At 42.6% G+C, this 42811-nt stretch carries 36 protein-coding genes and 2 tRNA genes (1 of these 38 running past the window's edge); 7 read left to right on the top strand and 31 right to left on the bottom strand.

Annotated elements, in window-relative coordinates:
• Nucleotides 1–422, top strand: a 422-nt coding sequence (locus tag ACWJAO_RS02670) for an SDR family oxidoreductase (RefSeq protein WP_449139170.1), incomplete at its 5' end; no start/stop codon positions are given.
• Nucleotides 423–495: 73 nt separating this feature from the next.
• On the opposite strand, the gene ACWJAO_RS02665 is transcribed toward ACWJAO_RS02670, so the two are convergent.
• Nucleotides 496–1503 carry an endonuclease/exonuclease/phosphatase family protein gene (locus ACWJAO_RS02665; RefSeq protein ID WP_449139169.1) on the bottom strand — a complete coding sequence of 336 codons (1008 nt, stop codon included), beginning with the start codon at nt 1501–1503 and terminating at the stop codon, nt 496–498.
• A gap of 56 nt (nt 1504–1559) precedes the next feature.
• Between ACWJAO_RS02665 and ACWJAO_RS02660 the strand changes: the two genes are divergently transcribed.
• Nucleotides 1560–1631: transfer RNA gene (locus ACWJAO_RS02660), tRNA-Arg, on the top strand.
• A gap of 146 nt (nt 1632–1777) precedes the next feature.
• Here ACWJAO_RS02660 and secDF read toward each other — a convergent pair.
• The 3 genes from secDF to ACWJAO_RS02645 all read right to left on the bottom strand — a co-directional run bounded on the left by secDF (nt 1778) and on the right by ACWJAO_RS02645 (nt 6956).
• A complete protein-coding gene (gene secDF / locus ACWJAO_RS02655; RefSeq protein ID WP_449139168.1) occupies nt 1778–4795 on the bottom strand; it encodes a protein translocase subunit SecDF in 3018 nt (1005 codons plus the stop codon).
• Nucleotides 4796–4914: 119 nt separating this feature from the next.
• Complete coding sequence (locus tag ACWJAO_RS02650) at nt 4915–6012, bottom strand: endonuclease/exonuclease/phosphatase family protein (protein WP_264901802.1); 1098 nt, start codon at nt 6010–6012, stop codon at nt 4915–4917.
• A gap of 5 nt (nt 6013–6017) precedes the next feature.
• Nucleotides 6018–6956, bottom strand: coding sequence for a rhomboid family intramembrane serine protease (locus tag ACWJAO_RS02645; protein WP_144155651.1), 939 nt, complete (start codon nt 6954–6956; stop codon nt 6018–6020).
• Nucleotides 6957–7184: 228 nt separating this feature from the next.
• Between ACWJAO_RS02645 and ACWJAO_RS02640 the strand changes: the two genes are divergently transcribed.
• Complete coding sequence (locus ACWJAO_RS02640; RefSeq protein WP_006848085.1) at nt 7185–7460, top strand: HU family DNA-binding protein; 276 nt, start codon at nt 7185–7187, stop codon at nt 7458–7460.
• 107 nt (nt 7461–7567) lie between these two features.
• Here ACWJAO_RS02640 and ACWJAO_RS02635 read toward each other — a convergent pair whose 3' ends face one another.
• From ACWJAO_RS02635 to xerA, 9 genes are all read right to left on the bottom strand, one after another.
• Nucleotides 7568–8371, bottom strand: coding sequence for a gluconate 5-dehydrogenase (locus tag ACWJAO_RS02635; protein ID WP_449139167.1), 804 nt, complete (start codon nt 8369–8371; stop codon nt 7568–7570).
• A gap of 238 nt (nt 8372–8609) precedes the next feature.
• Nucleotides 8610–8680: transfer RNA gene (locus tag ACWJAO_RS02630), tRNA-Gln, on the bottom strand.
• Between the two features lie 66 nt (nt 8681–8746).
• The gene (gene tyrS, locus ACWJAO_RS02625; protein WP_006848087.1) at nt 8747–10048 is read right to left on the bottom strand and encodes a tyrosine--tRNA ligase; all 1302 of its coding nucleotides are present in this window, start codon (nt 10046–10048) and stop codon (nt 8747–8749) included.
• A 63-nt stretch (nt 10049–10111) separates the two neighbouring features.
• Nucleotides 10112–10363, bottom strand: a complete 252-nt coding sequence (yidD, locus tag ACWJAO_RS02620; RefSeq protein WP_040553354.1) for a membrane protein insertion efficiency factor YidD — start codon at nt 10361–10363, stop codon at nt 10112–10114.
• Complete coding sequence (gene rnpA / locus ACWJAO_RS02615) at nt 10363–10806, bottom strand: ribonuclease P protein component (protein ID WP_287588179.1); 444 nt, start codon at nt 10804–10806, stop codon at nt 10363–10365. Before rnpA ends, yidD begins: the two co-directional genes overlap by 1 nt.
• 21 nt (nt 10807–10827) lie before the next feature.
• On the bottom strand, nt 10828–11577 hold the full coding sequence (locus ACWJAO_RS02610; protein WP_264901810.1) for a uroporphyrinogen-III synthase: 750 nt from the start codon (nt 11575–11577) through the stop codon (nt 10828–10830).
• Nucleotides 11578–11583: 6 nt separating this feature from the next.
• The gene (locus tag ACWJAO_RS02605) at nt 11584–12609 is read right to left on the bottom strand and encodes a DUF4271 domain-containing protein (RefSeq protein WP_118191863.1); all 1026 of its coding nucleotides are present in this window, start codon (nt 12607–12609) and stop codon (nt 11584–11586) included.
• A gap of 3 nt (nt 12610–12612) precedes the next feature.
• Nucleotides 12613–13887: a methionine adenosyltransferase gene (metK, locus tag ACWJAO_RS02600; RefSeq protein WP_144155640.1), complete on the bottom strand. Its 1275-nt coding sequence runs from the start codon at nt 13885–13887 to the stop codon at nt 12613–12615.
• Between the two features lie 118 nt (nt 13888–14005).
• The gene (xerA, locus tag ACWJAO_RS02595) at nt 14006–14962 is read right to left on the bottom strand and encodes a site-specific tyrosine recombinase/integron integrase (RefSeq protein WP_449139166.1); all 957 of its coding nucleotides are present in this window, start codon (nt 14960–14962) and stop codon (nt 14006–14008) included.
• 124 nt (nt 14963–15086) lie between these two features.
• Between xerA and aroQ the strand changes: the two genes are divergently transcribed.
• Entirely contained in the window at nt 15087–15521 is a 435-nt protein-coding gene (gene aroQ, locus ACWJAO_RS02590) for a type II 3-dehydroquinate dehydratase (RefSeq protein WP_006848094.1), read from the top strand.
• A 29-nt stretch (nt 15522–15550) separates the two neighbouring features.
• Entirely contained in the window at nt 15551–16189 is a 639-nt protein-coding gene (locus ACWJAO_RS02585; RefSeq protein ID WP_449139165.1) for an O-methyltransferase, read from the top strand.
• 97 nt (nt 16190–16286) lie between these two features.
• Here the strand turns inward: ACWJAO_RS02585 and ACWJAO_RS02580 are convergent, their stop codons facing one another.
• The 17 genes from ACWJAO_RS02580 to ACWJAO_RS02500 form a co-directional block, all read right to left on the bottom strand.
• Nucleotides 16287–17516: an FtsX-like permease family protein gene (locus tag ACWJAO_RS02580; protein WP_006848096.1), complete on the bottom strand. Its 1230-nt coding sequence runs from the start codon at nt 17514–17516 to the stop codon at nt 16287–16289.
• Nucleotides 17517–17602: 86 nt separating this feature from the next.
• Nucleotides 17603–17938, bottom strand: a complete 336-nt coding sequence (gene rbfA, locus ACWJAO_RS02575; RefSeq protein WP_006848097.1) for a 30S ribosome-binding factor RbfA — start codon at nt 17936–17938, stop codon at nt 17603–17605.
• Between the two features lie 30 nt (nt 17939–17968).
• The gene (gene murI / locus ACWJAO_RS02570; RefSeq protein WP_449139164.1) at nt 17969–18805 is read right to left on the bottom strand and encodes a glutamate racemase; all 837 of its coding nucleotides are present in this window, start codon (nt 18803–18805) and stop codon (nt 17969–17971) included.
• Nucleotides 18802–19356, bottom strand: a complete 555-nt coding sequence (locus ACWJAO_RS02565; RefSeq protein ID WP_287588169.1) for an OmpH family outer membrane protein — start codon at nt 19354–19356, stop codon at nt 18802–18804. Before ACWJAO_RS02565 ends, murI begins: the two co-directional genes overlap by 4 nt.
• A 114-nt stretch (nt 19357–19470) precedes the next feature.
• The gene (locus ACWJAO_RS02560; protein WP_144155631.1) at nt 19471–19956 is read right to left on the bottom strand and encodes an OmpH family outer membrane protein; all 486 of its coding nucleotides are present in this window, start codon (nt 19954–19956) and stop codon (nt 19471–19473) included.
• Between the two features lie 92 nt (nt 19957–20048).
• Complete coding sequence (locus ACWJAO_RS02555; protein WP_022121518.1) at nt 20049–20561, bottom strand: OmpH family outer membrane protein; 513 nt, start codon at nt 20559–20561, stop codon at nt 20049–20051.
• An 11-nt stretch (nt 20562–20572) separates the two neighbouring features.
• Nucleotides 20573–23209 carry a BamA/OMP85 family outer membrane protein gene (locus ACWJAO_RS02550; RefSeq protein ID WP_449139163.1) on the bottom strand — a complete coding sequence of 879 codons (2637 nt, stop codon included), beginning with the start codon at nt 23207–23209 and terminating at the stop codon, nt 20573–20575.
• A gap of 51 nt (nt 23210–23260) precedes the next feature.
• On the bottom strand, nt 23261–24013 hold the full coding sequence (locus tag ACWJAO_RS02545) for an isoprenyl transferase (protein WP_181975351.1): 753 nt from the start codon (nt 24011–24013) through the stop codon (nt 23261–23263).
• On the bottom strand, nt 24010–24726 hold the full coding sequence (porG, locus tag ACWJAO_RS02540) for a type IX secretion system protein PorG (RefSeq protein WP_449139162.1): 717 nt from the start codon (nt 24724–24726) through the stop codon (nt 24010–24012). Before porG ends, ACWJAO_RS02545 begins: the two co-directional genes overlap by 4 nt.
• Nucleotides 24681–26051, bottom strand: coding sequence for a DUF6242 domain-containing protein (locus ACWJAO_RS02535; RefSeq protein ID WP_449139161.1), 1371 nt, complete (start codon nt 26049–26051; stop codon nt 24681–24683). Before ACWJAO_RS02535 ends, porG begins: the two co-directional genes overlap by 46 nt.
• Before the next feature lie 200 nt (nt 26052–26251).
• Nucleotides 26252–27865, bottom strand: coding sequence for a phosphoenolpyruvate carboxykinase (ATP) (gene pckA, locus ACWJAO_RS02530; protein WP_144155621.1), 1614 nt, complete (start codon nt 27863–27865; stop codon nt 26252–26254).
• 293 nt (nt 27866–28158) lie between these two features.
• Complete coding sequence (locus ACWJAO_RS02525) at nt 28159–28992, bottom strand: DUF4886 domain-containing protein (protein ID WP_144155619.1); 834 nt, start codon at nt 28990–28992, stop codon at nt 28159–28161.
• A gap of 8 nt (nt 28993–29000) precedes the next feature.
• A complete protein-coding gene (gene bglX, locus ACWJAO_RS02520; RefSeq protein ID WP_449139171.1) occupies nt 29001–31304 on the bottom strand; it encodes a beta-glucosidase BglX in 2304 nt (767 codons plus the stop codon).
• Complete coding sequence (locus ACWJAO_RS02515) at nt 31301–32674, bottom strand: glucoamylase family protein (RefSeq protein ID WP_449139160.1); 1374 nt, start codon at nt 32672–32674, stop codon at nt 31301–31303. Before ACWJAO_RS02515 ends, bglX begins: the two co-directional genes overlap by 4 nt.
• 148 nt (nt 32675–32822) lie before the next feature.
• Nucleotides 32823–33587 (bottom strand): endonuclease/exonuclease/phosphatase family protein, encoded by a 765-nt coding sequence (locus tag ACWJAO_RS02510; RefSeq protein ID WP_260849797.1) that lies wholly within the window; start codon nt 33585–33587, stop codon nt 32823–32825.
• A 169-nt stretch (nt 33588–33756) separates the two neighbouring features.
• Nucleotides 33757–35226, bottom strand: a complete 1470-nt coding sequence (locus ACWJAO_RS02505; protein ID WP_233400042.1) for a RagB/SusD family nutrient uptake outer membrane protein — start codon at nt 35224–35226, stop codon at nt 33757–33759.
• A 20-nt stretch (nt 35227–35246) separates the two neighbouring features.
• Nucleotides 35247–38267 (bottom strand): SusC/RagA family TonB-linked outer membrane protein, encoded by a 3021-nt coding sequence (locus tag ACWJAO_RS02500; RefSeq protein WP_449139159.1) that lies wholly within the window; start codon nt 38265–38267, stop codon nt 35247–35249.
• Nucleotides 38268–38696: 429 nt separating this feature from the next.
• On the opposite strand from ACWJAO_RS02500, the gene ACWJAO_RS02495 reads away from it, so the two are divergent.
• Nucleotides 38697–41354 (top strand): helix-turn-helix and ligand-binding sensor domain-containing protein, encoded by a 2658-nt coding sequence (locus tag ACWJAO_RS02495; RefSeq protein ID WP_449139158.1) that lies wholly within the window; start codon nt 38697–38699, stop codon nt 41352–41354.
• A 139-nt stretch (nt 41355–41493) separates the two neighbouring features.
• Entirely contained in the window at nt 41494–42153 is a 660-nt protein-coding gene (gene upp, locus ACWJAO_RS02490) for a uracil phosphoribosyltransferase (RefSeq protein WP_022121512.1), read from the top strand.
• A 586-nt stretch (nt 42154–42739) separates the two neighbouring features.
• Here upp and ACWJAO_RS02485 read toward each other — a convergent pair.
• Nucleotides 42740–42811: the 3' end of a nucleoside kinase gene (locus ACWJAO_RS02485; protein ID WP_287859498.1), read on the bottom strand. The gene runs 1590 nt beyond the window's last position; the window shows 72 of its 1662 coding nt (coding positions 1591–1662); the start codon falls outside the window, past its right edge — the gene reads right to left on this strand; it ends in the stop codon at nt 42740–42742.

Genomic DNA, 42811 nt, shown 5'->3' with positions numbered 1-42811 from the left:
TAGCTCTCACATACGTAGCTTCTCAGCGTACATTCTTCGGTTACAACGATATGGCTGATGCCAAGAGCATGCTCGAAAGTATCGCCCGCAGCTTCGGTTACATCTATGGTCGTGAGAAGCACGTGCGCATCAACACCATCTCTCAGAGCCCTACAGCTACAACAGCAGGTAAGGGTATCAAGGATATCGAGAATATGATGGACTTCGCCGACAAGATGTCTCCACTCGGAAACGCCGTAGCTGAGGATTGCGCTAACTACTGCGTGATGATGTTCTCTGACTTCACCCGCAAGGTAACCATGCAGAACCTCTTCCACGATGGTGGTTTCTCATCAATGGGTATGAGCCTCCGTGCTATGAACCAGTATGCTAAGGATATGACTCCTTATGAGGATGAGAAAGGTAATGTTATCTACGGATAATCAGGAAGAAGAGAAAAAATCTCACTAATATACAAACAGGTATGTTCAGTAAAAATCTGAGCATACCTGTTTTTTATTCATATCCACCCTCTATCTTAAACTTGGCAACAAGCGGAAGATGATCGCTGTATCCACCCAAATATCGGGGACCGAGATAGGTGCGGAAAGGTTTCTTTCCGCCATATTTCTCATCATCTTCTAAGAGAAATGGCAAATCTCCTATCTGGCAACTCATCTTAAGCCGGGAAAGTGAAGGACTGAAGAGAATCTGGTCAAGACTTCGCCAATCTCCATGCCAGCGATAAGTAGCCTTGGCACCATGAGAGCCTTTGACGCCAACAGATATATTAATAAGGTGATGCTGATAAAGATAACGAAGGGCCGGAGAATCGGAATAATCGTTGAAATCGCCGGCTACGATAATCTTTGCACTATCATTGAGCGCATAGATAGAATCTACGGCAGAAACCAGCTGGCTGGCTACCTGCAGGCGGTAGGGACGCGAAACCTGTTCGCCGCCACGCCGGCTAGGCGCATGCAATACAAAGACATGGAGCGTATCATCATTCATAATCCGCCCCGAAGCATAGAGAATATCTCTCGTAGGGCGAGTATCAGGCAGCGGCTTGATGCGGATGGACCGGAACTGTATAAGCGCAAAAGAAGATGGCTGATAAAGCAAAGCCACATCTATGCCTCGTTCATCAGGCGAATCGGTCATCACATAATCATAATTCACACCGCGAAGAGCTGAACGCCGGGTTAAATCAAACAGCACACTATCGTTCTCCACTTCGCAAAGCGCCACAAAATCGGGAACATGCCAGGACTTCTCCGAGGGTCTTGAAGGATTATCTGGGGAGGCGGTACCAACAAGCGACAAATCTTCATAACCCAAAGCTACTATAGTCTTGGAAAGATTTGCCAGCTTGCGCCAATAGCGATAAGGCGTCCACTTGTAACTGCTCTGTGGCAGGAATTCATAGTCATTCTTCAGCGAATCATGCCTCGTATCGAAGAGGTTTTCGCAGTTCAACTCCACAAAAGTGAGGAAACTTGATAAGATGAGAGTGAAAAACATAACATTTTATTTTGTATTGTCAACGATTTGATGTATCTTTGCAGTCGGTTTACAATGGTCCTATAGTTTAACGGATAGAACGGAGGTTTCCTAAACCTTTGATCCGAGTTCGATTCTCGGTGGGACCACGTACTTTCCTTATCATTCCAGAGATGATAAAACAATAAAGGTCGCTCCTGACAATCAGGAAGCGACCTTTATTATTTTTATATTCTTTCCAGTATCTTTCTCTATCCGACATACATCGGACAGAGAAAGAATGAAGAGTTTCTGATTACTTAACTTCTGCAACCTCCCCAGCTGGCTCTTCCTTAATCTTACGACCAAGAACGATGTAAGCCATTGGAGACGCAATGAAGATAGATGACAATGTACCGAATACTACACCCAGGATCATTGCGAATGAGAAGCTGCGGATGCTGTCACCACCGAGGATGAAGATACAGAGCAACACGAGCAATGTAGATGTAGATGTATTGATGGTACGAGCCAATGTCTCATTGATAGATGCATTGAAGAGCTGCTGACGGTCGCCCTTAGGATGCAACTTCAAGTTCTCACGGATACGGTCGAACACAACCACCTTATCGTTGATAGAGTAACCTACCACGGTCAGGATAGCACCGATGAAGGTCTGGTCAATCTCCAATGAGAATGGAACGAGACCCCACAGGAGTGAGTAGAAACCGACTACTGTCAAGGCATCGAATGCCAAAGCTACAGTAGAACCTACAGAGAAGGCCACGTTGCGGAAACGTACCAGGATGTAGAGGAAGATAGCAATCAATGCAAAGAGCACACTATAGATAGCACCCATCGTGATATCCTTAGCCACTGAAGGACCTACCTTTGTACTACTGATGATAGAACCACCCTGACGAACATCTGGGTTCTTGAATGCCTCAACACTCTTCTGAGATACCAGGTTGGCCTTCTTCAAGGCGTTATAGAGGATGGTCTCAGCCTCATCGTCAACAGTTGGACTGTTGCTCTCAATCATATAGTTGGTAGATACACGGATGGTCTTGCCATCTGTACCGATAGCGATAGCGCCAGTAGTTGCCTTGGTGCCGTCTGCATTGACGAATGCATCGCCAAGAACGGTACGGATCTGCTCAGGCTCTACAGGATTCTCGAACTGTACCACATAGTTACGACCACCAGTGAAGTCGATACTCTTACTCAAGCCACGAACAAAGAAGCTACCAATGAACACAACTGCAGCAACGATTGCTACGGTGAAGGTAGTCTTGTACATAGACATGATCTTATACTTCTTGCCCTGCATCAGGTTGTGAGAAACTGGAGTATCAAACTTACAGTGCATCCACTTATCGTGGTTCAGCTTATAATCGTAAACCAGACGTGTCAGGAACACAGCTGTGAAGAATGAAACAACGATACCGATAATCCAGGTAGTAGCGAAACCACGAATAGGACCTGTACCGGTAGTCAACAGGATAACACCTGTAATCAAAGAAGTCAAGTTAGAGTCGAAGATAGCAGAGAAAGCATTACCATAACCAGCAGCTACAGCCTGCTTCATACCCTTGCCAGAGCGGAGCTCCTCCTTGATACGTTCATATATAAGCACGTTGGCATCCACGGCAGTACCCAGAGACAAGACCATACCGGCAAGACCTGGTAACGTCAGAGCCGCCTGGAAGGACGTCAGGATACCCAGCGTGAAGAATACATTGACGAGCAATGCCAGGTTAGCCATCATACCAGGAATGACATTGTACATCATCACCATGTAAACCATCAGGAGTACGAAAGCAACAACGAATGATACAATACCCATCTGGATAGACTGTGCACCGAGTGTAGGACCTACAACCTCCTCCTGAACGATACGAGCAGGAGCTGGCATACGACCAGACTTCAATGTGTTAGCCAAGTCCTTGGTATCCTCGATAGTGAAGTTACCGGAAATCTGAGAGCTACCACCATCAATCTCGCCGTTTACACGAGGAGCAGAGTAAACTACGCCATCCAGAACGATAGCAATAGCCTTACCTACGTTAGCCTTGGTCATCTGAGCCCACTTACGTGCGCCCTCAGTATTCATCTTCATGCTAACAACAGGTGAACCCATCTGGTCGAACTCGTCCTTAGCATCGGTAATTACATCACCCTCCAAAGGAGCACGACCTGTAGTGGTAGTCACCTTCAAGGCGTGAAGCTCGAAGATATTCTTAACCTTCAGGTTATCAGCTGGCTTAGCACTCCAAAGCAGACGCAAGTCTGATGGCAAAACGCGCTTAGCCACAGCAGAGTAGATAATCTTGTTGATGGCAGCAGTATCGCGAACGCTAGCGTAACCAACAGTGCTCAAACCACCACCGAGCTGCAAACGAGCCAACAATGGGTGAGCCTTGATAGCAGCAGCATTCTGAGCATCCTCGCCTACCTTGCTTACAGCATCGTCCTTCTTCTTGATAGAGAACTTAGCCTCAGCCTTCTTAGGCTCAGCCTTAGCAACTTCTTTCTTTGCAACAGTTGTATCAGCAGCAACAGAGTTTTTCTCCTCCTCACCATTATCACCATTTGCGATACGAGTATCAAGCTGCTGGAGATAAGGAGCGATTTCCTCTGAGTTGTATGTCTCCCAGAACTCAAGGTTTGCACTACCCTGGAGCATCTTACGCATACGCTCTGGCTGGCTGATACCAGGCATTTCTACCATGATACGGCCCTGCTGACCTTCCAACTTCTGGATGTTAGGCTGTACAACACCGAACTTATCGATACGGGTGCGGACAACATTGAAAGAGTTGTCAATAGCATCCTGTACAGAAGCGCGGATAGCCTTCTCTACATCTGCGTCGCTGCTCTGAGGAGAAACCTTGCCCTGCAACTGCTGGGTAGCGAACACTTCTGCGAGTTTATGACCTGGTGCGCTCTTATGATAAGCGTTAATGAAAAGTGACACGAAGTCACCACCGTTAGCTTCTTCCTGAGCTCTAGCTTCCTTCATGGCATTGGTAAAACCTGCGTCGGTCTTATGATCGGCAAGGTTTTCAAGTACATCAGGTACAGAAATCTCAAGAATTACATTCATACCGCCCTTAAGGTCAAGTCCAAGACCAATCTGAGTCTCCAAGCAGTTCTGGTAAGAATAAACACCTAAGTACTTAACAGAATCCTTATAATCCTGCTGAGCAATAGGATCTTTAATCTTTGCAGCCTCGCTGTCATAGTAACGTGTGGCAAACGAGAATGACAAATAGAAGATACTTGCGAGTGTCAGTAAGACGGCTACACAAATTACAATTCCTTTGTTTTGCATTTCTATTTATTGTTATTAATTATTTGTTTCTTTTCAATTGCTTTTAGGGATTCTTTCAAAAACCTCCATAAAGTTGTGCAAAAATAAGCATTTTTTTTCTTATATAAGAATAATTTGCTCTATTTTTGCTTTTTAGGGCGCATTTTTAGCTTACAAATGATAGGATAGTGGTCTGAAACGGCGATTTTATCATCAACTTTACATTCATAAGGCTCCCAATCGTCTGAGCACATGATATTGTCAATGCGAACAAAAAAGCCTCCATGATGATAGCTGATACCCGGTCCGTTACCACTTGCAATGTAGCAATCCGTCAAATCTTTAGCTATCGTACGATGAGCATAAGAGATAGGACCATCATTAAAGTCACCGCACAAAATTATACTATGTTCTTTATGCTGCTGAATGTATTTTGCTACAGCCTCAGCCTCCGGAGCCCGTTTCTTTGTTGCCTCGGCAAGTTTTACAACGAGCAGTTTGGACGTTTCTTCTGCAGTATCAACCTGCAATTTTCCGATAACCAGATTCTTGAACTGGCGTCTGTCCTCTAAACTTAAGCCGGTAGTTTCCAAATGATTATTGATGAGAAGGACCTCTCTATCTTTCACTTTCAGACGATACGCTACACTCATATTTCCTTTCGATTCATAAGGAATTCTCTCTTTTGAAAGAATAGGGTATTTACTGAGCAACATAAGACAATTCCCACCATTCACGTGCATCGTTGTATCCTGATAAGCATACATAGGCTTGAGCATGCTATCTATCTGTTCAATATTCCGGGAAGTAGGACATGCTTCCTGCAGACAAACAATATCAGCATCCTGCTCCTGCAGATAAGCAATACAGATATTAGTTCCTTCGGCATCCTCTGTCTGTGCACCAAAATTCCAGGTATTATATGATAGAACTTTGATACAACCTTTTGGAGTTTCGCCAGAAAAGTTGATTGGCATATACTTGCGGACAGGAACAAAACAGATCAAGAAGCCTAAGAATGGAATAATGGCATACTTAGACCGGAAGAGCAACCAGAAAAGCAAAAAGCCTAAGTTAACTATAAGAAAAACCGGGAAAAGTAAGCCAAGATTAGCCAATGCGGCGAACTTTTCTGGCTGAAAGAAGTCAGAAAAGCCCACCAGCAACATGATGATGATAGTTGCCACATTAGCACCAGCTATCATCTTATATGTAAATTCCTTAAACCCTTTAAACATGCTTTTTACTTATTACTCTGATCAAAGAGCATCTGCTTTTCACTAGGAGTCAAGCTATCATAACCGCTCTTTCTTATTTTATCTAAGATTCGATCTATCTCTTCCTGTGACACAACCTTTTCGTTGGTCTTACATTCAGCATCCTGTTCATAAGTCTGATTATAAGATTCATTCTTGGTATAAGTAAAATGCGTTCTACCTGCCCGACGCTTTCCACCGAACATACCTTTCAACTTATCAAAAGCGTCTGCAGAATTTGAATGATAGTAACCGTTATCAATCTGCTTACGCCAATAACGGATCAGGAAGAATCCAAAGACCATACCTCCCAAATGGGCAATATGAGCCACACCGTCATCAGAGAGAGAGAATGTTGAAACCAATTCTATGACAGCATAGCCTATCACGAAGAATTTAGCTTTAATAGGAACTGGCAACGGGAAAATGAAGAGACGCTCGTTTGGATAAATCATACCAAAGGCAAGCAATATGGCATAAATAGCTCCTGAAGCTCCCACGGTAGTCCATAGGTTCAGATATTGCTCCATTGTTATTCTGGCTCCATTAACACTAACATAATCATAAGCTGCCATATCCTTTGCCACATAGGTAATATACTGTGCAGCTTCCTGGAACAAACCTGCTCCCACTCCACACACTATGTAATAAAAAAGGAATTTCTTTGGTCCCCAAACTCTTTCAACCACACAGCCAAACATCCATAAGGCAAACATATTGAAGAGAATATGCTGGAAACCACCATGCATAAACATGTAGGTAACTAACTGATAAATATGGAAATCGGATGCCAGGAAGAAATGAAGCCCAAACAGATCTGTCAGGCCAGAACCACCACCCATACTCTTGTCCATCAGCATGCATGCCAGGAATGCTACTACATTCACTATCAGCAAATTCTTTGTTACAATTGGAATATTGCGCATAACTTTATTTCTCTAAACTGTTTAATAATCTAACTAATATTTGTATTTTGGCGACAAAATTACGAAAAATATCCGTGAAAACACCAAAAAATAGACTTATTACACTTAATTTTCAATAATTTCATCACTTTTCTGCTTTTTTTATTTGAACTTTCACAAGAAAAAGCTATATTTGTAAACGAATTCAACTAAGAAACAACAATATTATTCATTTAATAACGAAAAATTATGAACAAGACAGAATTGATTGACAAGATTGCAGCAGGTGCTGAGATTACAAAGGCACAGGCTAAGGCCGCTCTTGAAGCTACAACAAACGCATTGAAGGAAGCCCTCATTGCAGGTGACAAGATCCAGTTGGTAGGTTTCGGTACATTCAGCATTAACGAGCGTCCTGCTCGTGAGGGTATCAATCCAGCTACTAAGGAGAAGATCCAGATTGCAGCTAAAAAGGTTGCTAAGTTCAAGGCTGGTGCTGAGCTGGCAGATGCAATCAACAAATAATTGTAAAGATTATTTTAATTACAAATATAGGGCAGTCCTTTATGGCTGCCCTATATTTTTTTATTCTATTCAAGTTTATTCAAACTTAAATCTTCATGTTTGATTCTTTATTTTGGCTGCTTTCCGATATATGCCAAGATACCACCATCTACATAGAGAATGTGACCATTCACTGCATTAGAAGCATCTGAAGCCAAGAAAACTGCAGGACCAGCCAACTCTTCTGGTTCCAACCAGCGACCTGCAGGAGTCTTTGCACAGATAAAGCTGTCGAATGGATGACGGCTACCATCAGCCTGACGCTCACGGAGCGGTGCAGTCTGAGGAGTTGCGATGTAACCAGGGCCCAAGCCATTGCACTGGATGTTGTACTCACCATACTCAGAGCAGATGTTACGTGTCAACATCTTCAAGCCACCCTTGGCAGCTGCGTATGCAGAAACAGTCTCACGGCCCAACTCGCTCATCATAGAGCAGATGTTGATAATCTTACCATGACCCTTCTTGATCATACCAGGGATAACTGCCTTAGATACGATGAAAGGTGCAGTGAGGTCAATGTCAATAACCTGCTTGAAGTCATCTACAGACATCTCAGTCATAGGAATACGCTTGATAATACCTGCGTTGTTTACCAAAATATCAATAACACCAAGTTCATGCTCAATGTCAGCTACCATGTTTTTCACCTGTTCCTCGTCTGTTACATCACAGATATAACCCTTTGCCTCAATACCCTTTGCTTTGTAATCTGCAAGAGCCTGATCCATGTGGTGTTGGCTACGGCAATTGAAAGCAATCTTAGCACCAGCTTTGGCATAAGCCTCAGCCATAGCAAACCCGATACCATAAGCGGCACCTGTAACGAGGGCTACTTTACCCTCTAATGAGAATAGTTTATTAAAGTCCATAATTTTATTTTTTATAAATTGTTTGATTTGTTACGAGGGCAAAGATACAAAATAATTTTGAATATCACCCTAAATCAATACGAAAGATGCACCCTTTTTACTTATTTTCTCATTTTATTGACTGCTTTTCATCAAAATTGACCTATCATAGATGCAAAGAGCTTGTTGTATCCGAACTTTATTATAAACAAAATAACCCTCCAAATCCGCAAAGACTTGAAGGGTTATTTATGACCTGTTGTCCCAGGCGGATTCGAACCACCACTGACAGAACCAAAAACTGTAGTGCTACCATTACACCATAGGACAAGCAAATCGAATGCAAAGGTAGTGGATTTTTTCTCCACTACCAAATATTTTCAATACTTTTAACGATTACTTAACGGTAATCAAGAAGTAGTTCTTCTTACCTTTCTGAACCAAAAGATACTTGCCGTCAATCAGGTCATCAGCAGTTACAACCTGATCGAAAGCAGCGAGTTTCTCCTTGTTGAGTGAAACGCCACCACCCTTAACGAGCTTGCGCATCTCGCTCTTGCTTGGGAAGATCTGCATACCTTCCTGGTTGAAGAGGTCAACAGCTGTACCACCGAGCAAGTTCTTGTCAAGGTCGTAGTGAGGTACATTGGCAAATACATCATTCAATGTAGCCTCATCGAGCTGTGCCAAGTTCTCCTTGGTAGCCTTACCGAAGAGGATGTTGCTGGCTGCGATAGCCATATCCAAATCCTCCTGAGAATGAACCATTATGGTAACCTCCTCAGCCAGACGCTTCTGAAGTACACGGCGGCCTGGGTCCTGCTTGTGCTCCTCTACGAGAGCATCGATAGTCTCCTTATCGAGGTCGGTAAAGATCTTGATATACTTCTCTGCATCGTCATCGCTTACGTTCAACCAGAACTGGTAGAAAGCATAAGGAGTAGTGCGGTTGCGGTCCAACCAGATGTTACCGCTCTCTGTCTTACCGAACTTCTTACCGTCTGCCTTGGTAATCAATGGACAAGTGAGGCAGAAGCACTCTGCGTCGTTACCCAATGTACGGTGAATCAGCTCAGTACCGGTAGTCATGTTACCCCACTGGTCGTTACCACCCAACTGGAGACGCACACCATACTTCTCATACTGATAGAGGAAGTCGTAGCCCTGGAGCAACTGATAGGTGAACTCTGTGAAAGACAAGCCGTCGCGAGCCTCACCGTTCAAGCGCTTCTGCACGCTATCCTTCGCCATCATGTAGTTTACCGTGATATGCTTACCAACCACACGAGCGAAATCGAGGAAGGTGAAGTCCTTCATCCAGTCGTAGTTGTTCACCAACTCCGCCTTGTTAGGCTCATTGCCATCGAAGTCGAGGAACTTAGATACCTGCTTCTTGATAGCTTCCTGATTATGATAGAGAGTCTCTGAATCGAGAAGATTGCGCTCCTGGCTCTTGCCAGAAGGGTCGCCAATCATACCCGTGGCACCGCCGACGAGGAGATAAGGCTTATGGCCACAACGCTGCAAGTGACGCAACATCATGATACCACAAAGGTGACCGATGTGCAGAGAGTCTGCAGTAGGGTCGGTTCCGAGATAGGCAGACACCATGTGGGTGTTGAGATATTCCTCAGTACCTGGCATTATCTGCGCCAGCATACCACGCCATTTCAATTCTTCAACAAAATTTTTTGCCATAGAATATGATTTTTTATTATATTATATAATATGTATAAGGGGCCCAACAATACAGTCGGAAACTTACGGTACGGGATCATAACCCGAACCACCCCAAGGATTGCATCTTAAGATGCGCCAAACAGCCAAAGCCAGTCCCTTAAAGGGACCATGCTTCAGGATGGCTTGTCTCGCATACTCTGAGCAAGTGGGCTGAAAGCGACAGGAAGGTGGTGTATAAGGAGTAATACACTTCTGATAAAACAATATCGGCAGTATAAGAATCCATACCAACACCTTTCTCATGCCATGTGCTATCATAAAGAGAATCTTCATCATAAACTGCTCTCTTTCATGCCTGTTTCAGATTGCATCTCCTTGATATTATCAACCAATCTATCCAAAAGTCTAGTCATTTTGGTTGAAACCAGCTTTGAAGGCTGCAATTGTTCTGTTTGCCAAACAAAAGCCACAAGCAATTGTTTTCCAACATAATTCTGCATACAAGTCTCCAGCTCTTGTTTTTGATAACGAAAAGCTTCACGTATCTGTCGCTTTACCCGATTGCGTTTTACTGCGTGCTTAAAATAACGCTTTGATACACTGATAAGGACTTGAACAGAAGGGGCTTGCTCATCTTTCTTGTCAACAAGAAGAAACACCATTCTCATAGGCCATGCCGTCATCGCTTTAGCACCACCTCCAAAGAGCTGTTCTATAAGTGTCAGTTTACATAGATGCTCTTTCTTTCCGAATGTTTTATTTCTGTCTGTTGACATATCTATTCTATTAAATATTTCCTATTTATTATGACGTTTCAGATAATCTGCCAAGGCACCTGTCATAGATGGAAAAGCTTTATTAGGAGCCTCCAGATCGAGGCGTAAGCCCTCATCTTCAACCGTTTTTGCTGTAGCTGGACCAAAAGCGCCAACAGCGATATTCCCTTGTTCAAAATTAGGGAAATTCTTCTTCAGAGCCTTTACACCTGTTGGGCTAAAGAAAAGCATCATATCATAATCGAAGTTATTGATTTCCTCTTCTGAGAAATCATTGCTTACAGTACGATACATTACACATTCTGTATGATTGAGTTTTTTCTCATCAAGCAAGTTGGCAATATCATTATTATGAACACTGCTTAATGGTACCAGATATTTCTCGGTTTTATGGCGAGCCATCTGTCCCATCAACCCATCAATTTTACCTGTATCACCAAAGAACACCTTACGCTTGCGATACTGAACATACTTTTGGATGTAGAGAGCGATAGTCTCTATCACACAGAAATATTTCATATCTTCAGGAATTGTGATACGCATCTCCTTAGCTAATTTAAAGTAGTTGTCTACTGCATGACGAGATGTAAATACGACAGCAGTATAGTCAAGCAAATTTATTTTCTGCTGACGGAATTCTTTAGAAGAGATCCCCTCTACCTTAAAGAATGGACGGAACACGCATTCTACTCCATATTGAGCCTGGATATCGAAGTAAGGAGACTTCTCACTTGCAGGTTTTGGCTGAGAAACTAAAATTTTCTTTATCATTTTGTCTTAAAAGTTTATTTTCAAATAATGACTGATTAACACGAGTCCACCCCAAAGAGCGAACAAGGGTATCACTTCAAGGGCACAAAAGTACAAAAATATTTGCAGAAACACGCCATTTCTTCTAAAAAAGATAATGTAAGCCTTCAAAAAAGCCAACAATTTAACTAATCCAAGGATAGTCAACGTGTATATCACTGCAATTTGCAATGGGAAATCGAAATACGACAAAAGCATCACCATTGGGAACAAGGCCACTCCTTGACATGATATAAGGAACAAGTATGCCTTGAGCCATTGTACATTTTTTTTCTTTTCAAAGAATACCCAACCGGAAATCACATAGAGGAACGCCTTCAACAAGAAATAGCCCCCCATACAACCAGCATATATACTGATTACCTGATATTGGTCTACGATAAACGTATCGCTGATAGATGCTTTCGAATAAATGAAATACCCGATTGCCAGCAAAAGACAGGTCTGCAACACGAAGAAGAACTGGTATCTTACTTCAGAACTGGTCTCCGTCACTTCTGTTGTACCGATGCGTGGAGTACGGAAGAAGGTTTTTGCCTGGCGTATAACAAAATGCTTAGATTTAGAGAATGCTATACAAGCCAAGAGAAAACAGACCAACAGCAATGAAGTAATAAAGCTATCACCTGCTACCGTATAGGGAACAGGATCACCTGCCACCCCTAAGCGTCCACCCTTTAATTCCGGATGAAACAGAGAATCTTTTGAAAAGAATGACTCACGATAATATTGTGGCAAACTTACATCCCTAAAACTCTTACCTGCCTCATGTCCTGGCAAGTGTAATGTATCCGGCATCTCGCTCCAATGAATCTCACTGGGCTTGATATGTGCCCTAATCATGGAGTCCTGCTGAGCTGGCGTTGCATTCTTAGGCAGCCAACTCAACACCTTTTTGGGTGTGAGCTGGCTGCTATGTTGCCTGAGCACTTGCTGTTGCGATTCAGCCTCAAGTGCGGCATCTGTCTGTATCGAATCTGCCTGTTGCACCATTCCTTAAAGTCCGAAAACTTTCTTGATTTCGTCTACCTTATCTAATTTTTCCCATGTAAAGAGTTCTACCTTCACTGTTTTAGCCTCATGATATCGGCTGGTGAAGGTTTTCTCTACTATCTCATTCTTACGTCCCATGTGTCCATATGCCGCAGTTTCCTGGAACATTGGCTGGCGCAACTTCAACTGGCGCTCGATTGCTTTAGGACGAAGATCAAACATTTCTGCAATTTTCTTTGCAATCTCGCCGTCAGTCATATTCACATGGCTTCTGCCGTAAGTATTTACATAGATACTAACCGGTTCTGCCACACCGATAGCATAACTTACCTGAACCAACATTTCATCTGCAACGCCGGCAGCAACCATATTCTTTGCAATATAACGGGCAGCATAAGCAGCCGAACGGTCAACCTTACTACTATCCTTTCCAGAGAAGGCACCACCACCATGAGCGCCCTTACCTCCATAAGTATCTACAATGATTTTACGACCGGTAAGACCTGTATCTCCATGAGGACCACCAATCACAAACTTACCTGTAGGGTTAACGAAGTACTTGATGTCATCATTGAAGAGAGCCAACACCTTGTCGCTCAAGTGAGTCTTTACTCTTGGAATCAGGATATTGATTACATCCTCACGAATCTTTGCCAGCATAGCATCATCATCGTCCTCACCATTTGCCTTCTTGATAAAATTATCATGCTGGGTAGAAACTACGATGGTATCGATGCGCTGTGGGATATTATCGTCTGAGTATTCGATAGTTACCTGACTCTTAGAGTCCGGACGGAGATAAGTCATCACCTTGCCCTCCTTGCGGATATCTGCAAGTACACGCATGATGAGCTGAGCCAAGTCGAGTGATACCGGCATATAATTTTCGGTTTCCGTTGTAGCATAACCGAACATCATACCCTGGTCGCCTGCACCCTGATTCTCATCCTCCTCACGACTTACACCGCGGTTAATATCATCGCTCTGCTCATGGATAGCAGTAAGCACACCACAAGAGTCGCCGTCAAACTGATATTCGCTCTTGGTATAACCGATTTTCTTGATAGTCTTGCGGGCAATGGTCTGCAAATCAACATAAACGTTAGAGCGAACCTCACCCATGATTACTACCTGACCCGTAGTACAAAAGGTTTCGATGGCGCAATGAGCGTGGTCATCGTAAGCCAAAAACTGGTCAAGCAATGCATCTGAAATCTGATCAGCCACTTTATCTGGATGTCCTTCAGAAACTGATTCTGATGAAAACAAATATGCCATATTTTCTTACTTTATTTCTATTTAATTATTGATATTCATTATTTTGCGGCTGCAAAGTTACTCATATTTTTTCAGATTTTGTCATATTCCAATATAAAAAACGTCAATTCCTTGTGCTTTATCTGTTATTCGGGCATCTTTTGTCTGTTTTATTAGAATCAAGCACTTGGTTTTCTTCACTATATTTGATATTTCGAGGATGATGTTCCAAGATAGCTCTGCGCAAATCTGAAGTTTCAAGATGAGTATAAATCTCTGTGGTTCCAATATCTTCATGCCCCAGCAAAGCCTGAATTACCCTCAGATCGGCTCCACCTTTCAACAAGGCTGTAGCAAAACTATGGCGTAAAGTATGAGGAGAAATGGTTTTCTTGATTCCTGCATCATAAGCCACATTTTTAATCATAATAAGTATCATATTGCGTGTGAGATGAGCACCTCTACGATTCAAGAAGACATAGTCTTCCTCACCTGGCTTGATTGTCATCAGATTCCGGTCTATATACCAAAGATTGATTTCTTTCAGAGCCTTGCCAGAAATAGGAACGATGCGTTCCTTGTTACCTTTACCTATGACCCTAATAAACTTTTCTTCTTCAAACACATCGCTTTTCTTTAGATTCACAAGTTCCGAAACGCGAAGGCCACAGGAGAACAGGGTCTCTATAATCGCCTTATTACGCTGTCCCTCCCATTTTTCCAAATCGATAGCCGCTTCAAGCATGTCAACCTCTTCTACCGATAAATACTCTGGCAAATGCTTTCCTATTTGGGGAGAAACCAGTAATTCGGTCGGATCGTCTTTTATATAATCATCGAGCACCAGATACCGGTAGAAAGAACGGATTCCGCTCAAAATCCGAGCTTGTGAACGAGCAGAAACACCACGATCATGCAAACTTGCAGAAAAATTCTCCAAGTCTTCCAATTTCATTTCCGTCAGCACCAAATTGTTCTTATCAGCATACTCCAAGAGAAAATTCAAGTCATGGTAATAGGCATCCAACGTATTTTTGGAGAAATTACGCCCCAACTTGAGGTATCTCATATAGTTCTTTATAATTTCATTCCTCATTTTTTGTCAGTTTCCTTAATTTATTGTATCTTTGCATCGTCTTTGCATAAGACAGGAGAGTACAAAAGATCTCTGCCGCAAAGATACAAAAAAAATATGGATTACGATTAAAAATCAAGTAAATATGAAGATACAAATTATTAATGGTCCAAACTTGAACCTTCTTGGTGTAAGAGAACCGGGTATTTATGGTAGCAATTCTTTCGAGAGTTATCTGCCTAAGCTGAAAGCGAAATTCCCTGATATTGAGATAGAGTACTTTCAGAGCAACATTGAAGGCGAGTTAATCAACAAGCTGCAGGAAGTAGGTTTTTCCTATGATGGTGTAGTACTCAATGCTGGCGCCTATACTCATACCAGCATCGCCTTGCAGGATTGTATTCGCAGTTTGAAATGCCCTTGCGTTGAAGTACACATCTCTAATGTGCATAAACGTGAAGAGTTCCGCCATCATTCATATATTTCCTGTGCTTGCCTGGGCGTAATCTGCGGTTTCGGTCTGGCTTCTTACGAACTTGCCATTTCAGGAATCTTAGCACAGAAAGAAACTGAAGAGTAAGATTTCCGTTACTCTAAATCCATCAGATTATGACAGAAACTGAACTCATAGACAAATATATCTGCCAGCATATAGAGCCTGAAGGCGATTATCTGTATCGTCTTTACCGCGCCACCAATATACATACTATCCATGGACGTATGGCTAGCGGCCATATTCAGGGCAGACTTCTCAAGATGCTTGTAGAGATGATTCGCCCGAAGAATATTCTGGAAGTAGGCACATTTAGTGGCTATAGTGCTATCTGCCTGGCCCAGGGATTGCAGGAGGATGGAAAACTCTACACTTTCGAAATCAATGATGAGATGGAAGATTTTACCCGTCCCTGGATAGAAGGTTCGAATGTTGCCGACAAGATTGACTTCCGCATCGGTGATGCCAACATTGAAGCGCCCCAACTAGGCGTAAAATTCGATATGGCTTTTGTTGATGGCGATAAGCGTACCTATATAGATACGTATGAAATGGTTATGAGCATCCTGAACCCTGGAGGCTACATCCTTGCAGACAATACTCTTTGGGATGGTCACGTCATCGATCCTGCCTACGACCGAGACCACCAGACTCAAGGCATTCGGGCTTTCAATGATTTAATAGCAAAAGATCCTAGGGTAGAGGTTGTTATCTTACCACTACGCGATGGTCTTACACTCATCAGGAAAAAATAAAAAATCAATTAGAACAAGAAATGGCATGAATCCCCCATGAAAGATTCATGCCATTTCTTTTAGTATATGCACCCAAGTATAAGAAATTCCTCAGGTTTTAACTCAACAGCCTTTTACTCAGCGCTCTTACAGGATACCATACAGCAAGCCAACCTACAGCAATTACAGTAACGAAAATAATGGCAACATCTGAGTAATGAACACTTACAGGATAAGCATCAACAATAAAGGAGCCTTCAGAATCTCCCAGACGTACAAATCCATATTGCTGCTGCAAAAAGCAGAGGAGCAAGCCCAATCCGATACCGATGACCGCACCTATCACAGCTATCATTCTACCTTCAAAAAGAAATACTCTGGTAATCTGCTTATCGTTAGCTCCAAGATTACGAAGAGTCACTACATCATTTTTCTTATCAATAATAAGCATAGAAAGCGACCCGATGATATTGAAACATGCAACAACTAAGATAAAGGTCAGGAAGATATAAGCAATCATCTTCTCTATCGACATAATTTTAAAGGTATCTTCCTGTTGTTCAAATCTGTCAAGCACTTTATATTTATTACCAGCTATTTGCTGCATCTCAGCCTTTACTGCATCCAGATTGCTACCCGGTTTCAAGCGTAATTCCAAATCAGAGAGCATACCTTGCTGTCCAAAGAGATTACGGGCAAATGAGATAGAAGTGATGATGTAGTTTTTATCATACTTTGCCTGTTTGACGGCAAAAAGTACGCCAGGAGAGTTGAGCGAGTCAACAACAAAGCCATCACCAGGGTTAGTCATATCCAGCTGTCCTTCCTTTTTAGGAGCATAGATTTTCAGGAAACCATCCCATTGTGCTCCTATGCCTAAATTCTGGGCAAGACGGATACCTACAGTTCCATATTCCAAATTGGCAGCATGCAAGGAGAAGGAGCCATCACCATATAAAATATCTGTAATATGAGAAAGTTCTGCAAAATTATCATCTACACCCTTGATTTTCACCATAGCCTGATGATCATTATAGATTGCAAGAGCTTGATCTTCTACGGTTTCTGTTGCAACATCTACCTGCGGCAAAAGACGAATCTTAGTAAGAATAGGATCATCTGCAGGTGCAGTCTTTCCCTCAACAGGCACAACCTTGAGTTGTGGGTCAAAACTCGTAAAGAGTGAAGCTACCAGGTCATGGAAGCCGTTAAAAACACTCAGAACGATGACCAGAGCCATCGTAGCTACCGCCACTCCTATTACAGAAATAGAACTGATGACGTTGATGACGTGCGTACTCTTCTTTGAGAAAAGATACCTGCGAGCTATAAAGAATGGAAAATTCATAATTCTATCTTACCTTATTTATATAACAGTATAGGGAGTCAAGAATTGCCGTCTTAACTCCCTTGTCTTTTTACGTTCTTACTCTTTTACTTTTTCAAGAGTTCATCAATGTGCTCCAAATAATCGAGACTATCATCAAGGAAGAAACGGAGTTCTGGAATAATACGTAACTGGTTTCTCACTTTTTTACCCAAGTCGAAACGGATCGTCTTCTCATTTGCATTGATATTCTTCAAAATCTCCTCTCCTTTTTCAGAAGGGAACACACTCAAGTAAGCAGTACAGATACTGAGATCTGGACTTACTCTAACCTTAGTAACACTTACCATCACACCATGCATCATGCGGGTTTGTGACTGGAAGATAAGACTCAACTCCTTCTGGAGAAGTCTTGATATACGGTTTTGTCTTGTTTCTTGCATAACAATTAACTATAAATTATTAACTATAAACTATTCAAGATCTACATGTGTAACCTTCACCTGTTCATGAAGGAAAATCTGTGCAGATTCCTTGAATTTATCCTCACTCTCTGTTGTGAGATATCGGCAAGAGCCTGTTTTGGTTATCATCTGTTCCATCTGCGGATGGCGGTTCAGATAATCTTTCAGACTGCTTGCTACATATTGTCCTTGCGGAACCACTCTTACGCCATCAGGAAGATTCTTCACAATGCTGCTCATAAGAAGCGGATAATGCGTGCAACCCAAAATAATGGTATCAATATCAGCGTCCTTCAGCATCAGCTGGTCGATGCGTTTCTTTACGAAATAATCAGCTCCCGGACTATCTGCTTCATTAGCTTCTACGATGGCAGCCCAAAGCGGACAAGCCACGCCACTCACCTGAATCTCTGGCCAAAGTTTCGAAATTTCCATATTATAACTTTGGCTTTTAATAGTACCTTCTGTAGCCAGAAGTCCCACGTGATTACTCTTGGTAATAGTACCAATTACTTCGGCAGTAGGGCGGATAATACCCAGAACTCTTCTGCTGGGATCCAACTCAGGAATATCGCGCTGCTGCAAAGAACGTAGTGCCTTAGCCGAAGCCGTATTACATCCCAGGATAACGAGATGACACCCCATAGAGAAAAGTTTAAGCACAGCCTGGCGTGTGAACTTATAAACCACCTCAAACGAACGCGAGCCATAAGGAGCACGAGCGTTATCACCCAAGTACATATAATCATACTGAGGCATCATCTGGCGCAACCCATGCAGGATGGTCAGTCCGCCATAACCAGAATCAAAGACACCGATTGGTCCGGGATTAGAAGGCAACATCATTTCAAAGTCTCCTCCAGCAAAGCTGTAATATCCTCCCCCATCTCTTCGTTGAGATAAGGAGCTGCATTATTGTCTGTATTGATGATAAAGGCAAACCCCTTCTGCTTGCCAATCTTTTTAGCTTCCTCGTTTATTTTTGCTTTGAGCGGAGCATAAGCATCATTCTCTGCTTGCTGCAACAGGCGGGTAGCCTCAGCCTTGAAGGCAATATTTTTCTCCATCAATTCACGCAATTCAGCCTGACGTTTCTCCAGAATTGTCTTGGCATAAGTGCGCTGTCCATCAAGAAATTCCTCATACTTAGCATTAAACTCAGTTTCTACACGTTTCGTTTCTGCATCGTATTTATCACGGAGTTCATCCATATTATGCTTGGCTATAGCGTAACCAGGCATAGTATGAAAAACCTTATCAAAACTAAAGTAGCCAAAATGCAAAGGAGCAGATACAGCAATCTGTTGTTGCTGAACCTTTGCTGCAGGCGTTGTATGCTGGGCTGAAACAGTCAAAGAGATGAGAGCAAAAGCCAGAAATAAGAGATTCTTTTTCATGATGAGTGATACCGTTTATGATGAATACCTTATAAATACCTCGTTATTGAAAATGAGAAATAAGGGCAAGCACTTCTGCCTGCCCTCAATCTATATTCTTTTTATTTGCCTTGATTACTTAATCTTAGCCTGTACTTCCTTAGTAACGTCTACTACGTTAGTACCTGTATATACAGCTGCACCATCCTCGAAGATGAAGGTGTAGTTGCCAGCCTTGCCTACAGCCTCGATAGCTGTACGTACCTTTGCTACGATAGGCTGCATGAGTTCGCTGCTCTTCTTCTGCAACTCCTGCTGACCATCCTGGTAAGCCTGCTGAATTTTCTGCTGGAGAGTCTGCAACTCAGTTTCCTTCTGCTGCTTTGCTGTAGCGTTCATTGTGCTGGAACCCTTCTGATACTCGTCAGCCTTACGCTGCAACTCATCCTGCATAGACTTCAAGTCATTCTCTTTCTGCTTCTGGAGAGCTTCCATCTCGCCATTAGCCTTAGCTACATCTGGCAAAGACTGCATAATCTGCTGAGTATTTACTTTACCAAACTTCTGAGCCATCATAGTCATTGGTGCACAGAGCATCAACATTAAAATAAGCTTTTTCATTGTTCTATTCTTTTTAATTATTAATTTCTAAATAAAGTTTTCATGCTGCCAACCATTGGCAGATATACTTACCGGCTGCAAATATACAATTATTATTTGGAATAACCTAATTTTTGGAGCACTTCGTTGCTAATATCTATCTTAGGAGAGCCAAAGATGATGCCGCTGTTGCTAGCTCTATCGAGAACAAGCGAATATCCGCGCAGGTCTGAAATCTCTTTTACGGCTGTATAAATCTCTTCCTGAATAGGTCCCATCAATGCCTCACGCATCTTATAGAGGTCGCCTTCTGCACCAAAATATTTTTTCTTCAAATCGCTAGCCTCCTTCTCTTTCTGCATGATGGCATCCTGCTTAGCCTTTTTCTGCTCCTGGGAAAGGAACACTACCTCGTTCTGATAGTTCTTATACATGGTGCTTGCCTCTGTGTTAAGAGCTTCTACCTCAGCCTGCCATTTGCGGCTTACCTGATTCAGCTGCTCGTTGGCACGCTCATAAGCGGGTACATTCTTCAAGATGTACTCCATATCTATCAATGCATATTTCTGTGCATGTGCTGAGATGGCTGCTACAGCCATCATCAGCATCAATACTATTTTCTTCATAAAACCCATTTTTAGAATTCCTGACCTAAGATGAAGTGGAACTGGCTTCCACCCTTCTTATATGAACTACCATTCCATACAGTATCGAAACCGTAAGCCCAGTCAATACCCATCAGACCAACCATAGGCAAGAAGATACGTACACCGACACCGGCACTACGTTTCATGCTGAATGGGTTGAACTTCTTGGTTTCATACCAGGCGTTACCAGCCTCTACGAAAGTCAAGCCGTAAATGGTTGTGTTACCTAAGAGGAATGGATAGCGAAGCTCCAATGAGAAGCGGTCGTATGCATAAGCATAGTAACCGGTTGTAGGACTGTAAGATACAGAACCATTCTCATAACCGCGGAGTCCGATTGTTTCCTCACCATAATATGATGAGTATCCACTCATACCGTCACCACCCACATAGTAGGTCTCGAACGGACTCTTCTTATACTTGTTATAAGAACCGAGCAAACCGAGTTCTACACGGGTCATCAATACGAAGCACTTCTGACCCTCTGTGAGTGCAGTATAAGTCTTTGCCTTGAACTTCCACTTATGGTATTCAATCCATCTGTACTTCTCCTGCTGCTCAGCAGAATAGGTTGGCGCCTTAGAATCGTTGGCAAGATTCTTGTAGTCCTTGTTGTCGAACGCACTCCATGGTGGAGTAAGGTTGACACTTGCCTCAACCTCAGAACCACGACGTGGGAAGAGTTGGTTATCGGTTGATGTTCGGTTCAATGCGATGGTCAAGTTCAAGTTGTTCGCATTACCGTTGGTCATCAACATATAGCTCCAGTTCTTCATCATGTAGCGCTGGTAAGCCAACTGTACAGACAAGGTGAAGTAATCATCCGGCCAACGGAGGCGCTTACCCCAACCGAGGCTTACACCCACCATCTGGATATACTTGTCTGGATCGTAATAATTCTCGTAGTTGTTATAGTAACTAGAACCATAGCCATATAAGTAACTCTGATAGTTGTACATGGCTGCACTATTGTAATAGTTGCTTGACACGTCAGTACTCTTACTGTAGTATGCACCTACGCTGAACTGGATAGGGCGCTTGCCGCCAAACCAGTTGGTAGAGTAGCTTACGTTATAACTCTGGTAGTAGGTACCATTGGTCTGTGCACCGATACTCAGCACCTCACCATCACCGATAGGCATGATACCACGATGCTCCTTGTTTTTGTTGAAGAGGTTTGCCATAGAGAAGTTGTTGAGCTTCAAGCCCACACGTCCGATGACACCCGTCTGACCCCAACCGAGCGAGAACTCAATCTGGTCGTTACTCTTCTGCTCCAGGTTCCAGTTTACATCAACCGTACCATCTTCAGGATTAGGCTTTACATCCGGGCTAACCTTCTCAGGATCAAAGTGTCCCATAGAAGCAAGTTCACGAGCCGAACGCATCAGAGCATCCTTAGAGAAAAGGTCGCCTGGCTTGGTACGAAGTTCACGGCGCACTACGTTTTCGTAAAGACGGGTATTACCATTGATACGTACATGGCTCAGATAAGCTTGAGGTCCCTCTGTTACGCGCATCTCCAAATCGATAGAATCGCCATCAATATTGATTTCAGTCGGTTCGATACGAGAGAACACATAACCATTATTATAGTAGAGGTTAGAAACAGCGTCATCATCTTCATTCAGGCGCTTACCCAATATCTTCTGGTTATATACATCGCCCTTCTTCATGCCGAGCAATGCTTCGAGATAAGCTGAAGAGTAAACGGTATTACCTGCCCAGGAGATGTTACGGATATAGTATTTCTTACCTTCATCTACCTTGATGTAGATATTAACGTGCTTCTCATCGAAGTTGCTCACGCTATCTTCCAGAATCTGAGCATCACGGAAACCATACTCATTATATTTGTCGATGAGTTTCTGCTTATCTTCCTTCCAACGCTCAGGAGTAAACTTCTTCGACTTGAAGAAAGTAGCGAACTTACCAGCCTCATGCGTCTTGGCAAAAGCACCCTTCGAGAAGAGTCCACCCTTAATCTTGCGGTCAGAAAGCTGTTCGTTTCCATCGATTGTTATCTGATGTACCTTGATTTTTTCTTTCTTGTCAACAACAACATCCAGGATTACCTGTCCCTTGTTGGCGACATCATCGCGCTGGTTAATCTGGATATCAGCATTCTTGAAACCCTTATCATCGAAATACTTCTTGGCGAGAATCTTGGCACGGTCGAGCATATTCGGAGTTACCTGAGTGCCCTTTACCATACCCAACTTCTGCTCCATATCTTCACGCTCGCTCTTCTTCAAACCAACATAGTTGATATTAGAGATACGTGGACGAACCGCAAGATAGATATGGAGATAAAGCTTCTCACCTACGATAGAGTCGGCAGCAATAGCCACCTTCGAGAAGAGACCATGTTTCCAGTAGCGCTTTACGGCATTGGTAATCTCGTCGCCAGGCACAGTAATCTCATCGCCCACACTGAGGCCTGAAATACCTGTGAGGACATAGTCTTCGTAGCCCTCAACACCCGAAACATTGATACCACCAATCTTAAGGGTACGAGGTGTACCAGCATACGAGATGTCAGGGTTTACGATTTTATCTTGTGCCTGAATCTGCATGCATGCCATTACGCCGAACAGCAGGATGAAAATCTTTTTAAATCTATTCATTTATACCTTATTATATATAATATGATTTTTCTATGCTTGTATGAGGTTTGCTTATTTCTCCTCCTCTTCCACCTGTGCCTCGGTTTTTCCAAATCGACGTTGGCGGTTCTGATAACTTGCTATTGCCTTGTGCAGATCTTCTTCATTGAAGTCTGGCCAGAAGGTATCACAGAAATACAACTCTGAATAAGCTATCTGCCAAAGAAGATAGTTGCTGATACGGAGTTCACCTCCTGTACGTATCAGAAGTTCAGGATCTGGCATGAAACTGGTCTCAAGATGCTTCTCGAAGTTCTCCTCTGTCAGTTTATCCTCTATCTGCTCATAGGTTGAACCAGACTCCAATGCTTCTTTTACCATTTTCTTTGTAGCATTCAGGATTTCCCAACGTGAAGAATAGCTCAATGCCACTACCATAGTCATCGAATCGTTCTTCGCAGTATGGTCCATGGTCTCCTGAAGCTTGTCCTGCACCTGTTGTGGCAGGCGTTTCAAATCGCCTATCACACGGAAGCGGACATTATTCTTCATGAAGATTTCATCTTCGAGCGAAGTCAGTACCAGTCCCATCAAGGCAGCAACCTCATCAGCCGGACGGTTCCAATTCTCTGTAGAGAAAGTATAGAGGGTGAGATATTTTACCCCCAACCTGGTACACTCCGATGTAATTCGGCGCACGGTATCTACTCCAGCCTGATGGCCGTAGCTACGCTCCTTGCCCCGTTCTGTTGCCCAGCGACCATTGCCATCCATAATGATAGCAATGTGCTCAGGAATCCTGTTCATATCTAAGTTGTCCATCATTCTTCTTTATTACAAGTTTTACATTTTGCACTGAAACTATAGGTCACTGAAACGGCTATGGTAGAATAGCAGTCGGAATTCTTGAAAATGCCACTGCTCTTTACCCGGTAAGGGTCTTTCACACCATCCAGTTCATCGCTGAGCGAGAAATGGAAAGTGCAGGCCAGTCCCAAGTTCAACCTTTCGTTTACTTTATATTTTGCGCCGATGCCTAAAGGCACGTTTGCCGTAAATACATTTTTTTCATTACCTTTTACATAGGTTGCTCCCAAGCCACCCAGTATATAAGGAACCAGGCGCTGGGCTCCACGATAGTCTCTGCCTGTTCCGTAGGGCCAGAAGTTGTACTCAAACACCAGATTCATATCCACCAGCGTATGATTGAAGGAATAGGGATTCCCCGCATAATCAGGATAGAAAGTATCCACATTTGCCGAAGAACCTTTTATTTTTCCAAAGCCCACACTCAGTTTCAAGTCCTTGTAGGGGTCGAAATTGTATCGTCCCACCAGGAAACCGGCAGGTTGCATGTCGCCAAGCACATTTCCGTTAAAGTCGCCTTCATAGGTCATTACCCCCACACCGGCGCCTATCTCCATGCGATATTGCGGATCGTCCTGTGCACGAACCGCCATACAGCCCAGAGTTAAGAAGGCAAGCAGGATGATTAATCTTCCTTGCTCCAGCCATCTATATTGAAACGTCCTCTCCATACGTATCCGTTTCTGATAATCCAATAGTAATGTTGCTTGTCACGGCAGAAAGCGAAACGACCTTCAGTACCTTCAGTAGCAAACTTAGCAGGCAGAACAACCATCTTATCCTGCTTCCAAGTCAATCCGGCATTCTGGCTCTTATACCATTTGCCGTTACTGCCTAAAGCAACGAAGCCTGTATCGGCAGCACAGGTAATTACCTGATCCAGCCTAGGCATCTTTCCACTTTTATTTTTTTCGATTTCCAGATAGTTCCACTGTCCGGCTTCATTTGCATCATAGTCAACCGTGCGCAACCATGTGGTGGCAACCGTATCATTCAAAGCCTTGTCGCGAGTACCCAGCAGCATCACGTTCTCCACATTTTTTGCAGAGAGCACGCCAGCCACATTCATTGAGACATTCTGTGTTGGCAAAGAGTCTGCATCAGTATCAAGTTTCTCTGCCTTCCAGCTGACACCCTGATCTTTTGAAACAGAGATACCTGCAGCAGTATAAGCATAGAGATACTTGCTGCTTGCACCAATGAGCTGCTTGACATCTGCATTTCCAGAAACCAATGTCCATGTTTCAGCATCGGCAGAAGCATAAACTTTGCCGCCATCTGAGATATAGAGTTTGCCTTCCAGCGCTACTGCACTCTGGTAAGCGTCCCTACTTAAGCTTTCGTTCATCATAATAGGTGACCAGGCGCTGCCATCATTGATGGCTGACTTCAGCACCTTAGTACCCTCGGCAGTCTTGCCGAATACATAGATGTAATCACCACAAGCTACAGCCTTCAGATCAGAGAACGCAGCCAACTGACTGTTGTTCTGAGCCAGCTCATGCCACTTAAACTCATAAGGCAACTCCTTATGTACGTTTACGGTAACCGTATACTGGGCATAGGCAGAGTAGTCGCTGCTGTAAACTCTAATCAAGCGAGGCGTTGAGAAGTTGATGGAATCAGAACTTGAATAGTATGCTGCGACAGAATCAGTCTTGTTGATATCCATCAGGAGAATAGGGCTGTTATTCTTGCTGCTGATAGTAGCCAATATGGCAGTACTCCTCACCCCACAAGGCAAGGAATCTACATTATAAATCGAGCGTTGTGCCTGATCTATGTAAAATTTATAGTCAGAGCCCGTCACATTAGCCTTGAGCAAGGTATCTTTACCTGCCTTCGTTTTGGTATATCTGTCAAGACTACCCAACGAGAAAGCCGTGATGGCTGTATCATGTGTATATTCTACTGTTGTTTCATCGCTGCTCAAGCAAGAAGAGAGCGAGAGCGTAGCTGTAATCAGCGCTATGAAAGCAAAAAACTTCCTTTTCATTCTATCCTATTTTATTTTTAGCTGCAAATTTACTGAGAATTCTTTAAAAACTCGACCTTTTCTCCTTATTATTATGCAAATTATTCATTTTAGGCGCATTTTTTAAGTTTTTTAGTGATTTCGAGGCGTAAAAACGAAGAAATCCCGCTTCTTTTGCAAGAAACGGGATTTCATATTTAGTATAAATTCGAAGTGTCGAATTAGAGCTGTGGACCAGCAGCAACGAGAGCCTTACCAGCCTCGTTTGTCTCATACTTCTTGAAGTTCTTGATGAAGCGAGCAGCCAAATCCTTCGCCTTCTCCTCCCACTGAGAAGCATCAGCGTATGTATCACGAGGATCGAGAATCTTAGGATCTACGCCTTCCAACTGTGTAGGAACTACGAAGTTGAAGAATGGGATAGTCTTTGTAGGAGCTGCGTCGATTGAGTGGTCGAGGATAGCGTCGATGATACCACGTGTGTCGCGGATAGAGATACGCTTGCCTGAACCGTTCCAACCTGTGTTAACCAAGTATGCCTTAGCACCAGACTTCTGCATCTTCTTTACCAACTCCTCAGCGTACTTAGTTGGGTGCAACTCCAAGAATGCCTGACCGAAGCAAGCAGAGAATGTTGGAGTAGGCTCGGTGATACCGCGCTCTGTACCAGCCAACTTAGCTGTGAAGCCAGAGAGGAAGTAATACTTAGTCTGCTCAGCGTTCAAGATAGATACTGGTGGCAATACACCGAATGCATCTGCTGAAAGGAAGATAACCTGCTTAGCAGCTGGACCCTGAGAGAATGGACGCTGGATGTTCTTGATGTGGTAGATAGGATAAGATACACGAGTATTCTCGGTAACAGTCTTATCTGCGAAGTCAATCTTACCATCCTTAGCTACAGTTACGTTCTCGAGGAGAGCGTCACGTGTGATAGCACCGTAGATATCTGGCTCAGACTCCTTGTCGAGGTTGATAACCTTAGCGTAGCAACCACCTTCGAAGTTGAACACACCCTCGTCGTCCCATCCGTGCTCATCGTCACCGATCAACTTACGCTTAGGGTCTGTTGACAATGTAGTCTTACCTGTACCAGAAAGACCGAAGAAGATAGCTGTATTCTCACCGTTCATATCTGTGTTGGCAGAGCAGTGCATAGAAGCCATACCCTTCAATGGCAAGAAGTAGTTCATCATAGAGAACATACCCTTCTTCATCTCACCACCATACCATGTGTTGATGATAACCTGCTCCTTAGAAGTTACGTTGAATACAACGGCTGTCTCTGAGTGGAGACCTAACTCCTTCCAGTTCTCAACCTTTGCCTTAGAAGCATTGTAAACGATGAAGTCTGGCTCCTGATCGAACTCAGCCTCGTTCTGAGGACGGATGAACATATTTGTTACGAAGTGTGCCTGCCATGCTACCTCAACGATGAAACGTACCTTCATACGTGTATCCTTGTGTGTACCGCAGAAACCATCTACTACGAACAACTTCTTATTAGAAAGCTCCTTCTTAGCGATCTCCTTAACGGCGTTCCATGCCTCTGGAGTTGCCTTGTGGTTATCGTTGTGATACTCCTCAGAATCCCACCATACAGTGTCGTGAGATGTAGCATCGTCAACGATGAACTTGTCTTTAGGAGAACGACCAGTGTAAATACCAGTCATTACGTTAACTGCACCGAGCTCAGTCTCCTGACCAACCTCAAAACCCTTGAGACCTTCCTTAGTCTCCTCATTGAACAATACCTCATAAGAAGGATTGTAGAGAACCTCAGTTGTACCTGTGATTCCGTACTTTGCTAAAACTGACTTATCAAACTTTGCCATTTTATTTTAAATGTATTTAAGTTGTGAATAATTTCTCTTTACCTTGGTTGACAGAAGAAATCATCATTCTCCCAAAACCGCCGCAAAGTTACGAAAAATATGTTTTACAGCAAAGATTCTTAGGTATTATTCTTTCTTTTTAAAAGCTTTTTAGGTTAAAGAACTTAAAAAAAGCCGATTCGACCGACAATTGCCACGTTGACTTTGCAAAAAATCTCTGCTTAAAGAAAAACAAGCAGAGATTTACACCTATTTATATATAAGAGGGTATTTGGGAAGAGATAAGAGTTGCTTTATATCTTTGTAATCACAAAAGGATGTTTAACTGCAGCTCTAGCAGACTTCTGTGCTACAGTACGTTCGGCTTCTGTCATTCCCATAGGCAAATATTTATTTCCCACAACCGACTTTTTAAAAATAGCCTGATACCAAGTGCATGCAGCAGTATATCTACCATAAGTCAAATTGAGGTGATACCCATCTCTATTCATTCTGTCGCCAATATAAGATGTACGCGCATTCTGAATGGCCGTACCTGCAGGAACAAGAATATCAGGATGGCAATCATGAATAACTTTGCGGGTAGCATCTAAGATGCAATTATACATTATCAGTTGATTATTACCATACTTTACAAAGCCATCATGCTTAGAATCATTAGAATACGCCCATGTCTGATGAAACACAATCTTTGTTTTTGGTGAAGTATGCGTCTTGACATAGGCAATCAACTCTTTCAAATATGGCTGATAAGTATCGTAAACACCAGAGAAATGACTAGCTTGCTGTACACTTACATAATCCCATTCCTCATCTGCCAACGCCTTTGACACCTGCTCTTTATCTATTTGCTGCATTTTACCATCTACCCCTATTTTGCGATAGCGATAAGATTTTAAATCCTCATTGACACACTTCATATGATGTTCCAGAGAGCATCCCGGAATATAGAGATTAGCAATAATGGTTTTCACCCCATCAGCATCAGCTAATTCGTGCAAATTCTGCTCAATAGCATCCTCCGAAAAGCTATTTCCGATAGCTAATATTTTAACGACCTTAGCAGCATTTGCCCCCATGAGGACAAATGCCGTAACTATAAACAATAAGAAGATTCTCTTTTTCATAACTAACATTATTTTAATTCAAACTTCAGAGTCTGTACATTTTTACTGTTTGGACCAACCATTACCTCGAATTCTCCAGGTTCATACTTATATTCCAATTCCTGATTATAGAATTTCAAATCATCAGGGGTAAGAGTAAAGGTAACTGTTTTTGTCTCGCCTTTCTTCAAACAGATTCTTTCAAAACCCTTCAATTCCTTCACTGGTCTAGACACACTTCCGACCAAATCGCGGATATAAAGTTGAACTATCTCATCTGCATCATAATTACCAGTATTTGTGACATCTACCGAAATCAGAATCTTACCATTCTCAGAAAGAATTGTACTAGAAAGAGATGGCTTTCCGTAGCGGAATGTGGTATATGAAAGTCCATAACCGAATGGATATAACGGTTCATTATCTATATCCAAATAGTTGCTGCGGAACTTCATAAACCATTTTCCATCCTCAAGCGGTCTACCTGTATTCAAATGATTGTAGAAGAGAGGAATTTGCCCTACACTCTTTGGCATAGTGGCTGTCAGTTTACCACTTGGAACCTTATCACCAAACAAGACATCACAAATAGCATCAGCCGATTCACATCCACCAAACCAGACATTCAAGATAGCAGGGAAGTTCTCCTTTTCCCAAGTCATCACAGTAGTTCTTCCTGAGAAATTAACAAGCACAATAGGCTTGCCCATTTTTTTAAGAGCAGCCAACAAATTCTTCTGAGCATCAGGTATTTCCAAATTAGTTCTACTACTACATTCACCACTCATTTCTGAAGACTCGCCCACAGTAGCAACAATAACATCAGCCTGTTTAGCTACAGCAATAGCCTCCTTCAACATCTCTTCTGCAGATCGCAGATCACGCATTTCTCTTCCAAACATAGTAGCATCAGCCTCTCTCTTTGCATCATACAACAGATTAGAGCCTTTAGCATAAAGTACTTCTGCTTTATTTCCTACAGCCTCCTTAAAAGCCTGAAGCACAGTTTTATTATCATTCAATCGGGCAGCAACGCTCCATGTTCCCGACATATTACTACGAGTATCTGCCAAAGGACCAACCAAAGCAATTTTACCCTTTTTCTGCAAAGGCAAAAGATTACCCTCGTTCTTCAACAGAACAAAGGTTTCTGCAGCAATCTTACGAGCGATAGCCTTGTGCTCTGGTGTAAAGATTTCCTTTTTTGCCCTTTTTTCGCTACAATATCTATAAGGATCATCAAACAGACCTAGCTTATATTTAGCTTCCAATATACGACGACAAGCCGTATTAACCGTCACCTCAGAAACCTTTCCTTCTTTTATTGATTTTTCTATAGTACCAACAAAGCCATCGGAAACCATATCCATATCGGTACCCGCATTCAACGCCATAGCAGAAACCTGCTGCAAATTGCCCATTCCATGTGCAATCATTTCTTCGATAGCCGTATAATCTGTCACAACCATTCCCTTGAATCCCCACATATTTCTGAGCACATCAGTCAAAAGCCATTTGTTACCAGACGCAGGTATACCTTCTACCACATTAAAAGAAGTCATCACACTTAATGCACCTGCATCAACAGCAGCCTTATAAGGAGGCATATAATAGTTAAACATACGCCATCTACTCATGTCTACCGTATTGTAATCTCTTCCAGCCTCAGCCCCACCATAAAGAGCAAAATGCTTAACACAAGCCATGACTGTATTTGGTGCAGACAAATCATTACCTTGGTAACCTTCTACCATAGCCTTGGCTATGCAAGAACCCAAATAAGGGTCTTCTCCATTGCCTTCAGACATTCTCCCCCAACGAGGATCTCTACAAATATCAAGCATAGGGCTGAAAGTCCAGTTAATGCCATCAGCCGAAGCCTCTTGAGCTGCAATTTGAGCAGACAGCTTGATTGCCTCCATATCCCATGAACAAGACAACGAGAAAGGTATCGGGAACACGGTTTCGTAGCCGTGAATTACGTCCATTCCAAAGAGAAGTGGTATTTTCAAGCGACTTTGTTCTACTGCAATTTTTTGAACTTCCTTAATGTTCTTCACACCTTTCAAGTTGAAGAGTCCACCAACTTCTCCTCGTTTGATTTTTCCTGCAACATCACTACTTTTAGTCTGTCCTGTTACTATTTCACCTGTTACGGGAAGATTAAGCTGTCCCAACTTCTCCTGTAATGTCATCTTACTCATCAAATTATCGATGAACTTATTCATTTTTGCATATTCTCCGGTTTGCTGTGCCATAGCCGGACTTACTCCCATGGCAAGCGTTACGAAAGAAAGTATCCAGTTTTTTGCTTTCATAATTTTGTTTTTTATTTATAGGTAAAACCTAGTTTCGTTAATCCTTCTTGTACCTCAGGGCAACTCATGAAGAGTTTCCACAAAAGTCCTGAGCGATAATTTTCTATCATCGGAGCTATCGTCAGTTGATCTATTGCCAAATAACGGGGCACTGTCCATTTTTTTGTTTCAGAGAAGGCATCATAGAATCCATACTTGCCCCAAATCCAAGCCCCCTTGGCATAGAAATATTTAAGGGCATTCATTGACTGTTCTGGTGTATATGGGAAAGAAGATAGAGCCGCTGTTGGCGTTATCACACCTAAATCATTATTTGGTGCATGAGCCGAATAGCCATCAACCGAATAGCTAGCAGTCAAACCCCAGCATTTTTTTCCATAACCTTTATAGCCTTTAGGATTACGAACGCAGTATTCGTAATCGCTCAGAGCATGGTTCTGTACTACATTCCAATAGTTGGCATACTGGTCCGACAAATTTCTAGGATCGAGCCCGATATATGAATATTGAGCCCAGAAAAGCGGACCGCCCATTTGTTCTGCTCCATTATGTTTCAACTCCAATGCATAACCAAAAGGCTTAGCTGTACTCTTGATTCCGCCACTACGAGCCCATCCTTTATGATAGCAGTCTGCTGAAATAGAATGAGTAGGTGAAGCCGCTCCAAGAATGTAAGTAATCAGACACTCGTTATAGCCCTCCAAAGGAAAGTTCATTTCCCATCCATAGTTAGGCGACCAATGCCAATAAAGTACATCCTGCCCCCCACGACGATACCAGTCGAATTCCATTTCCTTCCATAACTTGTCAATGCTAGCAGCAACTTGCTTCTCTTCGACATTTCCATCTTTGAAATACTGTCGGGCACAGAGCAAACTAGTCATAAGAAACGAACTTTCTACTAAATCTCCACCATCATCTTTTCGACCGAAGGGAACAATTCTGCCTGTCTTACCATTGATCCAATGTGGCCAAACACCATGAAAACGATCAGCATTCTCTAAGAAGTTCACTATCTTCCTAAATCTCTTTACCCCTTCCTGACGGTCAATAAAACCACGATCGATACCAACCAGTAAACCTGCAATTCCAAATCCACTTCCACCGGTTGTAACCACATCTTTATCATTCTGCGGATAAATGCCATCCAGATGAATACGTTCTGGCGCCAGTCCTGAATTACTTTCCGCACCATCCCACATATAATTAAGGTGTACTTTCTGTATATAGTCCAACATTTCATTATCATTAGCAAAGGATGTTGGTCTATCTTGCTTTACTGAAGGCGGAAGTGTTGCTGCTGGAGTATTCTCCCCAAATGCTCCACATGAAGTCCATGACAATGTCAACATGAAGAGCGATATTAGTGTTTTATTGATTTTCATTACCTTATTATATATTATATGTTTTATTATACTTTAATTACTTTGTTACGTAACAAGTACCCAGTTTTCATCGATTGTCCTCAATTTACATCTTGAAGAAAAATAACAATATCAGAAAAGAGTGATTCTTTCATTCTTGTAGATGCTATTATTTATAGTTTAAATCAACCAGTACTGGAAAATGGTCTGAAAGATAGACCTTCTCCGGTTTATCATCTATCACACGATAACGGGTAGCTTTTACGTTCTTATTCACAAACACATGATCAAGCAATGGGCATTCACCGACAGGAAGACGACCGAAATCATGCCAAGAATAATTAGGACCATATTTAACAGGCGCTATATCACGAACACTTTTCATGCCATTTTGGCGAAGCACCATGAATGGCGGTTCACCATCTGAGCAATTATAATCAGCTGTGATAATCACAGGCAACCCCTTAGCGCACTCATCTATCTTTTTAAGAATCAACCGAATACCTTCCTTTCTTGCAATCTGCCCATCATTATCAAGGTGAGTATTGAAGAAAGCTATCTTCTTGTGGTTGATTTTATCTTCTAAGATAGCCCAGCTACAAACACGATTATAAGAAGCATCCCAACCTTTTACACCAAACACATCTGGAGTCTCGCTCAAAGAGAAATCACCATGCTTAATAAGTTTAAAACGACTTTTCAGATAAAATAGAGGACTATGCTCACCCTGATGTTTACCATCATCTCGTCCTACGCCAAGTGCTTCGTATTGAGGAAGTTTTGATTTTAAATCATCCATTTGATTAGGGCAAACTTCCTGCATACCCAAAAGATCCGGCTGATAGTAATTGAGCATATCAACAACAGCCCCTTTTCGATTGTTCCAGATATTATCTCCATCTGATGCAGCATCCAATCGGATATTAAAGGTCATCACGCTCACTTTCTGGGCATGAGTAGACAGAATACAAAAGATGCATAATGTCAGAAAAGAGAATATTCTATAGACTTTATTCATAATAAACGCATTGATTGTGAGTATTCATCCTATAGGACCAGCCCCATTACAGAGCCGGTCCATAGATTTATATAAGAGAGATTGATTATTCCCCGATTGGTTCTTTCTTCAAGTCAGGATTATCATTTACGGTCATGAATGGCAACGGATAGTAAGTCTTAGCCTCTGTCCATCCCTTTGGTCCTAGCACGGTCTTAGCCTTGCCTGTACGTACCAAATCGTTATAACGCTCACCCCACTCACAACAGAGTTCCATTCTACGCTCATCAAGAATCTGATCAACCGTTACGTTGGTCAACTCGCCTAGATGTGCTCTAGATCTTACCAGATTGAATGGAGCATCACCATTCTTGTTCAAGCGGACCTTAGCCTCGGCATTCATCAGGAGAACATCAGCATAGCGCAAGATTCGAATGTTATTATTGCTACCATACTTGGTTCTGCCTTCAGTCAACTCGTTGGTTGGAGTATAAGCCTTACCATTCCAACAATCAGTCTGGGTAGGGTTTTTCAATGGGCGGATAACATCACCACTAGGAGTTGTTGTACCAGCCTCCAGGAAAGAAGTAGTATATCTTACTGTTTCACCACGATTCTTAGCCCATGCTCTAAACTCAGGGTAAAGACCAATAAAACCCCAGCCAGAAATATTACCATCATTAGCCGGTCCCTGGAACACAAACCACTGGTCGGCATCGACCATTGTACCAGAACCAACACCGAAGTCTGTACACTGACATTCCATCAAAGACTCATCACAGAGTTTTCCAGGAATTTTGAACAACTCATAAAAGTCATTATACAACTCAAAACCACCATTTGCAATGATATCATCAGTCAATCTTTCAACCTCATCATAGTTACCCATATTGAGGTTGATCTTGGCAGCCAACGCCGCAGCTGTGTAAGCAGTAACAGCACCCTTGTGCTCCATTTGGTTAGGACGCTTACGAGGAGCATTCTCCATTGCATACTTCAAATCCTCCAACATATAGCGATTTACAGAATTTAATGTTGAACGTGTCAAATCCTTCTGTGTATTGCTACGCAAGATAGTTACAGGACCAAAAGCCTGTGTCAGACGATAATAAGCATAAGCACGAAGAATCTTCACCTCACCTTGATAAGCACGATTGGTCTTCTTGTCTGCTTCTGTAGTCAGATTCTCGGCATATCCTTCCAATGATTCGATAGCAGAATTAGCCACCTTAATCATACCATAATACTGATTCCATAATTCCTTTAAGCCCCAGAAGCCATTGTCGTACTTAAAATTGCCGAAGTCTACCAATGGAGCTTGGTCATCAATACGACCTGACCAGACATCGTCATCTCTAACAATAGACAAAGGCCAAATCACCCAGTGCATACCACCTGTTCTCAACTTTGCATATACACCTGATACAGGCTGATACATATCATCGGTCTTTGTAAAATCTACCTTCTCCTCAGGAACTTTGTTCTCTGGGTCAATATCAAGATAGTCACTGCATGAAGTTACACCAACCATCAGTGCTCCAACAGCAAAAGCTGATATATATTTATTGATTCTCATTGTTGTATCTTTTTAATTAGTTAGAACTGAATTTGAACACCAAATGTATAAGTGCTTGTCAATGGATATACCTCTGTATCCCACCCCTGTGCATCGCTCAACTCTGGAGTGAAAGCGTTGGCACTGAAAAGAGTCAATGGGCGGTCGGCTGTTACACTCAAACGGATTGATGGCAAGGTATAGCTACCCATCTTGATATTCTTGAAACTGTAACCGAGAGTTGCATTCTGAATACGGAAGTAGTCTGCGCTCTCTACGAAGAAAGAATTAACTTTTTGGTCTGATACGTTCCATCCTTTTATCAGTGCCTTAGCAGATGGATATGTGTTGGTTGAACCAGGACCGGTCCAACGGTTCTTTACCTGTTCCTCATCAAAGTTGAAGTCACTCTGAGCATATCTCAAAGCACGCTTACGGTTGTACATCTGAGCACCAGCCTGTCCGTATGTACTCAACTCGAAGTCGAGATTCTTGTAACTGAAACCCAGATTGATACCGTATGTGAAGTTAGGGATATAAGAACCCAATGTCTGCTTATCTGCTGCATCTATCACACCATCATGATTTACATCCTCATACTTGAAGTCACCTGGTTCCAAACCGTTTGCTACAGCAATAGGATCATTCTGACACTCCTCTGGAGTCTGATAGATACCAACAACCTTGAAACCATAGAAAGAATTCATCTCCTTGCCAACCATATTGATAGTCTTACCACCGTTGATTATGTTAGCGCCACCCAAGCTCTTTACCTTATTACGAAGGAAAGACATATTTACACCTGCATGATACTTGAAGTCCTTACCTATACGGTCGTTCCATGTCATAGAGAAATCAAGACCTTCATTCAAAATCTTACCATAGTTGCCAGCCAATGACTTATTCTCAAATGAAACCAGCGGAGAAATCACAGCATGCTTGGTCATTCTGTGGAAGTAGTCGGCATCAATATTCAAGCGGCCCTGCAAAGTAGAGAGATTGAAACCTGCGTTGATTTCATCTACAACCTCCCACTGCAACCAGCTGAAATATGTATTATTCTGATAGCCAGGGAAAACAGTATTTCCGAATACACCAGAAGCACTATTACCGGTGGAGATAGATGCGAAGCCATCACTTGCTGCTACGTGGTCGTTACCCAACTTACCCCAGCTGGCACGAACCTTCAGATAGTCGATAATTGACTGGTTCTTCATCCAGGATTCCTCTGAAATTACCCAAGAAGCACCTACTGATGGGAAGTACCCCCACTTGTCCTGATACTTAGAAGAACCATCAGCACGCATCGTGAACATCAAGTAATACTTGCTGTCGAAATCATAGTTCAAACGGGCAAAGTAAGACAAACCTCTAAACTTTGTTCCGTCATCACCCAATGTAATACCTGTTGTGCTACCCTGTCCTAAATACAGATAAGAATCGTTGCCCTCTGGTACATTAGGAGCAGAGCCCCACAAGTTCTTATAAGTTTCCTGACGCATAGATGTACCAAGCATGGCACCGAAATTGTGCTTACCGAAACTATCCTTATAGGTCAAGGTATTATCCCATATATAGTTGTTATACTGGGTATTGGTCTTGGTCAAAGAAGTAGCATTACTCTGCTGATTGCTTTCTACATAGTAGGTAGGAACAAAAGTTCTGCCATCAATATTCTGATAGTTGTAGTTGATACTTGTCTTGAAAGTCAACTTCTCTGGCACGATATTCAACTGAGCATAAAAATTGGTCATATACTGACGCAAATCATTCTTTGAATCATAGTAGTTGGCTGTAGCTACAGGATTCTTGAAGTTGTCAGACAATCCGATGCTCTTAGGCGAAGCATACTTTTCAGGCTTGGCATTCTCATTGTTATTATCATATACAGGTATCAAACCAGGAGTATTGAATGCTTGCTGCCATGCTGTATTGTTTGGCAAAATCTGGCTTGACTGGCTGAATACTCCATTGAAACCTACCTTCAACCACTTGGTTGCATCGTAATCTATGGCAGCACGGAAGTTAAGACGCTTGTAGTTGTTCTTCACATCCATGATACCATCCTGTGCCAAGTAGCTCATACCCAAAGAGTAAGTTGACTTATCGCTACCGCCACTGATACCAATACTGTGGTTGGTCATTACTGCTGTACGAAGAAGTTCGTCATACCAGTCGGTATTTGCACCATAAGTCCACTTATGGAAATCGCTGTCAGCATAGCTACCCCCAAAACGGTCGATAGAATTCTTGATCATTGGGGAGTAAGCATCAAAGTTTGCTTCCATCAACATGGTAGCATACTGGCTAGAGTTCGCCATCTTCAATACATTTGTAGCTTTCTGAATACCTACATATCCATCGTATGTAATCTTGGCACTCTGATTCTTAACACCCTTTTTGGTCGTGATGAGTACAACACCATTGGCAGCTCTTACACCATAGATTGCTGCAGCAGAAGCATCCTTCAGAATTGTCATATCCTGAATATCATCATTGTTGATGAAGTTGATGTCATCATAGAACATACCATCAACAACATAGAGCGGAGAACTGTTTCCGAAAGAACCGACTCCACGGACACGCACTGTAGGACCAGCACCAGGCGTACCACTATTTACGACGTTCACACCTGCAACCTTACCCTGCAAGGCAGACATAGGAGAAGAAGAAGGTGTAGATTTGATATCATCAGCCTTGATAACGGTGATAGGCGAAGTCAAATCCTTGGCCTTAGCAGAACCGTAACCGATGACTACCACATCATTGAGGTTCTGGAAATCATCGTTCAAAACTACTTTCAGGTTATCAGTAACCTTTAAGGTCTGAGGCTGCATACCAATGTAAGATACATTAATAGTAGCCTTAGGGTTAACATCTTGGATCGTAAAGTTACCATCCATATCGGTAACGGTAGCCTGGTTAGAGCCAACAATCTTAATGGTCGCACCTATAATAGGGTAACCAGATGTGTCTAGGACACTACCTTTCACGACCTTATTCTGCGCAAAAGAGAATTGCGCAAAGCAAGAGAGTGTTAGAAGCAATAATAATTTTTTCATAATTAAATCATTTTGTTCGTTACTTTTATTTAAGTTTAAAATTGCGGTGCAAAGTAAACACTTTTTTGTTTCATTAGCAAATTTTGGACTACTCTTTAACTACTCTACACTATTTACCCACTACGCTATTACTACTGCAGAAACAGTTAACTTCTTGTTTTATAGAATGTTAAAGATACGCATATTTTTAGCCTTTTTTCTTTGCCCATTCACATATTTTTTGTATTTTTGCATGCGGATTCAATAACAACTAAACTTTGAAATATGTCACGACTAACATTTATCTACATAAATATACTATGTTTTTTATGCTTTGCTGGGCAGAACTGCAAAGCACAAACCTTCATGCCTATCATCACCAATTATAACTCGTTCTCCTATCAATTCGGTATTCAAAATTGGAGTTGTACCCAAGACGATAGAGGCACAATGTATTTCGGCAACAACGATGGCATGCTTATCTATGACGGCTATGAGTGGACACATGCTGCTCTTCCCAACAAAGGAATCATCCGCTCTGTTCTTGCTGATGGAGACAGAATCTACGTAGGAACTTATACTGACTTTGGATATTTCACACGCGACAACCGAGGTCGTATGACTTATCACTCTTTGTGGCCATCACAGTATAAATCGCATAACGATGAGATATGGAATATCATTAAAGTGAAGGATCATATCTATTTCCAGTCTTTCTGTTCTTATTTCGATTACGACGGCAAACAGGTTACGCCTTATTTCAATAATAAGGAATTACCCCTTTGGTTCTACCCTGCCAGAAACAATGTCTATACTCAAATTGTAAACGGCGGAATAAGCTTGGTCAAGAATGGAAAATTTCTGCCAGTTCTCTCTGCCACTAAAGTAAATGGCGACAACATTATGGGCATGTACGCCCTTTCCGGAAACAAGACCTTGCTGATTACGCACAAACAAGGATTCTTTATCATGGAAGGATCAGAGGCGACCCCTGTCCACACCAGTCTTGACGCAGAATTGTCGCGTTCTTTAGTCAACAGAACCGCTCTTCTTAACCCAACCACACTAATCGTAGGAACCATCAAAAATGGTGTTTATGCTATCAATCTCAACAATTTCCAAGTAATATGGCACTACAACAAAGCCAACGGATTGCACAACAATACCGTTCTCAACCTCTATGTAGATAACAGCAAGAATCTCTGGGTAACGCTTGACAATGGCATTTCTCTGATACATACCGGTTTACCATTGTCGGTAATGAATATGGAAGGCTTCGGTATGACGTATGGCATGAGTATCATCAACAACCAGATGTATATTGCAACAAACCAGTCGGTATGGCAATATGATATGACGAAGCACCAGACCATCAACGTATCAGGATGCGAAGGCCAGAACTGGTACTTGGCGGCGATGAACACCCAAGTGTTTGTTGGCAACAATAATGGTATCAAGAACATTGTTAGGGACAAATCTTTCAATCTAAGCAATACCATCAATGGAAGTACTTGCCTCAAAGAATACCATCTCTTTGGGCAACATGCCTTGATAGAGTCTTCCTACACCATCTTTCATTTCTTTAGAAAAGAAGGTAACAGATGGGTTAACAGACGGGATATCAACGGCTTTAGTGCTCCTATCCGAGAATTCGAAATAGACAATACGGGCGTTCTCTGGGCAGCCCATATGAGTAAAGGTCTGTATCGGCTCACATTGTCAAAAGACCTTTCTCGCTTTACCAAAGTACAATACTATCCTTCGCTCAACAATGGACCAGAACAGATGTTTCACGTCATGAACATCAATGGAAGAGTAGTCTTCTCTTATAATAACGGGCTATATACTTACGATGATATCCAAAAGGAAATTGTAGCTTACAAGGGATGCGGATGGCTCAGCAATACCGGCATCATCACCTCTTCGTTCATTGACAAGAACCAATATTGGGTGCTTAATAAAGACGGTTTCTGGTTGATCCAATCCAACGAACAAAATGGACACCCAAAGGCATTTATATCGAACACCATCTTTGGAAAAGAAATCAACAACTACGGCCATGCGATGTATACGCAGGGAGCCAATACCTATTTCTTCCTGAACGATGGCATTGGCCGATATAATGGCAAAGACATTCGTTCAAAGAGAAATCTGTATAAGATTTTCATCAAGGAGGTGATTACCAAGGGGAAGAACAACCATCAGGAATACCTGCCGATACATAGCAATAAAGAGGATGTTGACTCAAGGGGAAATATGTTCTTCAAGCTATCTTATCCAAACTTTGATAACGAGAAACTGGTATTTTGTTATACGCTGGCAAAAAATGGCAAAAAGCTGACAGAGAAAAGTAGCTCACCAACCATCTCTTATAATAACTTAGATTACGGAAACTATACTTTTACTGCAACCGTCAAGAGCCTGAGCGGAGAGGTACTGAGCGATTCTATCGTCTATCAATTCTCATACCCAGCCCCATTTTACCTTTCTATTTGGGCATGGTTTGGATATGCCTTCCTGCTCTATGTCTGCGTATATGGCTATACTCGCTGGCATACAAACAAGATTGTACGCCGCAACCAAAAGGTGGCAGAAGCAAAACTGATGGTACAGAAGATGAAGGTTCTGGAACAGGAACGCATTATTGCCGAACAACAGAAGATTCTTCTAGAAAACGAATTGGAAATAAAAGGCAAAGAAACAGCAAGCATCGCATTCGATATGCTCGCGTTGAAAAACTCTATGGGCGATGTAAAGGAGCAACTCTTAAGCGGAATGCACCGGGGAACCTTAAGCTCACGGGATGTAAACAAGATTCTGATGCAGATGAAGAGTCAGGATACAGATTTATTCTGGAGTACCTTTCAGAACAACTTCGACCTCATCCACAAGCGTTTCTTCAGAAATCTGCACGAGAAATATCCAGAGCTTACCGCCAACGATATGAAGATTTGCGCCCTGCTGCGACTAAATCTTAACACTAAGGATATTGCCAACTTTACACATCTCAGCATACGAGGTGTAGAAAGCGTAAGATACCGTCTGCGCAAAAAATTGGGTATTCCTAGCGAGAAATCGCTAACAGACTTCCTGATAGAATTTGAGTAGGCAATCGCATATTTGGGGCTATTCAAGATAAAAAATACGCAAACATTTTGCTGATTCCATATTTTCTATTATCTTTGCATGAGATTTGCTGCATCTCAGCTATCTGAAAACAAAACGAGAAATATAAAACTACAGCTATATGAAGATAAATAATCTGAGCGAGCACAATTGCATCATCAACCGCTATCTGGCAGAGATGCGTGACTGCGATTATCAAAAGAACCGATTGCTCTTCCGCAACAACATCATGAGAATCGGTGAGTATGAAGCCTTTGAAATATCAAAGACTCTTAATTACGAAAAGACTGAGGTGACTACACCACTCGGTGTGGCCCAGGTTAATCTTCCTACCGAAAAGATTGTCATCGGTACAATCTTCCGTGCCGGACTTCCTTTCCACGAAGGTTTCCTCAATATTTTCGACCACTCAGGCAATGCCTTTGTGAGTGCTTATCGCGAGTATACCAACAAGGAGCATACTGAGGTGGGCGTACATATCGAATACCTCGCCACACCTGATCTTACTGATAAGGTGCTCATCATTGCCGACCCTATGCTTGCCACAGGTATCAGCATGGAGATGGGTATGAAGGCTTTCCTCACCAAGGGCAATCCTAAACATATCCACATTGCCTGTGTTCTCGCTGCACCTGAGGGTATTGAGCACATCAAGAAGACCTTCCCTGAGGACAAGACTACCATCTGGTGCGCCTCTATTGATGAGGGCTTGAACGAGCATAAGTATATCGTGCCAGGATTCGGCGATGCCGGCGACTTGTGCTATGGCAGCAAGCTCTAAGCCGCAGGCTTTATAAATTCGTACGCTTTATAATAAAGTATAGCAACTCTACTCTGAAATACTCTTCACTCTTCACCTTTCGGCCCGAAACCCCTGTGTTTATCGGCATTCCGAGGGGTGAAGAGTTATTTGTATCTCTTCACCCACTCTTCACCACTCTTCACCGACAGACATTAAAAAAACTGAACTTTCGCATGCGGTTCAAGTACGGGCTGAAGGCCCAAAAGCTCCTAGCCCAGGACGTGTGGGGCAAAACTTACGAATGTTCAATTAAAAAGAGGTACAAGACCGCTGCAACAGAAGGTGAAGAGTGGTGAAGAGTGGGTGAAGAGTGCCCGAACACTCTTCACCCCTCGGAATGCCGATAAACACAGGGGTTTCGGAGCATTTGGTGAAGAGTGAAGAGTTTTTCGTCTATCGCATAAAAAAGAAAATCAGACGTCTAAAAGGAAATCAGATAAACCCATTTCCGAGGACTGTTAAAGACAAACAGCCGACTAGCGGATAAGACGCTAGTCGGCTGTCCGGCTTCTGCCAGTTGGCTGTCCTACTCAAACAGCCAACTTATCTCCGAAAGATAAAACCTTTAATAATGGAACGAGCTGCCCCCCAGGAACTCTCGCAGAAGCGAAGTAGGCGGCAGATTATTATAAGGTAT

Source organism: Segatella sp., from assembly GCF_977051555.1.
Note: the sequence above shows the minus strand (reverse complement) of the source record. Positions and strands in the feature narration are given on the sequence as shown.

Bases quoted from the DNA above. Each gene is read 5' to 3' on its own strand.
- secDF (WP_449139168.1), bottom strand. From the start codon at position 4,795: ATGCAAAACAAAGGAATTGTAATTTGTGTAGCCGTCTTACTGACACTC.
- ACWJAO_RS02580 (WP_006848096.1), bottom strand. From the start codon at position 17,516: ATGAATTTTCCATTCTTTATAGCTCGCAGGTATCTTTTCTCAAAGAAG.
- ACWJAO_RS02545 (WP_181975351.1), bottom strand. From the start codon at position 24,013: ATGATGGACAACTTAGATATGAACAGGATTCCTGAGCACATTGCTATC.
- murI (WP_449139164.1), bottom strand. From the start codon at position 18,805: ATGATGTTGCCTTCTAATCCCGGACCAATCGGTGTCTTTGATTCTGGT.
- ACWJAO_RS02515 (WP_449139160.1), bottom strand. From the start codon at position 32,674: ATGAAAATCAATAAAACACTAATATCGCTCTTCATGTTGACATTGTCA.
- ACWJAO_RS02555 (WP_022121518.1), bottom strand. From the start codon at position 20,561: ATGAAGAAAATAGTATTGATGCTGATGATGGCTGTAGCAGCCATCTCA.
- ACWJAO_RS02510 (WP_260849797.1), bottom strand. From the start codon at position 33,587: ATGACCTTTAATATCCGATTGGATGCTGCATCAGATGGAGATAATATC.
- rnpA (WP_287588179.1), bottom strand. From the start codon at position 10,806: ATGTCAACAGACAGAAATAAAACATTCGGAAAGAAAGAGCATCTATGT.
- ACWJAO_RS02525 (WP_144155619.1), bottom strand. From the start codon at position 28,992: ATGAAAAAGAGAATCTTCTTATTGTTTATAGTTACGGCATTTGTCCTC.
- ACWJAO_RS02610 (WP_264901810.1), bottom strand. From the start codon at position 11,577: ATGATAAAGAAAATTTTAGTTTCTCAGCCAAAACCTGCAAGTGAGAAG.
- rbfA (WP_006848097.1), bottom strand. From the start codon at position 17,938: ATGCAAGAAACAAGACAAAACCGTATATCAAGACTTCTCCAGAAGGAG.
- pckA (WP_144155621.1), bottom strand. From the start codon at position 27,865: ATGGCAAAGTTTGATAAGTCAGTTTTAGCAAAGTACGGAATCACAGGT.
- xerA (WP_449139166.1), bottom strand. From the start codon at position 14,962: ATGAGGAATGAAATTATAAAGAACTATATGAGATACCTCAAGTTGGGG.
- tyrS (WP_006848087.1), bottom strand. From the start codon at position 10,048: ATGGCAAAAAATTTTGTTGAAGAATTGAAATGGCGTGGTATGCTGGCG.
- porG (WP_449139162.1), bottom strand. From the start codon at position 24,726: ATGGAGAGGACGTTTCAATATAGATGGCTGGAGCAAGGAAGATTAATC.
- ACWJAO_RS02645 (WP_144155651.1), bottom strand. From the start codon at position 6,956: ATGCGCAATATTCCAATTGTAACAAAGAATTTGCTGATAGTGAATGTA.
- ACWJAO_RS02605 (WP_118191863.1), bottom strand. From the start codon at position 12,609: ATGGTGCAACAGGCAGATTCGATACAGACAGATGCCGCACTTGAGGCT.
- ACWJAO_RS02565 (WP_287588169.1), bottom strand. From the start codon at position 19,356: ATGAAAAAGAATCTCTTATTTCTGGCTTTTGCTCTCATCTCTTTGACT.
- ACWJAO_RS02665 (WP_449139169.1), bottom strand. From the start codon at position 1,503: ATGTTTTTCACTCTCATCTTATCAAGTTTCCTCACTTTTGTGGAGTTG.
- ACWJAO_RS02650 (WP_264901802.1), bottom strand. From the start codon at position 6,012: ATGTTTAAAGGGTTTAAGGAATTTACATATAAGATGATAGCTGGTGCT.
- ACWJAO_RS02535 (WP_449139161.1), bottom strand. From the start codon at position 26,051: ATGAAAAGGAAGTTTTTTGCTTTCATAGCGCTGATTACAGCTACGCTC.
- ACWJAO_RS02585 (WP_449139165.1), top strand. From the start codon at position 15,551: ATGACAGAAACTGAACTCATAGACAAATATATCTGCCAGCATATAGAG.
- ACWJAO_RS02495 (WP_449139158.1), top strand. From the start codon at position 38,697: ATGTATTTCGGCAACAACGATGGCATGCTTATCTATGACGGCTATGAG.
- ACWJAO_RS02550 (WP_449139163.1), bottom strand. From the start codon at position 23,209: ATGAATAGATTTAAAAAGATTTTCATCCTGCTGTTCGGCGTAATGGCA.
- ACWJAO_RS02640 (WP_006848085.1), top strand. From the start codon at position 7,185: ATGAACAAGACAGAATTGATTGACAAGATTGCAGCAGGTGCTGAGATT.
- yidD (WP_040553354.1), bottom strand. From the start codon at position 10,363: ATGAAGATTCTCTTTATGATAGCACATGGCATGAGAAAGGTGTTGGTA.
- ACWJAO_RS02635 (WP_449139167.1), bottom strand. From the start codon at position 8,371: ATGGACTTTAATAAACTATTCTCATTAGAGGGTAAAGTAGCCCTCGTT.
- aroQ (WP_006848094.1), top strand. From the start codon at position 15,087: ATGAAGATACAAATTATTAATGGTCCAAACTTGAACCTTCTTGGTGTA.
- metK (WP_144155640.1), bottom strand. From the start codon at position 13,887: ATGGCATATTTGTTTTCATCAGAATCAGTTTCTGAAGGACATCCAGAT.
- ACWJAO_RS02505 (WP_233400042.1), bottom strand. From the start codon at position 35,226: ATGAGAATCAATAAATATATATCAGCTTTTGCTGTTGGAGCACTGATG.
- ACWJAO_RS02500 (WP_449139159.1), bottom strand. From the start codon at position 38,267: ATGAAAAAATTATTATTGCTTCTAACACTCTCTTGCTTTGCGCAATTC.
- ACWJAO_RS02560 (WP_144155631.1), bottom strand. From the start codon at position 19,956: ATGAAAAAGCTTATTTTAATGTTGATGCTCTGTGCACCAATGACTATG.
- upp (WP_022121512.1), top strand. From the start codon at position 41,494: ATGAAGATAAATAATCTGAGCGAGCACAATTGCATCATCAACCGCTAT.